Origin of the sequence: Sphingobium sp. AS12, assembly GCF_019097845.1 — a bacterium.
GTDB lineage: Bacteria > Pseudomonadota > Alphaproteobacteria > Sphingomonadales > Sphingomonadaceae > Sphingobium.
On the sequence record NZ_JAHRGM010000056.1, the window covers coordinates 1 to 56,248 of the forward strand.

Below are 56,248 nucleotides of genomic sequence, written 5' to 3' on the forward strand. Positions count from 1 at the left end.
AAGGGCCATCGGTTGTTGGGGTCTCGGCTACGGGCTTCGGGCTACGCCCTCCGCCCTTCACCGACACCCCAACAACCGATTCTCATCTTGATTGTCGCTACGCTCGCATCCTGTCAGTCGCCGCGCAGGTTCGCGCCATCAGCCAGCATCTCACGCACCCTCTGAGCATCTATCGTAGCCCGCTTGCCCTTATATACGCCATTGGCCTTAGCCCGATCGATACCCTCTCGTTGACGCTCTGCGCGCAATCTCGTCTCGAACTCAGCTACACTGCCGAGGATGCCTAGCAGCAGCTTTCCGTGCGTGGTCGTGGTATCTACACCGGCCTGATCGACGCAACGGAAGCCAACGCCTCGCTCACTAAGAGTGGAGAGCATCGAATGTAGGTCGGCCATCGACCTCGCGAAGCGGTCAAGCCGAGTGACGAGCAGCACATCGCCATCGCGCACGAACTCCAAGCAAGCCTGTAATGCCTGACGGTCAGTCGAAGTGCCTGAACGCTTCTCACTGAACACCTTCTCGCACCCAGCAGCAGCCAGTCCATCGACTTGAATGGTCAGGTCTTGGTCTTCCGTGCTAACTCTCGCGTATCCAACTAACATCGTGTCACCTTTGCCTCTAGACCCGCAAAGCATGTTGTCACATGACCGGGAGAGCAACCTATAAGTGACAGTCTAGCGCAGTTGATGTGACGTAACGCAGAGGATTACCCGAATGTGACAGCGCAGTTGAATAGCGATCCCCGTAGGCGCCCTGTAAGCCCCTACAAGGCGAAGGGGCAGCGTGACAGCTAAGCGGTCGGCGTGGTGTGCGAGCGACGCTCTACGGGCATCAGTGACAGGAGGAATTGGAGGGGCACTATATACCCCTCTCGGGCGCTTGGACCGGGTGTGGGGCTAGCGGACTATTTTCTACCTTCCAAAAACACCACTCGGCGTTCTCAGATTTTTTCTCCACCTTCCAAAAGCACCTATTTGCTACCCGACTTTGTAGATGCGACTTTTCCCAAAGCCTCCTGTCGTAACGCCTTCTTGTGACTTTCAAGAAATTCCTTCGCCTGCTCAACTGATATGTTCAATTCATCGGCTTCACCCGCTAACTGGACTGAGGCAAGCATCTTGTACTCAAAATCGCTGCAAGCACCCATTGCGGCATCGGCTAAATCGCCCAACGGTTCATTGAGAGTTGCAAACTCTTCCGACTTCTTCGTCACACACAATGACCAACCCAGAAAACTCATCTTGGTCAGCTTATTGGCGAACTCCTTAGTCTCAACTGTGTGAGCGTCTGGTCCTTTCAACCGAGCCGACAACTGAGCTTGCAAGCCCAAGATAGTAGATGACGCTTTAGCGGTGTCGAAATTAGATGGCGTGGTAGCCAGCAATAAGAGTGCGAAAATCATATTGGCCCCCGGAGTGGTCAGCGATTGTATCAGGATGTGGTCAATCACCAAGGACTTTGTTGTCTGCCTCTAAATAGCAGATGGCAGGAGAGGCAAAACAAACTAAGGGCATCCGTCCCAACTTCGATGGTTTCAATGAGGACCAATGGTCCGCATACAAACTCGCGACTACTGACGGCAATAAGTTCCACCTCTTCTATGGTGGCGCTGGTTCAGGCAAAAGCTGGCTTATTTTGTTCATTGTGTTGCTGCGCGCCATTCGTGCGAGGAACACTCGTCATGCGATCTTCCGACTAACCCGCAATTCCTGTGAGCAGACGCTTTTCAATAAGACGCTCTACGAAGTCCTAGATGCTGGCTTTCCCGGCCTTCGCGAACAGATCGAAGCCAAGGGCGGCTTTCATCACTCTAAGCTGATGGTCACTCTGCCCAATGGCAGTGAAATCTACTTCAACGGATTGGATGAGAACCGAACTTCAAAGGTGCTTGGTGACGAGTTCAATACGGTCTGGCTCAACGAGTGTAATGAGGACGGACTAGGTTACGCTCAGGTTTCAACACTAATGTCTCGACTTCGTATGAGGTCAACCACGGAAGATGGCGCTCTTCTCAAGAACAAGATGTTCTTCGATTGTAACCCGCGCTTCTACAGCGACTGGGAATACAAAGCCTTCATTCTTCATGTGAACCCCGAAGATGGCGACGCAATGCCGCGTGAGCATCAGTGGGTATCTCAGAAGCTACGAACCGAATCCAACATCGACAACCTGTCTCCTGATTACGTGGAAGGCATGGAGACAATGGGCGCTGGCGCTCGTCGTCGTTACCTTGAGGGTGAATGGTCCGACGAGAACACGAATGCTCTCTTCATTGAGAAGCTATTTGTCGATTATCGTATTCCGCGACCTGAAACGGTCAATAGGCCTGCGTTGGTTCTCGCGATGTTAGCCGAACAAGGGATCGAACTAAACCGCATCACCGTTTGTAGTGACCCTGCTACAAAGGGTAATGTGAAGAACGATCTTCATGGTATCACGGTTCAGGGTAAAGCCGGTTATGGGAAAGATGCTCACGCCTATGTACTAGCCGACTATAGCTGTCATGGCTCGCCTATCGAAGTCTGCGACATCATCGCAAAGGCTTACAAGGAATGGGGCGCAAGTCGCGTTGTGATGGAAGATAATGCCGGTGGACGTTGGTTAGAATCAACCATCATTCAGCATAGCCCTCATCTACCGTTGAAGTTCGTAAATGCCAATACAAGGACTGGCGACAAGACTGCCCGCGCAGAGCCTGTTGCAGGTATGTATGAACAGGGCAAAGTCCATCACGTTGGGACATTCAGAGAACTTGAAGCGCAAATGTGCGATTGGGGTAGCCCGGCAAGCCGTAAGAAATCTCCTGACCGCATGGACGCAGTTGTCTGGGGCATAATCGAACTTCTCGATCTGCATCAGGAAGCAAAGCCCGATCCAAGTGGTGGTGCTGCATCCCGCTACAGGCGTCTCCGCTAATCACCTCGAATAAATAGGCGAGCAGTGCCGTGCGCTGCTGTTTTGTCGCGTCAGTGACGCACCCCTTAATGCCATTGGCAGAGGATCACAGTGCCTATCGAAGACATTTTTTCAGCGACCCAAGAGATTGCGAAATGCCACCCTCGTTTTGACCGTAACCGAGACTTCGCAGACGGCGAAGATGCCGTGAAGGCGAAAGAGAAAACCTACCTTCCAGCAGCGAACCCAGCCGACGAATATGAGACTTACAAGTCCCACTTGTTCCGCACTCGCTTTTTCCCTGCGGCAACGAAAACGCTGCAAGGCTGGGTCGGCTTAATCAAGCGCAAGCCAGACCAGCTAAACACATCCAGCGCGATCATCACGACGCTCTGTCAGTTGCTCACCCCGGACTACCTCACATCGGAAGAACTTACCGAATGGGTTATCCGCGAGACACTGATTACCAATTTCACTGGCTTGCTGGTCGATCACCCAAGCAAGGACGGCTTTACTGGCCTGAGCGCCGCAAACGCTATAGAACAAGGCTATCGCCCCTACGTTGCGGGCTATACTGGCGAGAGCATTCTTGAACTGCGCCCCGGCCTCGTCGGCGGCAAGCGCCAGCTTGTTCGCGTGAGGCTCCTTGAAGATGATGGCAACACCGTTCGCGAACTGATGGTCAACAGCGGCGTTTATCAGGTTCGTCTATGGCACAGAGAAAACGACCAGATCGTCGCCGGTCCGATCTACACGCCGCTGGTCAACGGCAAAGCTCTGGGCGAAATTCCGTTCGTGCTGGTCAGCACATCGGACAAGCTGTCGCCGCAACCGTCGCTGTTGCAGCATGTCGTAGATCTCAATCTACAGCTTTATATCCAGCAGGGCTTGCTTTCCAACGTCCATTACACCCTGAGCGCGCCGATCCCCACTATTCGTGGCATCGCACCGAAGAAGGACAAGGACGGCAATTACGTCCTCGATGACGAAGGCAATCTGCAATTCCCAGAATTCCCGGTCGCACCCGGTAGCTTGTGGCTATTCGAAAGTAAGGACACGATAGCCGAATATCTGGAATTCAAGGGCCAAGGCGCTGCCACGCTCGAAAACAGCGTGAAGGAAATTAAAGACGAACTCCGCATTGCCGGTCATTCCATTGTCGCACCGGACAAGCCTGCGCCTGAGGCACCCGAAACACAAATGATCTACCGTGCGGCGGAAATGGCGATCCTCGCCAGCTTTGCGCGCACCATTTCGGGCAAGGTCGAACGTGCCTTGAAGCTATTTGCCCGCTGGGCTGATCCAGCAGCCGAAGCCGATCTGGCCTTTGCTGTTAATCAGGACTTTGTGCCTCAAAGCCTCACGCCGCAGGCCATCGCCGCAATTCAGGGACTGTGGCAGGCTGGTGCTATCACACATGAGCAATTGCTGTTTTGCTTGCGTGATGGCGAGGTGCTGTCACCGGCACTGGACGTTCAGGCGGAAATCGAAGCCACGAAGGTCGAGGCCGCTGATAGGCCAACTGCTGGGCTGCTCTAATGCCCAGCGTCAACGAAGACCTACAAGACCGTGCGGTTCAGCACGCCATAGCGATCAGCCGCTATGGCGCTGGCCTTTCGGATCGCATCGTCAAATTGCTCAACAGCGCTGACGACGAGATTGTCGCCAAGACCGCGCAGCGGATCGCCCTCATTGACGAACGCGGCTACGATCTAGGCCCGAATTCCACGAAGCGCCTGCTTGCGCTGCTCGATGAAATCCGCGTCCTCAACAGCGCCATTTATGACGAGCTGCATGACAGCCTGGCCGACGAGCTAAACAGCTTCGCGACGGCGGAAGCCGGGTTCCAGAAGGCTGCGCTTGATACAGCACTCGTAGTGGACATCGGCACTAAACTGCCCGGTCCAGCGCGGTTGAAAGCGATTGTTGAAGAAACGCCCATGGAGGGCCGGCTACTCAAAAGCTGGACCACCGGCATGGAGCAAGGCCGCATTGATCGTATCAGCAGCGCAATCAGGCTGGGGATGGTTCAGGGCGAAGGCACGGACGCGATCGTTCGCCGCATCAAAGGCACGAAGGCCGCTCGATATACCGATGGCGTTTTGGATATTAGCCGTCGATCCGCGCAGTCGATTGTCCGCACCTCCGTCAATCATGTCAGCAATGTAGCGGCTCAGGAAACGTGGAAGGCGAATAGCGATGTCGTCAAAGCGTGGCAGTTCCTCGCGACACTTGATACGCGGACCACGATAGGCTGCGGGAGCCTAGATGGAAAGACATTCCCCATTGGTGAAGGTCCGATACCGCCGCGTCATATCCGATGTCGTTCTATCAGCGTTGCTGTGACGAAGAGCTTTCGCGAACTTGGCCTAGACATTGACGAACTGCCTAAGTCGGCCCGCGCCAGCATGGACGGTCAGGTTGCTGATGCTCCACGATTTGCGGAATGGCTGAAACGTAAAGGCACTGACATGCAGGATAAGATGCTTGGGCCAACTCGCGCAGAGTTATTCCGCTCAGGTAAGCTGGACCTAGACCAGTTCGTCCGGGGCGACGGCTCGCTCTACACGCTCGACGAGTTGCAAAAGCGATACTCAGACATTTTAGGCTAAACCGTCTAGCTTTTTTGCGAGCTTCGGGCGTATGATATTGGGCACATAGTGAAAGCCGGTCATGGTGGAAGCACCCATGACATACTGAACCTCCATGTTCAGATATGCCATATTCTGCATCACTTCGACAAAGAACCGAGCCTGATCCTTCACTGTGATCATGTCCAAGTGATAGAGGGACATTTGGTCCATTTCTACAGGGTCATTCCGCGAAGCTAGTTCCTCAATGTCGATGTAGCAAAGCTTATCTGACCCCGCGTGAAGCCAGTTGGTATGAGCATACTGATTGCGGATTTTGAGGCAGAACCGCATGTGACCAAGCGTATCCTCATACCTCTGCTTGACCTTATCATCAATCCGATTGCGGATCATGCCATCTGCAATGTCGATCCGTGCTGTCTCTCCTCTGAGCCGATAGAGCGTCTTTACTGCAATATCCAAATCCTCAATGGCATGACTCACCAGCAGACAAAGCATCCACTCCAATTCGCCATACTCGATAACCATACGGCCAACTAAGTCGCCTTCTTCTTTGAAGCGATCAAACGGTAGGGGCATGTAGAGTTTAACAGCCATGGCTTATTCCTAACCGAACGGCCTTGAGCTTTTGATGACTGCGACCGGGCCACCTCGCCCGTAATGCTGATCGTCAATCGCGGTCAGGTGCAATGTGCGTTTGTGGATCAGATAATTCCCGTGGATCAGCACGGAAAGCTCAACGTCTGCGCGAAGTGGTCCTTTGCGTTCATCTGGGTATTCGATGAACATGCAGCCGCGATATATCCCGCTGTTGTCATACTCGCGCAGCGATACAGCGTTGTACCGGACGCTCTCACCTAGTCCATCTGGCCGACATTCATTTGCTCCGTGTTCACCACCCGCAAACAGGCCCTTGTAGATGCGGGCGTCGGTGGGCGATTTGAGCCACATGCTCACACCTACGGCATAATTCTGGAATTCCGGAGTGTAAGCAATAACCACCTCCAGACCACCCGTATCAGACCGGCGGCACTCGATGCCCAGTCGCGCGGCCTCTTCCCGCCGACGGTTTAGTCGCCTCTCATTCCACGGCACGAACACCGCGATAGCCGTGGAAAACACTATCGCCGCTGCGCTTAGGTACGCTTGTGCCCATGCTGCTGCATCTGCCCCCATCTGGTCCCCACTAAATACGAATGCTTCCAAGTGGAAGTAACCGAGAACGCCAGTGGCGGGAAGGATCAAAATGACTACAGAAAATAAGACTGCCGATGCAGGCAGCGAAACCATCATCACCAATGACGGTGCAGATCTTCAATCTGAGATTGAAAAGCTGAGAGCAAAGAACAAGGAACTTCTAGCTGAAAAGCAGAAGGCCAAAATCAAGGCTCAGGAAGCCCAAGATGCAGCCGATGAAGCACAGACGCAAGCAGCAGAACGCAGCGGCGACATTGAAGCTCTGAAAGCGCTTCACACCAAAGAATTGCAAAAGCTGCAAGCGAAGCTGGAAGCAGCCGACGGCGATCTAAAGACTATTCGCGTCGATAACGAACTTACCCGCGCATACAATGAGACTGGACGCCCTGAACTTGCAGAGCAGTTTATCGCTTGGGCAAAAAGCCGTGTTCAGTATGAGAATGGCAACGCGACCGCAGATGGAGTTCCGCTAGGCGAGTTCGTAGGCAACTATCTGGGTAGTGAAATCGGAGGACACTTTCGACGTGTTGCTGACAACAGTGGCTCTGGTGCTACCGGCAGCGATGGCAGTAAGGCGTTTCCGATGAATGCGTCCAATTGGGACAACACCAAGTTCATGGAATACGCCTCGCAAGACCCGGCATCCGCAAGGGCAATGGCTCTAGCAGCGGGAAAGCGCACACTAGCAAACAGCATCGACGGATAACGACGACATAGAGCCAGTGTGAACACCCACACTGGCTCTCATAATAAATAGAGGACAGCAAGCCAAAGCGTCCTTCGGGTCGGGCTTGTTAGTCCGGCATCTCCTTAGCGTGTGTCGGTTGAAATCGACAACCCATAAGGAGAATACTCCATGGCTTATACACAGCTAACTGATACAATTAAGGCGCAACCAAAAGTGTTCGCCGCTCTGGTTGCCGAAGCAGCAACCGATCTTTCTAAGTTCCGTCAATCCGGTATCGTTTCTAGCAGTCCTTATTGGGATAGCCGCGCAGTCGGTGAAGGCTTTGAAACTACTGTTCGTAGCTGGGCTCCCCTGTATCTTGGTGCAGAAGCATCGTCAGGTGACGATAGCGACAATGAGATTGTCGCTCGTAAAGTAACTGCTAAGAACCTGATTGCTCGCCGCTTTCACCGTGTTCTCGCATACGCCGCTGCTGACATCGTTCAGGACGCAATCGGCGCAGACCCACTAGAGTACGCAGCAGGCCAGTTGGCTCGCCTGTGGGTGGACGATGAAGAACTTATGCTTCTCGCTATGTTGAAGAGCATTGAAACCGTAGGCGCAGGCCAGTTTGTTAAATCGGCAAGCCGCTCCACTGGCACCATCGACGATACTAACAAGCTGAACCCGAAGACCATGCTTTCCTCGAAGAACGCTCTAGGAGACTTCGGCGATAACATCAGGACATGGGTCATCCACTCCGACGTTTACACAAACCTCCAGATGCTTGAACCAAACGCATTCGTTCCGCTTTCTCAGACTTCGGTCGATATCTACCGTTATCTGAACAAGTACAATGTGATCGTCACTGATCGCGTTGGCAAAGACACGACCCTACCAGCATATCCAGTCTACACCAACTATGCGTTCGGTGATTCTGTGTTCGGCTATGGCAACGGCGGTGGTTCTGCTGTCGTGGTTCGTGACGAACTAAAGGGCATGGGCTGGGGTCAGGAAACCATCGTGTCGCGTTCGACAAAAATCCTGCATCCTATGGGCTTCGACTGTAAGGCAGTTCCAGCTAACGGCGTCTCGCTTACTAATGCGGAAATTGCTGCAACTGGTTCGTTCACTCTATCGGCAGAACGCAAGTCCGTTCCGCTGGTGATCGTCAAGACCAACGGCTGATCAGCAACACTCACAGATACCGGCTCTAGAAACAGAGCCGGTATCTTTTTGGGCTGACTAAATAACAAAATGAAAGGGAGGCCCAATGCCAGTTACACTAGATCAGGTTGATACCTACCATGCGGAACGCGGCAATACCGATTGGGCCGCTATTTCAGAGGTGCCTAAGCGTAATTCGCTTCTGCTCAAAGCCCTCGATTATGTGGAAGGCAATTATGCTCCACTAGTTGCGGACGCAGAGGAAACACCACGCTACCTTATGGCTGTCGCACTTCTGGCTCTTCGCATATCTCAGAAGCCCGACACGGATGCGGCCCAGCCGACCGTAAAGAGTGAGAAGAAGGAAATGAGGGGGATGAAGAAGGAAGTCGAGTATTTCGAACCTGCTTCGCTTGATCCCTTTCCCGGCGTCACAAAGCTGATTGCTCCACTACAGAAACCCGCTTTTGTTGCGCCATCCGTCAGCTTCGGAAAGCTGGTCCGCTAATGTCGTTCTATCAGGACATGGCTGATCTGGCCGCTGAGTGCCTTGAAGAATTTGGCGAACCCGCGACCTTATCGCGTGAGACAGTCACGTTCGACAAGAAGACGGGCAGGCGCACCGCCGTTGTGGCCGCTCCGGTCAATACACTCGCGGTCGTAGATGACATGGAAGTCCTAGATGATAACTTGGGCCGCGATGTGATCCGCACTGTCGCGACGATGCTTCATAAGCCTGATGTCAATGACAAGCTGACTATGGGCGACCGCACTTGGATAATTGGCAAAGTGACCACTATCCAGCCAACCACGCTCGCTGTCATTCATTTTGCAGAGGTGACGAATGCTTAAAATCGATATCTCCGACTTAATCAACAAGACACCGGCTATCAGCAAGATGGTTGAACAGAAGGTCGTTGATGTGGCTGCAAAAGTCACACTTGATGTTCACGCCAATGTGGTCATCGCGTCCCCTGTGGATACCGGCGAGTTTCGCGGGAAGTGGACTGTAGAGACGCCGACTAAGCCCTTTGAGAACGGCAAGGTCGAGAACACCACTCCATACGGACCGGAATTGGTCAACGGCCATTCCGATCAAGCGCCCAAGGGCTGGATCGATAACGCGGTTCTTGCCGCCACCCGACTTTAAGGAGAACCGATGATATATTTAGACGTAGATGATTTGAACGCCCGTTTCTGGACTTGCGAACTAAGTTACAAGAACGATGATGGTGAGACTGTTGTTCTCCTTGATAGCCAGAAGCTAGTTGAGAACCAGTCAGACGAAGAACTTGACGCTACTCTGCCGTATGTCCGTTGGACCATCGATCCCGGTGCAAGCGTTCAGAAGGTCAATACTGGCCCGCATATGTTCAAAAGTGTCGGCACTGCCTATTTGCAGGTCTTCATTCCCAATGGCATGGGGACCGGCGCAGCAACCGACTTGGTTGAATGCTTCCATGCCCACTTCCGAAAGTATCGTAGCGCAGACACCTGCTTGCGCGTTCTTTCTACCGATCAGCGTAAGGGCAACGACAAGAAGTCCTATATGGTTGTGGCTTCCTTCGCCTACGAAAGCAATCGCTCCTGACACAGCAATAAATACAGGCAGGAGCCTGTTTTTGCGGCTCGCTAGTTTAACAACAAGGAGACCGCATGGCACTCGTTAGCTCATCTGATATTCTGTCCAGCATCATTGCTGAGACGACTTTTGGCACTACGCCAACTGCAACTGCAACCCGTTACGAATTTCCACTAGGGGTGGATGCAGCACTTCTGACTGCCGCTGCCACGACCATCGCAAGCCCAACCAAGCGCCCTAACCGCGCAAGCAACGGCTCGCGTCGTGGCATGGTCAATCCAGAAGGCTCGCTCGACATTCGTTTCCAGCGTCACGCCTTCATGGACATTCTGCTTCAATCGGCTCTGTCCGGCACGTTCGCAACGAACGTCCTAAAGGCTGGCACCACCGATAGCAGCTTCTCGATCATTCATAAGCTGGCTCCTGATATGTATAAGACCTTTGCTGGCAACATGGTCACCGGCTTCTCGATTTCTACCAGCGGCAATGAAGAGGTATCCAGTTCGTGGAACCTGATCGGCGCGAGCGTTACTAATAGCGCGACTGATAGTGCTCTCGCTGTGACCGCCATCACCGGCACGACTGAGTTCATCGCGTCGGAAGTCCAGAGCATCAGCGTTGCAGGCCAGACACTCGCTGTTGCACAGATTGATTTTGAAACCACGCTGGACCGCACCCGTCGCCCGGTCGTCGGTTCCAATGTCGGCCTCGCATTCGGCGTCAACGGCCTTCGTGATACGACGATCACAGTCAGGGCATATCGCGAAAGCCTCGCCATCGACAGCGCGATCACTGGATTGGCTCAGCCAGTCAGCTTCGACATCGGCGGCACCGGCAGCGGCTATCGCTTCCAAGCCCCTGCTGCATACGGCGATATTCCCGTTGATAGCATGAGCGACGGTTCGGCTTTCGTGACCATCACCTTCAAGCCGGGTTACGACGCAACTGCTGGCACCGATCTGGTCATCACCAAGCTATAAACCTCAGAGAGCTACTTCTTCTCTCTTCTCTCTGTAGCTCTCGGCGGCTCTGGGCTTAGGCTCAGGGCCGTTCCCATGTCTGCATAAATACCATGCCTATTAGAAACTATAAGGGAGAAGACATGGCAAAGAATGAAACTACGACCGAAGAGAACTTCGGCTTTGATATCCCAACTCGTTATGATGCTGATGTTGCAGTCGAGGGCGTATGGACGCCGCCTGTATTGGACGAACACGATCAGCAGTATGGCGAGTTCAAGCTACTGATGTTCGACACTGACAACCCAGCCATCAAGAAGGCTCAGGAAAAGGTCAGGATCAAGAACGAGAAGGCTGTTCGCTTGAAGCAGGTTACGAATGATGATCTTGCGCTTGAAGTGTTCCTAGAAGCCATCTTGCTCGATTGGAAGGGCGTCAAGAAGGGTGGCGTCGAAGTGCCTTACAGTAAGGAAGTCGCGAAGCAGTATTTTTCCGTTCCGGCTATCCGTAAGGTCGTATTTCCTGAACTGCTCGAATTTGCGATCAATGTGCGCAACTACGGTACTCCTGACAAGGATGAAGTAGCGGGAAACTAATAGAGGCTCTGACCTGGAGTATGCGCGACGATCTTGCGCTACTCCAGAAAGGGGCCGCTGCTGGGAACACATTTGCTATCAAGGCACTCGCGGACCAACCGACTATCGACTGGCCTTGGTTCTGGTGGGCGTTCCATGAACTATCAACGGATCGTCCAGCAACTCAGGGTGCGCTTTTGCCAATTCCATACAACGCCATTCGAAGCATGGCCAACGATTGGAACTTGCGAGGCAAAGCCCGCTCCGACTTCCACTACATCATCCGACAATTGGACAATCATGTTCTCGCAAAAGCACGTGAGCAGTCCGAGAAGGCAATGAAGTCCAAGCCCTAGCACCAACTAAATAACGGGAACCTCTCATAAGAAGGAGAACCCGTGGCAGACGCACAAGCAGTCATTAGAATTAATATCGAGGCTGCTGGTGCAGAGAGCGGCGCTCGTCGCGTCAATCAGGCCATCGGTTCGGTCGGCAAATCATCGAAGGTCGCTGGCGCGGCCAACGATAATCACGCCAAGTCTGTAGATCGTCTCACTCGCGCGATGAATGACAATGCCAAGGCCGGTGGTGCCGTTGGCAAGGTCGTTGAGGACATCAGCGGTCGCTCTGCTGCCGCCATCCCCGTCGTCGGCAATCTCGTTTCCAAGCTACTGTCCATGGGTCCGGTCGCTGCCATCGTTGGCGCGGTCGCACTCAGCATGGGTGCTATCGCTGTCGCGGCGGTCAACGCAGCGGCAAAGGTAGAAGTCTGGAAAGCAAATCTGCTGACCATGACGAAAAGCACGGAAGCCGCTGACGCTGCATATCGTGAACTGGTCGCCTTCGGCAATAACACCCCCTTTTCGACTGAGCAGTCCGTCAACAGCTTCATCAAGATGCGCGCTCTGGGTCTAGCGACCTCGACCGATATCATGACCAGCTTCGGTAATACCGCGTCCGCGATGGGCAAAGATATGTCGCAGATCACGGAGGCTGTTGCGGACGCCACTACTGGTGAGTTTGAACGCCTTAAGGAATTTGGCATCAAGGCCAGCACCGAGGGCAACAAGGTCAAGTTCACTTTCCAAGGCGTGACCACCACAGTCGCTAAGAACGCCACCGAAATTCAGAAATACATCGTCGGCATCGGGAATACGCAGTTCGGCGGCGCAATGGCGCGTCAGATGGCCACGGCATCCGGTGCCTTCGCGCAGTTCGAAGATCAGATTTTCAACACACTCGCGGCCATGGGCGATGGCGTCCTGAATAAGACGGTCGGCAAGGTCACGAACGCGGTGTCTGCTGGCCTTGACGCTATCACGCCACTCCTATCGGGCATCATGGATGTCGTCGGCGGCATATTGTCCTTCGTCGTTGATATCGGCGGCGGCCTGCTTTCGATGTGGGTTGGCGGTGAGCAAGGCGCTTCTGGCTTTAAGGGCGCGCTCGATAATGTCGCGGTCGGCTTTAAGTTCGTCGGTGAGTGGGTTGCGATGGTCGGTAAGGTCATCGGGAGCGTCATGGGCTTTGCCGGTGACATCATCGGCATGGTCGCTGGTGGCATCCGTAGTGCGTTCGGTGCAGCGTTCGACTGGCTCATGCCCGCTACGCAATCGACGGGTCAGAGCATGGGCGAAAGCCTCGTTGGCATCCTACGCGCAGCGCAGTTCGTTGCTGGCCAACTTCCCAATATCTTCAAGGTCGCATTGGCAGAATTGAAGGCCACGTTCATGCAGACCGGCGCAGCGTTGGCCGCTGCCCTGACCGGTGACTTTTCCAAATTCGATAAAGTCGACCTGTCGTTTAGCCGCACACAAAAGGTCGCCGGTGCCGTGTTCAATGGCGCAGGGCGCGTTCAGCAGGACCAGAAAGGCAACCGCAAATGGATTGATGAAGCCGCAGGCCGATCCGGCAAGGGCAACAGCGACTACGCCGCCATGGGCAAAGATAAGCCGTCTCCTGACAAAAAGAAGGATAGCGGCGCAAGCGAAGCTGAGAAGCGCGCCAAAGCGGAAAAGGAGTTCTGGGACACTCTCAAGAACGAAGCCGCCACGGTCGAACTGCTCGGCATCAAGGCAGAGGATTATAAGAAGCAGTTAGAGCTACAGAAAATCCTTGGTCGTGATTTGAATGACGCGGAGACAAAGCGTCTCGGCTCTGCGACCCAGCTTGTCCGCACCAATAAATTCCTGGCCGATGCTGCTCAGGCGCATATCGATGCCGTAAACGATGCCGGGATCTCGGAGGAACTGACAAAGAAGCGCGTAGCCGGTCTGACGAAGGACCAGCTTGAGCAAGAGCGCGGCGTTCTGGAGTTCCGCAACAAGGCTCAGGCACAGGGCTTGGACCTGCAAAGCGCAGCGTATCAGGCAGCGGAGAAGGCTCTTCGCACCGATCTTGCCCGTGTGGACGCGAACAAGCTGCTTAACCAGCAATTGGATCGCGCAACCGATCTGGCCGAACAGTATAGCGCCACATATCGTAAGGGTCAGGCAGACAAGCAGAACGCGACTGATCGTGCCGCGCTAGAAGTGGGCCGCGCAAATGGCACCATCAGCGAAAAGGTCTATAAGGAAATCACCAGCGGCCTGGCCCGTGCCGCGCTTGAGACAGCCAACCAGTTCCGTGACGAGTTCGGTCAGCGCATCGAAGCGCTAGGCGATCATTTCAGCGGTAAGTTCGGCGCTGCCATCAATAAGGCTGGCCTTGCCATTCAGGGCATCGCTGCTGCTGCATCGGGTAAGAACTTCGGCGGTCTGGGCGCAATCGGCGGTCTGATGGATGTCTTTGGCCGCAAGTTGGATGGTAGCCTGAACGGCTTGGGAGATACATTCTCGAAGGGCGTCGGCTCGTTTGGGGAGAAGCTGTTTAGCAAGGACACTTTCACCAAGCCGCTATCCAGCATGTCCAGCAGCTTCGGGGACTTCAAAAAGTCCTTCGGTAGCATGTTCGGCAAGAACGGCGACTTCATGGCCGGTTTGGGTAATGTCCTCGGCAACGCTGCTGGTGGCGCGCAGCTTGGCGGCGCAGTCGGCTCGATGCTCGGCTTGAATGGGACAGGCTCATCGGTCGGCGGTGCGCTTGGTGGCGCTCTGGGTGGCCCGTTAGGATCGCTGGCCGGCTCGCTAATCGGCGGCGCATTGGGCGGTCTGCTGAAAAAGGCCAAGTGGGGAACGGCCAGCATCGTGAATGGTCAGATGACCACCGCAGGCAACAAGGACGCTTATAAGGACAATGCCAGCGCAGCAGGCACGACGATCATGTCCACACTGGATAATATCGCATCGCAGCTTGGCGCTGATGTCGGCAATTATAACGTCTCGCTCGGCCAGTATAAGGGCAAGTGGCGCGTCAGCGGTTCGGGCAAGACCGGCAAGCTCAAGGGCGGCGATGTTCAGGACTTCGGTAAGGATGGCGCAGAAGCAGCACTTCGTGCCGCAATCTCTAACGCGATCAGTGACGGCGCAATCGCCGGTGTAAAGGCTTCGACCAATGCACTGCTCAAGGCAGGCAGCGACATTGAGGCCCAGCTACAGAAGGCTTTGACATTTGAAAACGTCTTCAAGGAACTGAAGAGCCGCGTCGATCCGGTCGGCGCTGCGCTGGATGCACTCGGCTTGGAGTTTAAGAACCTCACAAAGATATTCAATGAAGCAGGCGCAACTAGCGAGGAATATGCCCAGCTAGAACAACTTCGCACATTGAAGCTACAGGACATCATCAAGGAACAGACCAGCGGCCTGCGCGACATTCTGGACAAGCTGAACGGCGAAGCCAGCGGCAAGTCTGCAATGGTGATGTTCACTGAAGACATGGACAAGTTCAAGAACTATCAGGCCGATGCACTGGCAGGCAAGCAAGTCGATCAAACCGCTTATACCTCGCTAGTTGATAAGCTCCTTGGCAATGGCCAGTCCATCTACGGCATGAACTCCAAAGAATATCAGGCTCTCATTGCAGACTTGAAGTCCACAACGGGTGGCTTCCTGACTAACGTCGAAACGGCTCTCAGCGGCGTAAACAACGGCGCGGATATGTCGGCAGCGCTCAACAACCAAACGAACGCGATCACGGCAAACCAGACGCTACAGAATGACTACCTCGCTCAAATCCTACAGGAGTTGAAAGCGACCGGCATCGGCGGTCTTGTCACCTACATCAACGGCAAGCCCAATTACAGCGCCGTCAACGGCAAGCTGCAATATAACTAAGGGGGATAAGTAACTGCATGGCAATAGATGCAAACAGAGCTTCCTTCATCAAGAAGGAATATCGATGGGATGTCAGAGAGGACACCTCCATCACCGACAAGAATGCTCGTGACGAGCAGTTCCCAGCGAATGTCGATCCCACGACAGCAAGTCAGCTTGCGACGCTCATCCGCGATCAGAACAAGGCGGCGCGCATCTTCTCCGTGAAGATCGACACCTACATGACGCTGGATGACTTCATTGCAGAGGTGCCGCGCCATATCCCGAATATACCGGATTATGCCACTGATGGCCGCACGTTCCGCGTTCTGAGTTTCACTGCCTCGCTCAACAGCGGCGTTACTGAAGCGAGGTTGCACGGGTAATGGCTACAGTTCTATGCTCTCCCCGCATTTTTGCCGTTAGCTCATCCACATCGGCCAGCAACGCGCCTGCCTCAAATCTCAATCTCGATCATCCTTCGATGGTCTGGCGCTCCGCGAACCTGACTTCCGTGCAGATCACCGTGCAGCTTGGCGCTGGGTCATGGGATACAATCGCACTCGTCAAAAACAATCTGCGCGCAACCGATACCGTTCGCATTCGCGCAGCTTCCACGGCAGCAGCGACAACATCAGGTCCGACCTACGACAGCGGCAACTTCTTCGCTTTCAGTGGAGCGGCCAACAGCCTTGGTAGCATTACGTTTCTCACTCTAAGTGGTACGCGCAGCGAGACGTTTGTCCGAATTGATATCACCAGTACCGGCAATCCCGCTGGCTTCGTGGAAGCTGGCCGATTGATTATTGGCAAGCGTATTGAAGAAGATGGCATTGACCTGAACGCAGAACACAACTTCGAAGATACAAGTCAGAACACGCCGTATCGCGGCTTTGACGCCATTGATCCCTTCGATGTTAAAACATCATGGAAGTTCACAATCGGCTACATCAAGGAAGCTAGTTATTGGCAGAACTGGTTCCCCTTTTTACGCGATGTCGGAATGAAGAAAACCGTGCTGTTCGTGCCTGACCGAGATAGTGCATACTTGCAAAGTGAAACCGTTTTCGGTCGCATCATTAGCATGGCCAAGGGCAGTCCAGTTAGTTCGGATTTTTACAAGTTGGAACTCTACGTCCGAGAAATCTAAGGTCTGACCATGCTCAATAAATACGAGCATGGCGAAGACATATAATTTCCTTATCGAAGTCACCCCGCTTAACGGCACCACCCCCACAACTCTACGTCTGACTAACCTGAGTGCAGACAAGAACGCCACTACGGCCAATGGGCAAACGTGGCTCCCTTGTATCACTTCGATGCCAGATACGGGCCTGACGCTTTCGGCGGATGGTCTGCTTGATGACCTAAAGATCGAACGTGGCGAACTTAGCTTCTTCTGCTCCAATGAATTCGATAATCATGTCTGGTCTAGCTATGTCTGGAATAACGCCTTCTATCGCGCATGGTATGGCGAGAACGGCACCGACTACGCAAGTTACACTCTTTTCGGTGAAGGCCGCACTACCAACCTAGAGCGTGACGGCAATCAGGTCACTGTTCGCCTGCTCGGTCCAGAAGCCGATATAACTTCGAAGCTGCTTACCAAGTCCTACTTAGGCACTGGCAACGCGGAAGGCCCGCTGGGCTTTAAGGGCAACCTCAAGCCTCGTTGCTTTGGCACTCCGCTGTCCGTTGAGCCGGTCGAGGTCGATCCGGTCAATCTCGTTTATCAGGTTCACGGCTACGGCGCTGTTTCGGCCATTCAACCTTACGAATATGGCCTTCCACTAGAAGTGAGCCAGCGCAAGGGCAACGCTGCATCCTATGCGGCCCTGATCGCCATGCCGCTTGTGCCGGGTGAATATGCCACCTGTCTGGCAGAAGGCATGTTCCGTTTCGGCGGCACACCAACGCCAAGGATCACCGCCGATGTAACGATGTCGGGTGGTACGATGCTGTCCGACATTGCGACTGCGATCCTGACGGCTGCTGGCGTTCCTGCTGCAAAAATCGGCAGTTTCGCTGCTGTCTCATCGGTTCAGACCAACCTCTATGTAACCAGCCAGGTCGAAGCCCTCGAAGCCCTACAATCGCTGTTCAAGCAAGCCGGTTGCTACCTCTTCGCCGACAAGAGCGGCACGTGGCAGTGCGGCAAATTCTACGCCTCCACTAAAAGTGCGGTCACGCTCAACAGTGATCGATCGACATTCCCGATCTTGCTCGACTGGAAAGAAGAGCCGCCAAAGCCGCCGATCAAGAAAGTCAGTTATGGCTTCCAACGCTGCTGGGGCGTCCACTCGGATAGCGATGCCTCGCCCATCGTCAACGAGCTGGCGCAGCAGGCCGATAATGCAGCCCTTGCTGCTGAGAATGCCCAGAACGCTGCCGACGCTGCCCAGACGACTGCTGATGAGGCGAAGACCGATGCTGGGACCGCGCTCAATGCGGTCAAGGATAGCAGCGGTAATGTCATCCCATCGGACCAGCTAAAAGCCGATATTGCCGCCGCAGCAATAAAGGCACAGCAGCTACAAGATACCTATGGCAGCACGGCAAGCGCCGCTGCCAGCGCGAATGCAGCGCAGACATCTGCGACCAACGCTCAGACCGCAAATGCTAATGCCCAGACCGCGAAGCAGCAGGCAGAGGCAGCGAACTCCGCAGCAGGCGCAGCCAAAACGGCTGCTGAAACGGCCCGATCACAGGCCCAGACTGCTGCCACGGACAGCACCGCTGCTAAGACTGCTGCCGAGAGCGCGAAGGTCGCATCTGAATCAGCCCGCAATCAGGCGCAGTCTGCAAAGACCGATGCTGAAACCGCGTTCACCAATTCGGCCACCGCGAAAACGGCAGCAGAGGCAGCGAAGACCGCTGCTGAAACGGCCCGAACTCAGGCCCAGACCTCCGCGACCAACGCCAATAATAGTTCGATAGCGGCAGCAGGCAGCGCTTCGACTGCTTCGACAAAGGCGACGGATGCAGGCAACAGCGCGACGGCAGCGGCCGCCAGCAATGTCAGTGCAGCATCGTCATACAACGATGCGCGCCTCACCAGTGCCGCTTTGCTGCCCTCAGATTTTTCGCAGGATGGTCGATACTGGACCCTCTCGATTGTCGGTGCGCCATCGGCTGTAAACAGCCTTGAAGCCGTCCCAAATGTCCGCTGGACGTTCGTTGATGTCGAGGGTGTCGGTCGCGTCGGTCAAGTTGTCGGCTCGAATGGCAACAGCTATCTTAGTCAGGTTGGTGTCACCAAGGCGTTGGCCGGTCGAACCTATCGCCTTACCGCCATCGCTCGCACCCTTGCCGATAGCACGACCGGCTTCGGGCTGTTCTTGGATTACATGGACGCATCTTACGTCCAGACCGGCACCTCGCTCACCCCCAATCAGCCGAACACCGTCGGTGGTGAATGGTATTCTCTAACGCGCACGATCACGGGCGATAGCTTGATCGCGAATGGCCATGTCTATTTCCGTGCCGCATTACGCAATTCGGGCAACAGCACCTCTCCCGCGACGATGCAGATCGCAAGCCTCCGCGTCGAAGATATTACCGAGAGTGCAGCGGCATCATCAAGTGCCAGTGCAGCAGCGACCAGCGCAAGCGCAGCCTCGACCAGTGCCACGAATGCTGGATCGTCAGCCACTAGCGCGACCAACTCTGCGAACACGGCAACCACAAAAGCCGGTGAGGCCAGCACCAGCGCAAACAATGCCGCGACTAGCGCGACCAACGCATCCGGCTCTGCATCAGCGGCCCAAACCAGCGCCACAACCGCAGCCGGTTCGGCCAACACCGCAGGGCAGAAAGCAGACGCAGCCAGTTCGTCGGCTTCAACGGCATCAACAAAAGCCAATGAGGCCAGCCAGTCCGCGACATCAGCAGCGACGAGTGCGACTACCGCCAACACCAGAGCAGGCGCAGCCAGCACCAGCGCGACACAAGCGGCAAACTCCGCGACCGCCGCAGGCACATCAGCGTCCAATGCGTCCACATCTGCAACGAATGCCGCCACCAGCGCTACCAACGCGGGCAACAGCGCAACCGCTGCAAATACTTCTGCACAGACAGCCAGCACAAAAGCCACGGAGGCAGGAAACAGCGCATCGACTGCGACCGCTAGTTCGATTGCCGCAACGTCAACCTACAACGCCATTCAGGTCACGCAGGCAAATCAGCCTGTGTTGCCCTTCGACTTCTCAGATGGCCTTATCCAGTGGTCATCGGGCCGTGTCGGCTCACCAGCTACACCACAGCCCGTCTCCGGCTTTTCCATCGTTGATGGTGATGCTGACTTTGGCCGCGCGTGCGAAATGACATGGACAGGTGCTGGTGGAAATATCCTGACGCGCGGCTGTATGCCGGCAAATCCGGGTCGTTATTATGAGGTGCGCGCCCGCTTCAAGATCGTGTCTGGCGACGGCGCATACAACTTCAATATGATCTGTTCAGAAATGGACAGCTCATATGTTGGAACGGCATCCAATTACCGTGGCGCTCCCGGTGTTCCAGTCACCGTCACTGGTGAAGTCATGGAACTATCCGCGATCTTTACGGACCAAACCAGCAATATCGCCGGTATTACCGTGCCAGTCGGTCGTTGGACCGCTGATGCACGTTTCATGCGCTTTGGCCTGCGTAACAACCTAACCGAAACCGGCATGGTCGTGCGCGTTCATTCGGTGCGCGTTTCAGATGTGACCGATAGGATCGCAGCAGAGCAGAACGCGTCAGCAGCTCTATCCAGCGCCAGCTCAGCGTCTTCAAGCGCAGGAGCCGCCGCAACATCTGCGACCAATGCAGGGTCGTCGGCTAATTCAGCCCAGACATCTGCCACTACAGCATCTACGAAAGCTGGCGAAGCATCGACGTCCGCGACACAGGCCGCCAGCAGCGAGACGAACGCGAACGGCTCTAAGAACGCCGCAGGGACTTCCGCGACAAATGCGGCAAACAGCGCCAATGCGGCAAGCGGCAGCGCGACGGCAGCGGCGGGGAGCGCCAGCACCGCTTCGACACAGGCCACCAATGCAGGAAACTCGGCAGCGGCAGCGGCGGTGAGTTCGATTTCAGCGAATTCGGCTGCAATCTCGACGCTGCCCTTCGACTTCACCAACGACGGTCAATTCTTCTGCGTAAATTACACCCGCGCACCTGCCGACACCGTGCCGATGGCGTCCTTCAGCAACAACAATTTCACGTTCGCTGATGTTGCAGGCGTTGGCCGCGTTCTTCGCGCAGCCCGCGTTGCTACCAGTTCTACACCGCATATTGCTGCGCGTGGCTGGCTGAAGGCTATCGCCGGTCATCAATATCGCGTTTCCACGCGAGGGCGCGTCACAGCAAATTCGGGCGCGACCATCCGCGTCTTCGGCATCGGCCATAATGAAACCGGCACCCAGATGGCGGCTCCCAGCCAAGGGCGCACCAGCATGGCGCTCAACACATGGTATGATGTCGAAGTCACATTCACTGGCGATGACATCATTGCTGCTGGCGGCGCTTACATTCGCCCGCTGGTCCGCCTCGACACAGACGGCACTAATTATGAAATCGCTTATATCCGCCTTGAAGATATAACCGAAAGCGCAAACGCGGCGATCAGCGCGAGTGCAGCAGCGTCATCAGCATCATCGGCAGGCACCAGCGCGACGAACGCGGGCAATAGCGCCAGCAGCGCAACAACCAGCGCCAACACTGCGACCACCAAAGCTGGCGAGGCCGCAGGTAGTGCATCATCGGCGGCGACCAGTGCGTCAAATGCGGCATCGTCGTCCACGAATGCTGGCAATAGCGCGACCGCTGCGAATGGAAGCGAGGTTTCGGCGTCCCTGAGCGCGGCAGCAATGATGCCGAGCGATTTCCAACTCGACGGTAAGTTCTGGCAGAACGGGTTCAGTGGTCTTCCGACCAGCGTTAGTTCGATCACCCCGAACTCGATCTTCTCGTTCGCAAATGTGACCGGCGAAGGTCGCGTGATGCGCATGACAGCCTCGTCGCAACTTGATGTCGGCAACATCGGAATGCTGCCGTTGCAGCCTGACCGCATCTATCGTTTTTCCGCGAGGGTTCGTCAGACTGCCGGATCGTCATTCGCTGGGTTCCAGCTTTACCGCATCGGCGTCAACGCGACTGGTGGCACGGTCGGCAATGGCACAGTCACCAATCCATCGACCACAACGCTGACAGCGCTCAATGAGTGGCGCGACATCAGTGGCACGATTGCTGGCAGCACCGTCAATGCTGTGATCGCCGCTGGAGCATCGAGCATCCGCACGTTGCTGCGTTTGGTCGCATCATCGTCTGTCACGGTCGAATACTCCTATATCCGCATTGAGGATATTACCGAGAGCGCAAACGCGGCAGGCAGCGCCAGCGCAGCAGCTACCAGCGCGTCATTGGCATCGGCCAGTCAGAACGCGGCAGGTTCGTCGGCTTCATCGGCTCAGACATCTGCCACCAATGCGGCAACACAGGCCGGTAATGCGGCGACCTCTGCTAGCAACGCATCTACATCGGCGTCCAATGCCGCAGGAAGCGCGAACACCGCATCTACACAGGCAGGCAATGCGTCGAATAGCGCGAACGCGGCAGCAGGCAGCGCGTCCAGTGCCAGCAACAGCGCAAGCACGGCCAGCACGAAGGCCAGCGAAGCAGGCAATTCCGCCGATACCGCGATGTCTCAGGCGATTTACGCGGGTAGCCGTGCGGCGGGCAATTTCGTCGCCAAGCCGACATATGAGGACAATTCCGTTGGCATGTGGGCGGGATCCGTTTCGGTCATCGCTGACGCCGTTTCTGCCATCGGGACATCAAGGGCGCTCCGATCTCAGACGCGCGATGCGACCGAAGGCGACTTCATTCCGCTGACGGCCAGCACGGCGCGCACATTCCGCGTTTCTGGATACGCCAAATGCGGAACCTCTACCTCATATGCGGTCATGTGCGGCATCCACGGCATCACGACTGCGAACACACATAACTTCATCTACACACAGGCTCGCGCCGCCGGTCAGACGAGCTGGGCAGCGTTCAACTTCAACATCGCTGTCCCAGCAAATATCGCCAAATTCAGGCCGTTCATCCAATCCAACAATGATGGTTCCGGGTCGGTTCATGATGCCCGCGTGGTCAATCTGACCATTGAGGACATTACCGAAAGCGCGGCAGCATCGGGCAGTGCCAGCGCAGCAGCTTCCTCGGCATCGAGCGCGTCCACGAGCGCAGGCAATGCCGGATCATCAGCCACCAGCGCGACGACCAGCGCCAACACTGCATCGACACAGGCAGGCAATGCGTCGAATAGCGCGAATGCAGCAGCAGGATCGGCAGCAACGGCAACAGGCGCAGCATCGACGGCGACGACACAAGCAAGTCTAACAGCTCAATACTCAACCGGCGGCGGCAATCTGCTCTCCAACACAGACTTCACCGTCGATACGTCCGGTTGGTTGACTAGCGTGAACAGCCAGTCGGGTATCGCATTTCCGATCAACGGCGGCGGCAACGAATGGCATCCTGAATTTGTGAACGCCCTCAGCATCTATCAGCAGAGCAGCGGCGGCACCGGATATTCCGATTGGACGCAGAATATCACAGTTCAGCCAAACCAGTGGTATGACGTTTCGGTTCTCGTCGCGGCGCATCGCTGCCAAGTTCAGGTCTATCTCCTATTCCAGAATGCAGCTGGCAGCGCATTATCAACGCCATCAAACGGCGCGATCACACCTTCCACTGGCGGCAGTAATCTCGGTAGCTGGACGCAGGTTGGCTTCAAAGGGCAGGCTCCCGCCGACGCAGTAAAGGCCCGGCTGTATCTTCGCAAGCACGGCACGCTGAGCAATCAAGCAGATAGCTGGGCATGGTTTTGTCGTCCGCAGGTTCGTCCGACATTCGCGAATGCCCCGACGCCCTGCTCATATTCACCCGGTAGCGGTGGCGCTGTTGCTGCTGCGCTAAGTGCCACAGTCAACACACAGGCTGTCGCAATTGCCACGGCCAGCAGCACATTGTCGAGCCTGACATCGACCGTCAGCGGTCAGGGCGTGACGATCACAAATCAGCAAACGGCGATCAATACCGCGACGAACAAGGCCAATCAGGCATTAGGCCGCGCTGCCGTAACCGTCGATGTCGGCGGACGCATGACGGGTTGGGAAACCAACAACAATGGAGCGACCGGCAATTTCAAAATCCACGCCGATAACTTCTCTATCGAAAAGCCCGGTGGAGGTGCGCGAACCGAGTTTGCGAACGGCTGCTGGAAAGTCTTTGACGAAAACGGCGTTCTGCGTGGCCGCTTCGGGAACCTGAGCGCGTAATGGCTTGGGGGCTTAATCTCTACAATGCGCAGGGCGGTGCCATCTTGGACACGACCCAGCGAACCGGCCAGCTATCTGGTGTTCATTCCTTCTATGGTCCGACGCCCGGTAATACAGTCGATCTATGGGGAAGTATGAATGGCTCATACCAGAGCATCACCGCTCCGAACGGACCCGCCAATTCCATTCTTTGGTATGTGATCGTCTCCACTGGCTTTGACGATTACCAAAACGGCTCAGGCTACAGCCAGATATATAATACGGGGCAAACGATTTATTATCGCACACTCAACAATGATTGGACCTACATTTATTACGGATACAGATGACCTACGGAGCAGCATTCTATAACGACGCGCAAACTGTCCAGCTTGACGACCAAACTCCTTGTATGTCGCTCGTCGCTCGCGGAACTGTGGCTGCCAGCAGCGGCACATTCTACCCCCGACTGACCAATGGCATAAATCCGTTGATGGCTATTCGCCCAACGAATGTGTCGGCGGCAATTCAGGGTGTATCGAAGAACGGCGACACCTTTGATTGGCAAATTGCCACGATGGGCAGTCCGCGCATGAGCGGCCCTAACTGGTCCATCGACTGGTATATTTTCGATAAGCCGAACCCCACACCTTCAACGTCTGGCTGGGGCTTGGAACTCTATGATGCTGCTGGCAACGTCACATATTGCTCGAAGCAGGGTCCGATGAACATAGCAGGCGTTGGACATGGCACATACAGTGCCGGTCGCACCTATGCTTTCCATCAAAACCGCATGGCCGTCGAGCGAGGGGAGGAAATCTATGATCTTGTCGAAACCGATGATAGCCGTGGCAATCCGAACGGCGGCTGGGAAGTGAAGTTCATGGGCTACGAGAAAATCCCCAGCGGCTGGGAAGTCATCGGCAATCAGATTGAGCAGGTCCACCAAAACGGCGGCGATTACTGGATTTATCCGCCATCACTGCTGATCCTCGATGTCACGAACCTCTGACATATTCCTGATAGGATCGCAGGCCGCAAAGCTAGGTGGCTTCCTACCGGCATGGCGTAACGGCCATGTCGATGATGTTGACCTTGTGACCGACGAGGCTTCCGCCAGGACGATAGCGCAGCAGCATGACCAGCCATTCACACCTCACGTTGCCGGTGGCGTCTGCATCTGGGCCGCTGTGAAATTCGATATCGACTTTGCCGACATGCCCGAACGCTGGACGCTGCTCGACCGGCTGTGTCCCGCTCCACTAAAAGTGGACGTTGCGTGCCAGCCTTTAATGCTGCGTGTCGCACCCGTAGAGGTTGTCTGGGCTATCAGAGCTTATACCGTCGGCCTAAGCCTAAAAGCCCACGAAAAGGGCGTGAGAGACGCTGTAGCGTATGACGGAATGCCGATGCAACTTACCGACGATCACCAGCGTCTTGGGCAGATTTACCGGCAGATCGGCCTGAGCGTGGCCTACAGTCGATTGTGACAGTTCAAACTAACGAGGGCATACCTCTTCCATCACAAGGGACCATGCCGAACCGGGCGGTATCGTAATGTAACCACTCATATTGCTTTCGGTCTTAACCACGTTGCCGTTAGCATCTGATGCGACCAACGAAAGCAGAGTTGCATCCTGCTTTACGCAATTAAAAAGCACCTGAGATACAACCGATTTTTCACCGAATTTACCGAGGCTTACGTTTACTGTCCGCACCCAAACGCGGGGATTGTTGTTGCCCGCATTCTGCATACTTTTCGGTTGAACGAACCATTTATCGCCGTTTTTGGTGGTCGCAACCAATGTCCATTCGACGGTCGCAGCATGAACGGGGGCAGACAACAACGACATGGCGACAAGCAATCTGCGCATAAATCCCCCTTTAATTTGAGCGCAAACTACATCAATCAACGACGAAGGCTAGAGGTTTCCGCTGTGCATCCGATGCGGTTCTCTGGTTGGATCGGCGATAAATATCTCCGTAATTACATACGGAGAATAGCTATGACCCAATACACCAATCCAAATCTGACCCAGCGTGAGATTGTCGAGCAGAGCAAAGCTGCAATCCTCACAATGATGGATGCGCTCGACACAACGGCCGCAGAAGCCGAAGCCCACACCGATGATACATTGGACTATGTGACCGCGCAGATGATTGCGCAGCATGTCAGCCTTCTGATGGGCAGCAAGCTACAGCTTGAAATGGAATTGACCCGCCTCAACAATATCATCGCGGCTTGGGACGCTGAATAAATGATAGCCGGGAACATCGTTTCTCGGCTTCCCTGCAACGCACATCTATCGTAAAACTGGCTTTGAAATAGCCATGCGTCAGATCGTCTGGTCATCAGTTTCGAGATTTATACTCGCGCTTCATACGCTTGCGCTCATCTTTAGATGGCGCGCCCTTCGTATTCCACCGTTGCTGTGGTCCGCTGCGCATTTTGCGACGGGAAGGTGAAACGCCAGACCGGCTTGCTTCTTCCTTCTTCGCTTCGAGTTTTGCAAAAACGAAGAGAAGGGCAATTCCGCCTAAGATCGCGGCCACGACATAGAGCAACGCCATACCCATCAGCGAAATGACCCACAACAGTAGGCCGCCAATTACGATAAAGGCAAAACCAGCGCTTATCGCGTTGGACAAGAAGCCCTTCACTGCCCCCGCCCCGAAAAGCATGATGCCCGCAATCAGCAGAAGCAGTGCTATTATCATGCTCGTCTGTCCCCACATTGTAAGCCGCAGCCTAGCGGCCTGGACATGACGCCGCAAACAGGAAGATGTTTCAGCGGGGATATGGTTCGCAGGCGATCCCGTCGCCATCACCGTCCATATGCGCACCATAACCCGGTTGGCCGCGATAGATCGGCGCGGCTCCGGCAGCGCGAGCAGCAGCGCAATTTCGATATGACCATGTTGATACCGTAGCCGCCATGGGAGCCTGTCTCTGAACAGGTGAGAATGCAGCGACAGCAGGCTGTTGCCCGTCTAATTCTGCTGCGGATGTCAGGGGATCGCGCTTGATTGTATTGCGTGGCGTCCACTCTTGCGAAGCGGTTTCTGCCTGCACCCGATTAGATGGCTCACGAAACACGAAGCCGCCTGCTAAACCTGCGGCAATGGCTCCAGCGAAGATCAAGATAGGTTGGCGCATGTCGCCCGAATTAATCTGGTTCCGTAAAGGAATGGCAAACGGCATAGGTCGGTCTACATAAATCTCGGCACATCCGTTCCCGGTATTCCCATGACTACTGTTAAGCACGCGCCTTTTGAAGGTCAGTTTCCGCAACTGCTTCGATCGCTTGCAGTGCGACAGCATAGAATTCTGCTAATCGCAGATGGGCTTCCCGAATATGTGGTATCTGGGCTTCTTCAGCTAATCGGCGATTTCTAGCCATATTTGTTTCGTAATAGGCACGATCAAATTGGTTCTGAACAGAGCCTCCCTTTTCTTCGATGCCGGGAATACGCTGCGGCGCAGCAAATGGGTCAGGTAGAGGCAAAGCATCCGCGCCGAAGCGTTTGGCGAGCGGGTCAAACAGATTATGTGAGCCAACCAGCCATACGGCCGGTAATTCGGAGTCTTGCTTAAATAGTGGGCAACCAACCTGTGTGAGGTGCCTACTCAATGAAACTACTCACTACTGCCCTGCTAGGGGCAACACAGCGCCTCAGAGCGCTTCCAGCAAAGCTGGTAAACTATCTCGGTGATGCTGCTCACAGACGCTTTACGGCTGTCGCTGTTGCGCTGATCGCAACCCATTTCCTCGGCAAGGAACTGAACGCCGGTGAATTGGCACTAGGAATGGAAATCGTGATCGGCGGCATCGGCGGCGCATGGGTCAAGCCTGCACCTAAGGAAGGCCAATAATGCTCCACCACACCGAAGAGGCAAAAAGCGTCGGAGACATTGTTTCGGTAGGCTTAGCGTTCGGAACGCTGTCTCAGATTTTGCCACAGATAGCGGCAGTCTTATCGATCACTTGGACACTGATCCGGGTTGGTGAATGGCTTGTATCGAAGATAAAGAAGCGTCGTTCAGACATCCTCGATTAAGAACGCGAAATCTGCTTGGGGGTTTATCCGCCTATTGCATTTGCTAGGAGGCTGGCCTGATTGGAAGTATCTTTTCTCGCTCGTCAGGAAACAACGGTATGGTTTTAGCAAGTTCGGTACTGAACTCGCTTCGAAGATAGCCAGAAAATAACCATCCCACTTTATCTCCAACGGTCATGCCCTTCATAACCTGGCAAATCCCTACTTGCCTTATAACTTGTATCGCCACTTCAAATTCATCAATGGAGCAGACGGTGAACCTGTTAGTCTCGAGTAGCGCTTTATCTACGCCTCTCCGATCTAGTTCTTCAATCACCAATTTATCTAATTCGCCCTGCACCATATGTGTAAACAGGTTCCAATTATCCATACTGACAATCAACGGATAGACTGGTTGTCCGCTGCTTTTCCACGAAGGATATTCGCCTTTCAACGCTTCCGCTAGAGTTGCATAAAGCTGACCAATGGCCTTCGCCATTTTTTTGAACTCGCGGGTAACGACTTCTTCGGGAGCTAGAAATGTCTTCACGGCAACCCCCATTTTGAGCACTTTTACTTCAATAAAAAGAGATGCAGTGGCGTCCTGTACGATCCAGTCAACCGTGTCTTTTTGAGCTTTTTTAGGACCATATCGTTCTTCTGGAATTATCTGATATTCACCGGCCCCAGCTACTTTAATAACTTCCCCCACATAGCTTTGAAATGCCGGACCTAAATGAGCGCTCAGGACGTTAACATCGTGACCTGCGACATCGAAATACAAGCCATTTGTAAAGCGCCGTGATAGCAGGCCCGGCATCGGACAGATAATTCGCTTGCCATTTTCGACACTAATTAACGGATGCAGCCATAAGGGGTTAAACGTGTAAGCCCAGTTCATGTTCAACGATCTTGTCTCGAACGCGGACTTCCTGAGTGTTTCGTAATCCGAAGTCAGGTTTGCGATGATTGGACGGATATCATTTCCCAGTAGCTTTTCCGCGCTCTCGAACCAACGTGGCTCCACTGCAAAATACTTCATGTATGACGCTAATGCAGCAAATCCACCCTGAGCTACCTGCTCTGTAGAGCTTCCGTATATGTGCCGAACCACGCTATCCATCTCAGGATGTCGATACAGTTTGCGCGCCCTGATGAGCTGCGGGTGGGTTACGCCTTGCTGCCAGTGGAACTGCCGATGGGCAATTCGACTCATTTCACTAAAAACGCTATGCTCCTCAATATCCAGCGCATCCTCTTCGGTCCTTTTCACCTTGTTCAGTGCATCTCGTACATATCGCCATTCGTTGACTTCCTGACCGCGTTCAAGATCGCAATGCAGGATGGCTTCACGGGCGAGAGTGTCTAATTCCCACAGAAAAAAACGAAGTTGCATCCAATCCCACTTGCCAAAGGGATTCGCTTCGCGAAGATAGGGAGGCAACTCGTTATGGAATTCTATATGGTTCGCGAGATACCAAATTGCTTGTAGCATGGAAGTGAGATTGAACTTCCGAAGGTAATTTCGCAATGGTTTGAAATGCTCCATACGTCATTGCTAACTTGATCTGCCGGATTTGAAAAGCCAATTTAATGCAATCGCGCAGAGCGATGTTCTCTATTCTAAAAGGACATACGCTATCGCGCAGTCCTGCTTCGGCACGATCTACTCGCTTTGCGTGCTGCTCGCACTTCAAGCGGTGGATCGTTTGAAGCGGTTGCCTTTGTATCAATTAGGAAGAGCGGCTAACTGGATGATAGTTATTTTCTTCTCATTCCAAGAGGACGATACACACTTCCCCCATATACCAGAACCATCATAAAAGAGATAAAACATCTCTTACTCAGTTCCAATATATGGGGGAAGCTATGTGGGGTATTCCAGTCGGAACTTACACACTTTGTATCTAACGCTCGTATGAGGAGCAGCGGGGTTTAGCCGATCGCTTTTTCAGTTAGGCTTCTAGGTCATCATAACCTACATGCGGACACAAACGAACCATACAACTAGCGTCGTTTGTGCTAGGACTTGTCAGGCAACAGACAGCGGTCCTCCTTTTCCAACTTCCGGGGACTCGTGACGCTCGTTGTCCATTTGGACCGGGGAATTTAATCTCCTGAGCGTGCTTTGCGTTCACTTGCGTGTCATTCACGTGCCGTCGTCGGGGTGCATTTTTTATACTGGTGCCATGCGTTGCCGAGGATTGTCGGTCGCCGTTTCTTCCAGTGCGCTTTTACCATTGCCCGGTCGGGTTAGTAAGTCCGGCGGCTCTTCCATCTTTGACTTACACAGCAAAGGTAGGGTTTGTAAGGCCGGTATGGTTTGTGGGGATAAGTTCGAGCTATGTCTGGGATACGGAAGAACGTGGATCAAAACAAAACCCGCTTAGTGGGCTCGAAGCACTAAGCGGGTCTCTATCACGTTGCTTGGTAGCCGATGGGTGAACCGCTTGAACAGCGTTTCGAGCCACCGTTCTACATATGTATTTATACATTCTGCCCTGACTGAGGGCGATATAATTCCGCGATCTGCGAAAATATCTGGCCATTCGTCCGAAACGACAGCTACCAGAGCTACTCCACTAGTTGCGGAGCAGGTGCTACGAATTGAACGTCAGGCCTTCCTGCAGCTTGGTATCCTTCTCCATTGGAGGGAATAACGGCAGAGTTAAGAAATTGGCAACCGAAGTAAACATCGCTTAACCAACATAATTGTTCAGGCGACATTTTACCAATTGACGAAACCGACGCCCGTGATATTTGAAAATGGACAGCATGAGAAATCAGGTTGTTAACAACAGGTTACTCTGTTGTTGCTCTTTGAAATCGCGATCTAGTATTTTCTGATTGTCAGCGACAAACCGACAATAGACAGCCCTTGGGCAGTCTTGCGTCATATGGTCTGAGCCATTGCCTCTCTGTGATGGCCGTAAGTGAGCCTCGAAACTCAGCAGACCGCCGACCATCGACTTTTGATGGCTCGCTGGTGCGGCGCAGTTAATCTGCCGCAGGAGACCCCCTATGCGCGAAGTTAGCGCAATTGCAATCGCTGCTGGCACTCAGAATATCACCAATGCAGAACAGGGCTTGGAGGCGATTAGACGTTTTCAAGGTGACTGGAAGGCGGACTCTGTCAAGCACAGTGCAAGCCAGAAAGCACTTGAGGCTGAAAGCCGAAGTAAGCTCTACAATCGTCTGGGTGAGGCTTGGGAAGTGATGCAGGAGTTGATTAAACTCTCGGATCACGATCAAGCGGAACTCATGGCGATACATAAATTGAAGCCCGTTAAAAAGGGCTACAATGAGCTTGCGCCATTCAATGCCATGTTGTGGGGAGAGTGGAAGGCAATCAAGGCGGAGGACGAGAACAAGGACAAGTGGAATAATTATGCTACCAAGCATGACAACGGCACGAAGTTCTGGTTCAAAGTCAACCGCAGTGCGGAGAAGTATGCCAAGGTGATGCGTTACGCTCAATATGAGCAACTGACGCGAAGCCAATTGGTTTCGAAGCTGACCTCGCTCAAGATGGACGAGGTGATTGCATCTGACACACGGGTCAACAGTGCGAACGATATGGAGTTGAAAAACTTCGCTAAGTATCGAGCTGCCGTGTTAGCTCAACCATCCCATGTTACGATTTCTCGCGGTGAAAGCGGCATCGCCAAGGACTACGGCAATAAGTTCGTAGCTCTTTGGGGACGCATTAATCCGAAGGGAGACATCGAAATTATGGGTCAATACCCTGCATCGGTGAAGGCGATTGATGGGCACATCGACAAGTTAGCCAAGACGACAGGCAAGGACGCGCTGATTGTACAGCTTGAGAAAGCTAAATCAGCATCTAAGCAGGAAATTGAGGCGGCTTCTGCCGAGTAAACGGAATGGGGTCAGGGCTAACGCTCTGGCCTCATTCTCGTCAGAGGAACTGTCGATGAGCCTATATATCAATGCTCTTCGCAAGTTGCGAGAGCGACTTTTAGATTCGCGCCGCCTTCGTCCACACGAAGTCGATGAGTTGAATGACTATCTGGAAGCCGAGGACTTAGCTGAGGCTAACCGTCTCGAGTGGATCTATGAATGTGAGTTCTGCGATCGTGTCGAGGCAGACGGGTTAGAAGACCCGCCTAAATCGCAGGCGTTTTTTAATTGGCCCGGTGATTTGGAAAGCGCGCAGCGAGAGTTTATTTTTTACAACGACAAAGTAATTGAGCGCAAAGAGGCCTTGAAAGAGGTCGAAAGCAAAATTGCTTCGGTCATGCGTAAACTCGAAGAGTCTACCCTGTCACTTACGCAGAAGCGTAAGTTGATGGATACGGTCAGCGTTTTTGGCAGGCAGCGCTCCGCGCTGGATGATCCCAATTGTGGACCGGACAGTATAGGATGGGCTGTACGACTTGCCGAAAGTCACCTCTCAGGGGTGCAGTGGCAGTATGAGAAGCGTTTGACGGATGATGATAGACGCTACATTGAACCTCCTAGGTTTCCGATAAAGCATCTTTCTGATTTCCCTCTCTTATACGATCATTGTTCGTATTGGGTTTATCCCAACGAACCGTCGCCAAAGCGCAAGGCTCTAATTGAAGTCATTGATCGCATTATTTCAAAGGGCTGAAACTGAAACCCCGGAAGTCTTAATTGCCTTCCGGGGTTTATCATGTTCCGTTTCCTGAGCAGGCTGTCTCAACCGTAGAACCGATTTTCTCCCTCATCTGGCTAAATAATTGCGGCCAAGGCCAACGAGAGGAGATCGAATATATGCCGCTTTTAAGCACCAGCAGCTTCGCGACTGCTACCCAAAAATCAACACCGATCGAGACATTCTTTGCACCATTCCATGAAGACGAATGGGACAGGGATTATGATGTCCAGACGATCTTGCAGGCGCAGGCGGATCAGCGCACCACTACTGGTGAGAGCCTACTCCACAGCTTTAGCGTATGGGACGGCGAACATACTGCATTCGCCCATGACGGCGCAACAATGTCCCATCTGGAATACACCGTTGAGGCAGCGAACAAGGTCAGGGCCACACTGATCGCAGCCGAGATTGCTCACTATGAGATCGAAACAAAAGCCAGCCGCAAGGACGCCGTTATGTTCGCGTTTCCGCTTGCCGAACTGCTGGACCACAAGGAAGTTATGCGTCTCGCAAGCCTGATTGCCGATTGCATTGGCGTCAAAGGCATCTTCAAAAACAGCTACCTATCCACCTACTTTTTCAGGTTTCGCAAAGGCGCACAGGTCATCAAGCGTAACGGCAACTACATGGGCCGCAACTTCATCGAAGAGCAAAATGGCGTGTTCGTGAAGATGGCGGATTACGTCGTATGAGCATCGAAGTGCTGCGTGCAATCGTGCTATCAGAACTCGGCTTGATCGAAGAAGAGCTAACTCAAGACCAGCGAATTCACATCGCTATCGAAATTGCAATTCGACTTCTCAGCGTCCCAGTGGTTCCAGCAAAAGGGGAGTAGCTAAAAACTCGGCAGCTTCGGCTGTCGAGTTTCCTATTGAGCCATTACCTTCTGATTTTCGCAACAACGCCGATTGCTCCCAGAACTATTGTGCCAACGGTCGCCAGAGCCTGCAGATAAAAATTATTATTGCTGCGGTTGACTTTTTCAGCGCTATCAGCTTGCCTTGTCTTCTCTTTTTCTCGTTCGATGTAAATACGGGCGAACTCCAGTCGGGCTTCATCGGTTTCCAGTTTTTCAGCAATAGTCCGGAGAGTTTCGGAATCTCCGGATATCGCAGCGCCGATGTTATCAGCAGCTCTTTTTTGATGTTCAGAAGCCTTGTCAGTAATCGCCATCACAGCTTCGGATGCGTTAGAGACTGCCTTGAAAAACTGGACAAAGCCTTCCGAAGATAGCCCCTTCAAAGCATCAGATTTTATCGCCGCCGTAAGACTTTCTAAATTCAGGGGCAGTTTCGGCGTGGATGCCGCTTGTTCAGATTTTTTCGTCGTCATATTTGCCCCCTGAAATCCGGTCTAGGCCACAAAACAACATATCGGTCAATTGAGCGTGCGCGGTCATTCGCCCGCTGCCACGCTAGTTATCGCAAGACCTCTTGTCATGTTCTTCATTTGTTCTCTATGATGTTCATATGAACCAGCCCGATTCCCTCTGGCTCGCGCAGAGCCTCCTTCATGCGCCCGGATGGGCGAGAGTAGCTCTGACAGCACCGAACGAACGCCTGCGCGAAAATGCAGCGCTCGAATTGGCGCAGAGCATTCTAGCTGCATGGGACAAGCAGCAGCCGATGCCTGATGCTCGTCAGATGACTTTCCCGCTTTGATGTGGGCGCAAACCCGACGCTCAAAAATCTAGGCGACTACGCGAGACGCCAAGCCAATCTCTTCATCATTTGCAACTGCGGCCATTCAGGAGTTCTCGATGCCGATAAACTCAACCGTTGGTTCCTTGCCAACTGTTGGAACACTGCAATGGAGACAGTCGGAGCGCATTTGCGCTGCTCGCGCTGTCGGGGCCATCCTGAACGATTTGCTCCCTCGCCTCGCAGACCAGATAACCCGGACTGGATGAGCAGCGAGGACCAGTGGAAGCGTCTGGTCAGGAAGTTGCGGGGTTAGCATCGGCTAATTGCTTGCTGATATGTCTCGCTTGCACCATTTAGATCGCTGCTGTCGTCGGGTTGCTGGCTAAAGGAGTGATCGAATGGAATTGCGTTTCATGTTTAGTGGATCGAACATCTGCCAGACCGAAGCTGAATGCGTTCCTCCTGCTGGCTCTGAGGTCATCATTCGGACGGATTACTACAAGAAAGGTCTGACACCCGGTTCGCTGATTCGGTTCACTGTCACCGACGAGTTTCCCACCGTTTATGATTTCAGTCAGGGCGGCTTGATCGCGTATATCGACGTCAATGGCTACACCGTACTGGAAGCTGGCCCGGACCTGAAAGACTGAAAATCCAACAAGTTCAATGGATTGTTGGTTGTGCAACCCTATACGCTTGCATCAGCTGATTGCAGCCCTGCGCGCGCGGGTCGAGTGGCGATCCCGGCACGGCCATCACCTCCCGCCCCGCCTCGCCCGCCAGCCGCGCGGTGATGAGCGATCCCGATTTGGGCGCAGCCTCCACCACCACCGTCCCGACCGCCAATCCCGCGATGATCCGATTGCGCGCCGGGAAATGCCGCGCCAGCGGCTGCACGCCGGGCGGATGCTCGGTCACCAGCAGGCCGCTGTCGGCAATCTGCGCCTGCAAATCGCGATTTTCCGGCGGAAACACCACGTCCAGCCCGCAGGCGATGACGCCGATCGTCCCGCTGCCCACCGACCCTTGATGTGCCGCCGTATCGATCCCGCGCGCCAGCCCCGACACGACCACCGCACCCCGCTGACCCAGATCCTGCGCCAGCGTCCGCGCAAAGCGCACTGCCGCCGCCGACGCATTGCGCGCACCGACCATGGCGATGCATTGCCCCGCCGCCAGCGCCGCATCTCCGCGCACGATCAGCGCAGGCGGGGCGCCCTCAAACTGTTCGAGCAGAGCGGGATAGTCCGCGTCGCCCATCAACAAATAGCGCGCACCCAAAGCCCGCGACGCTGCGATCTCCCGCTCGATCGCGCCCGCGCCAGCAACGCTAGCCTTGCCACCACCCCGCGCCGCCAGATCGGGAATGGCGCGCAACGCCGCCCCCGCCGTGCCGAAGCGCGCCAGCAATTGGCGATAGCTGACCGGGCCGATCCGTGGCGATCGGATAAGCCGCAGCCGGTCGAACCGCTCCTGCTCGCTCACTCTTTGCTGGACCCGATCTTCGGTTCGGTGCCCTGCATCAGCCGCGCGATATTGGCGCGGTGCCGCCACAGCAGGATCAGCGCCATCGCCAGCGCCACCGGCACCAGCTCGATCCGCCCCATGAACCATAATGCGACCGGTGCGCTCACCGCCGCCGCCATGCCGCCCACCGACGACCATTTGGTCCCGAACAAGGCGCCCAGCCACACCGCCGCAAAGATGCAGCCTGCAGGCCAATGAAGCGCCGTCACCACGCCCATCATCGTCGCCACGCCCTTGCCCCCCGCAAAGCGCAGCCAGACCGGATAGCAATGGCCGATAAAGGCCGCCGCCCCCGCCATCGGCCCGCCACCATCAATCAGGGCCGCGCCGATCAGCACCGCCGCCGCGCCCTTGAGCAGGTCCAGCAGCAGCGTCGCCGCCGCCAGCCCCTTGCGCCCCGTCCGCAACACATTGGTCGCGCCGATATTGCCCGAACCAATCTGCCGCAAATCGCCAGCGCCGGTAAAGCGGGTCAGCAACAGGCCAAAGGGGATGGAACCCAGCACATAGCCAAGCAGCAGAACGAACAGGGGAAGCAGCCAGGGAGGTGTCATAGTCTCGCCGATAAAAGGTGCGCGCGACCATAGCGTGACAGGCGCACGGAGCAATGGGCATGGTAAGGAAGATTTCACGCAACTATCATAGCAGTAATAGATGCCTTTCCGCTTCCCTCGCACCACAGATTATGACGCCTTGCAGTCCTGCTACACCGCATTTCAGGAGACGCATTCGGACGTCTTTGCCGAGTGGTTGCGCATTGAAGGCAAGGGGCGGGACATAGAGATCAACGAGCTTGAAGCCGTGTCTGCGCAGGTCAGAGCCTTTGTTCAGGACCGCCTTCATATTGAAGATCATTTGGCTGTTATCCGCTTTTGGATGGACATGCGCTGGTTCCTGATCAGTCAGCATTGGCCCGAACGCCTGACCGACGGTAGCAGTTCGCATTGACACCTCCGCCTCCTGCCGCGACACAGCGGCCATGACGGTCGCGCCACAAGCTCCCATCCTCTTTTTCGATTCCGGCGTCGGCGGGTTGTCCATCCTCGCCCCCGCCCGCGCGCTGATCCCGACCGCGCCGGTCGTCTATGCCGCCGACAGCGCAGGCTTCCCCTATGGCACCAAAAGCGAGGCGGAGATTGCCGCGCGCGTGCCAGCCTTACTGGGGCGGCTGGTGGAGCGATATCGCCCGCGCCTGGCCGTCATCGCCTGCAACACCGCATCGACCATCGCGCTCAGCCATGTGCGCGCGGCGCTCGACATTCCGGTCGTCGGCACCGTCCCGGCGATCAAGCCCGCCGCGCTGGCGTCCAGAAGCCGCGTGTTCGGCGTGCTGGGAACCGACGCCACGGTGCGTCAGCCCTATGTCGATCGGCTGGCGGCGGAACATGGCGCGGACTGTATCATGCTGCGCCATGGCTGCGCCGCGCTGGTGCAATTGGCCGAAGCCAAGCTGCGCGGAGAGCCGCTCGATCCCGCCATTGCCCGCGCCGCGCTGGCGGGCCTGACCGATCAGCCAGGCGGCGACCGCATGGATACCGTGGCGCTGGCCTGCACCCATTTTCCGCTGGTGGAGGCGGAACTGGCCGCTGCGGCATCGCGTCCGCTGACCTTTGTTCATGGCGGTGAGGGGATCGCCCGGCGCATCGCCTTTCTGACGCAGGGCCAGCCCTGGCCGGACGCGCCAGCGCCGGGCATCGCCGTGTTCACGCGGGTCGATGATCATGTCCGCGCGCTGGCTCCGGCGCTCGCCCGATACGGTCTCGACCGGATCGAACAGCTTTGATTCCGTCTCTTGGACAAAAGGTCCAATATCACTGATCGGTATTTCTCCCTATGTCTGCGAACGGTTAGCGCTGGTAAAGCGCGCCATCTGCCGGTAAACGGCCGATCAAAGGATGCGGGTTGTCAAGGGACAGGGCGAGCGTGAACTACAAGCATATCTTTGCGCAGGCGATCGACCGTCTCCATGAAGAAGGCCGGTATCGGGTTTTTATCGACATTCTCCGCAACCGGGGTGCCTACCCCAATGCGCGCTGTTTTCACGGCCATAATGGCCCCAAGCCCATCACCGTCTGGTGCTCCAACGACTATCTCGCCATGGGCCAGCATCCCAAGGTTGTAGCGGCGATGGAAGAGGCGCTGCACGATGTCGGCGCTGGCTCCGGCGGCACCCGCAATATCGGCGGCAACACCCATTATCATGTCGATCTGGAAGGCGAACTGGCCGACCTGCATGGCAAGGACGCGGCCCTGCTGTTCACGTCGGGCTATGTCTCGAACGAGGCGACGCTGTCCACGCTGGCCAAGCTGCTGCCCGGCTGCATCGTCTTTTCTGACGAGCTGAACCACGCCAGCATGATCGCAGGCATCCGCAATTCGGGCTGCGAAAAGCGCGTGTTCCGCCACAATGACGTCGATCATCTGCGCGAATTGCTGGAGGCCGAAGATCCCGAAGCGCCCAAGCTGATCGCGTTTGAAAGCGTCTATTCGATGGACGGCGATGTCGCGCCGATCGCGGCCATCTGCGACCTGGCCGACGAGTTCAACGCGCTCACCTATCTCGACGAAGTCCATGCCGTGGGCATGTATGGCGCGCGCGGTGGCGGCATTTCGGAACGGGACGCTGTCGCGGACCGGCTGACCATCATCGAAGGGACGCTGGGCAAGGCGTTTGGCGTCATGGGCGGCTATATCGCCGCTGACCAGATGATCGTCGACGTCATCCGCAGCTATGCGCCCGGTTTCATCTTCACCACCTCGCTCTCCCCCGTGCTGGTCGCGGGCGTGCTGGCCAGCGTGCGGCATCTGAAAGGCTCCAGCGAGGAACGCGAGGGCCAGCAGGCGTCGGCTGCGCTGCTCAAACAACTCATGGCCGAATCCGGCCTCCCCGTCATGGATACGGTCACCCATATCGTCCCGCTGATGGTGGGCGATCCGGTCAAGGCCAAGCGGATCAGCGACATTTTGCTCGCCGAATATGGCGCCTATGTGCAGCCGATCAACTATCCCACGGTCCCGCGCGGCACCGAACGCCTCCGCTTCACCCCCGGCCCCGCCCACACCGAAGCGATGATGCGCGATCTGGTGAAGGCGCTGGTGGAAATCTGGTCCCGCCTCGACCTGGAACTGGCGGAACGCAAAGCGGCGTAAAGCAAATCCTTCTCCCCACGGGAGAGGGATACGCAGCCTTGTTGGCGAAGCCAGTTAGGCGAAGTTGGATGAGGGCATCTGCCCTATCGCCACCCCACCCCGCACCGCATAACCGCGATACAACGCTCGCACGCTTGGCTCACCACCAACGTCCCGCGCAACCGCCTCGATCGCATCGCCCAGCACCGCGCGCGGCGTCACATGGAACCGCGCCAGCCAGCCGAACAGGGCCGCGCGCCAGGCCCCCGGCAGCCGCTCCTGCTGCCCGAAATCGACCACCTCCAGCCGCCCGCCCGGCGCGACACAGAGCGCGGCCTGACGCAATGCCGCCTCCCAGTCGGGAATCATCGACAGCGCATAGCTGATGAACACCCGGTCGAACGTCGCCCGCCCGAACAGCGCTTGCGGATCGAAATCCACCGCATCGCCCCGCGCCAGCCTGACGCGGCAGGCCATTCCCACCCGCTCCACCGCAACCTGCGCGGTGCCAAGCATCGCCTGCGAGATATCGACGCCATAGAGCCGCGCGTGAGGCCAGACCTTGCCCACTGCGATCAGGTTGCGCCCGGTGCCGCAGCCAATCTCCAGCACGCTGCCACCCGACGGCGGGGCCAGATCGGCGATCAGGCCATCCCGCCCCAACAGATAATATTTGCGAGTGATATCATAGATATGCCGCTGCCACCGATAGGTGCCATCCATCAAACGTCCATGGTCGCTCATTGCGCGTCCCTCAAAACATAGAGATGCACGCCGCCATAAATGGCCGACCGGTCGCGCGCGGTGTAATCGCGTGACGCCTCGGCCTGATACGCCCACTGGTCCATCACCGCGTCCACGACCCGTCCGGGCAGGATGCTCGGTTCCCCTGCCGTGCGGAACAGCACCCGCGCGCCCGGTTTCGCGGTCCGCGTGATCTGCGCCCACAGCGCGTTCAGCTGATCGTCATCCATCCAGTCCTGCGCATCGAGCAATATGTAGCGATCCGCCGACGCGGCGGGCTGGTCGCGCAGGAAATCGGTGAAGTTGACATGCCGCACATCGACCCGGTCCGCCCGCGCCCGCACGGCATCATGATTGGCGGCCTGCAAATAGGGCGGCAACGGCCCCTCGCTTGCAGGGTCATTGGCGGCATAGCCCCGCCCAAACGCCTGCACCGCGAAATAATTATCCTTCAGATCAAAATCACAGGCCAGTTTCTTGAGACGAGCCTTCAGTACCGCGTCCATCCGATCATCGCCGGCCAGCGCCTCGAACTGCGCGGGCGGGATGCCCAGGCCAAAGAGCGAGGCGGGCTGGCTGGTCAGCCAGCGCACAAATGCCTTGTCGAAAATCGGCGCCAGCTCGGCCTCGAAAATCACCCGCTGCTCGGCCAGCGTCGTGGCGTCCAGCATTCGCCGGGGATTGACGCCATGCAGCCGCGCCAGCAGATGCGCCGCGCCGATGAAGCGCCCCAGCAGGCCATGCTTGTAAATGCCGCGCGCGAACCCGCCGATCCGCCGCCGCCCGATCAAGTCGCGCCCTTCCCAGTAACGCCGCGTCGCCTCGTCCAGATGCGGCGCCACCACATCCCGATAGGCCGCGACATTCTCCCGGCTGTCCGCCTGCGCGAAGAAGCGATGGAAGGCGGCATGGTCCGGCAATGTCCGCGCCGCCATCAGCTTCAATCGGTTGAGCGCGATATGCGCGGTATTCAGATCCACGGCGGTGATCTTCGCCGGATCGGCCGTCAGATAGGACAGGACATTGCAGCCCCCCGACGCGATCGTCACGACATGGCAATCGGGCATGATCGCCAGCGCCTCCATATCCACTGCCGGGTCCTCCCAGATCTGGGCATAGACCAGACCCCGGAACGCAAAGGTAAAGGCGCGCTCCAGCAGCCCCTGCTTGGACAGATGACGGTGGCGATGCACCGCGCGCGTGATCTTTTTATGGGCCGGTGCCGCCATGCTGTTCAAGCCTCCTCGCTATCGGGTCGTGGCGTGGCCCATAGGGCAACTGCGCGTCGTCACCGTGACGATAGCGTTACGTACCTGTGACCAGCTTGCGGAACCGGCGGCGCTCTCACATCTTCTGATCCTATATGGCCCATTGGATCGAACCCCACCCCACCGGCATCTATGTTCGCCCCGCCGATGCGTGGATCGACCCGTCCGTCCCGCGTGATCGCGCACTGGTCACCCACGGCCATGCCGATCATGCGCGCGGCGGCCATGGCCATGTCTGGGCGACGCGCGAGACGCTGGCGATCATGGCGCTGCGCTATGGCACCGCGTCGGGCACCCCGGTCGGCTATGGCGAGGAAATCGCGCTGGGCGGCGTCACCATCCGCTATGTCCCCGCAGGCCATGTGCTGGGATCGGCGCAGATCGTCCTGACCCATGCGGGCGAGCGCGTCGTCGTCACCGGCGATTACAAGCGCCGCCCCGACCCAACCTGCCTGCCATTCGAGCCGGTCCCCTGCGACATTTTAGTCACCGAAGCGACCTTCGGCCTGCCCGTATTCCGCCACCCCGACACGGGCAGCGAGATCGACCGGCTGATTGCCGCGCTCCACGCCAACCCGGACCGCTCCGTACTGGTCGGCGCCTATGCGCTGGGCAAGGCGCAGCGGGTGATCTGCGAACTGCGCGCGCGCGGCCACAACGACCCGATCTACCTCCACGGCGCGATGGAACGCATGTGCAATCTCTATGTCGAACTCGGTGTCGAGATGGGCGATTTGCGCCCAGCCACAGGCGTCGCAGCAAAGGACATGCGCGGCGCGATCATCGTCGCCCCGCCCTCCGCCCTCAACGACCGCTGGAGCCGCCGCCTGCCCGATCCTATCACCGCGATGGCGTCCGGCTGGATGCGCGTGCGCCAGCGCGCCCGGCAGAAGAATGTCGAACTCCCGCTGATCCTGTCCGACCATGCCGACTGGGACGAACTGACCGACACGATCCGCGAGGTTGCCCCCACCGAAACCTGGATCACCCACGGGCGCGAGGAAGCCTTGCTCCACTGGTGCATGACCCACCAGATCCGCGCCCGCGCCCTGGCCCTGGTCGGGCGCGACGATGAGGAGGAGGAAGGGTGATTATGCTCCATAATCCGTTCGCCCTGAGCCTGTCGAAGGGTCTGGCTGAGCGAACTCGAAGCCCCTTCGCTCCGCTCAGTAGAAGGCTTCGACTTCGCTCAGCCCGAACAGATCAGGGTGTCTCTCGATGAGACCCTTCTCCCAACTTCTCGACGCCCTGGTCTATACCCGCTCCCGCAACGGCAAACTCGCGCTGATCGCCGCCTATCTCCGCGCCGCGCCGGACCCGGATCGCGGCTGGGCGCTGGCTGCGCTCACCGGCAATCTGGACCTCAAGGCGGTCAAATCCTCCGCCATTGGTGAGATGATCCGCGCCCGCGTCGATCCTGTTCTCTACGAAATGAGCCGCGATTATGTCGGCGACCTTGCCGAAACCGTCGCCCTGCTCTGGCCCCCGCCGCCGGGCGAACCGCCCGATCTGGACGATGGCACGCTGACGCTCGCGACCGTGGTCGATCGCCTCCACGCCACCAGCCGCGCCGCCGCGCCCGATGCCCTTGCACAGATGATGGACCAACTCGACGCCTCTGGCCGATTCGCCCTGCTCAAACTCGCCACCGGTGGGCTTCGCGTCGGCATCTCCGCCCGCTTGGCCAAGACCGGCTTCGCGCAGGCATTTGGCCTCGACGTCGATGATGTCGAACAGGTCTGGCACGCCCTCTCCCCACCCTACACCGCCCTGTTCGACTGGGCCGAAGGCCGTGCCGCCCGCCCTGATCCGGCCGGCACGCCCTTTTTCCGCCCCTTCATGCTCGCCCACCCGCTCGAAGCCGACAGCGTGGACTTGGCGGATTATGCCGCCGAATGGAAATGGGACGGCATCCGCATCCAGATCGTCGGGACGGGGAGCGAAACCCGCCTCTACAGCCGTGCAGGCGACGATATCTCCGCCAGCTTCCCCGAAATCGCCGCCGCCTTCACCGGCCATGCCGTGCTGGATGGCGAGTTACTGGTGCGCGGCGAGTTTCAGGGTGGAGAGGCGGCAGCCAGCTTCAACGCCCTGCAGCAACGGCTCGGTCGCAAGCTGGTCAGCGCCAGGATGCAGACCGACTACCCCGCCTTCGTCCGCCTCTACGACCTGCTGCTCGAAGGCGACGAAGATTTGCGCGCCCTGCCTTGGGCGCAACGCCGCGCCCGGCTCGAAGCCTATATGCCGCACCTCGATGCCACCCGCTTCGACCTCTCCGCCATCATCGACGCCGCCGATTTCGATGCCCTCGCCGATATCCGCGCCGGCGCCCGCGATGCCGCGATCGAGGGCGTCATGCTCAAGCGCCGCGACAGCCCCTATGTCGCCGGGCGCAAGGCCGCGCTCTGGTATAAATGGAAACGCGATCCGCTGACTGCCGACTGCGTCATGATGTACGCCCAGCGCGGCCACGGCAAACGCTCCTCCTTTTATTCGGACTATACGTTCGGCTGCTGGACAGCGGACGGAGAGCTGCACCCCGTGGGCAAGGCCTATAGCGGCTTCACCGACGAGGAGTTGAAATGGCTCGACCGCTTCGTCCGCCAAAACACGGTCGCCCGCTTCGGCCCGGTGCGGGAGGTGGAAAAGACGCTGGTGCTGGAAGTAGCATTCGACTCCATCCACGACAGCAAACGCCACAAATCGGGCCTCGCCATGCGCTTCCCAAGGATCGCCCGTATCCGGCGCGACAAACCGTCGGCGGAGGCGGATACGGTGGAGGGATTGCGGAAACTGGTCCGCTGACTATCCTCCATCGCAGAGAGGAACCCACACCATGCCCTATACCGGACACTGCCACTGCGGCGCAGTCACCTTCACCGTCGCCACCGACGCGCCGACGCAAGCGATGACCTGCAACTGTTCCCATTGCCATGCCAAGGGGCTGGTCCTGACCTTCGTCCCCGCCGACCAGTTCGCGCTGGACAGCGGCGCAGACCATCTGACTGACTATCATTTCTACAAGCACGCCATCACGCATCAATTCTGCCGCACCTGCGGCACCCAGCCCTTCGCGCTCGGCCAGTCCGCCAGCGCACCGATGCGCGCGATCAACCTGCGCTGCGTCCCGTCGATCGACATCGACACGCTGACTATCACGAAGGTCGACGGCGCGAGTTTCTGACCCGTGAACAAACGGGCCGATGGCAAGGGGGGGAAGCCATCGGCCCGTCGGCCATCACATCATTTTGACAGGGATCAGGGCATCAATACCGTGTCGATGACGTGGATGACGCCGTTGGACTGATTGACGTCGGCGATGGTGATCTTGGCCGATCCGCCCTTCGCGTCGGTGACATACCAGTCATTGCCCTTCTGCCACACGGTCAATGTTTCGCCCTGCGCAGTAGTCAGCACGGCCTTGCCGCCGTTGGCCGCAGCCTTGGCAGCAATGTCGGCAGCGTTCATCTTGCCCGGCACGACATGATAGGTCAGCACGCCGGTCAGCGTCGCCTTATTCTCCGGCTTCAGCAGCGTATCCACCGTGCCGGCGGGCAGCTTGGCGAAAGCGGCATTGGTAGGCGCGAACACGGTGAACGGCCCGGCGCTCTTGAGCGTATCGACCAGACCTGCAGCCTTCACCGCGGCAACCAGCGTGATGTGGTCCTTGGAGTTGACGGCATTATCGACAATATCCTTGGTGGGATACATGGCCGCGCCGCCAACCATCGGGTTCTTGGCCATTTGCGCCTGAGCGATCCCGCCACCGCTGGCCGTCAATATCATGCTGGCGAGGGCGATCGTCATGGGAGAAAATTTCATTGGGGGGCATCCTTCCAATATCTTGGCATCCCAAGACTGTCAGGATGCGCCGCAGATACGCCTGAGGCGGGCTGATGGATGCAGGCATGACCTAAAGGACATGGGCGAAGACAAGGCAATTGCACTGCGTCTTTGCGCTGTCATCCCAAGCCCCTATATGGGCGCTTTCGCGGGACGCCCGCGCACAGCATATGGAGACGAGATTGAGCAAGGTTCTGGTCATCGGCGCGGGCGGCGTCGGGTCGGTCGCGGTGCATAAGATGGCGATGAACAGCGATATATTCTCGCACATCACCCTCGCCAGCCGCCGCATCGTCAGCTGCGAGAAGGTTGCCGAATCAGTCCTCGCTCGCACCGGCGTGACCATCGACGTGGCGCAGGTGGATGCCGACGATGTCGCGGCCACCATCGCCCTGATCGAGAAGGTCCAGCCAAAGCTGGTCGTCAATCTGGCCCTGCCCTATCAGGATCTCAACATCATGGACGCCTGTCTGGCGACCAAAACCGATTATCTCGACACCGCCAATTACGAACCGCGCGACACGCCCAAATTCGAATATGGCTGGCAGTGGGCCTATCAGGATCGTTTCAAGGAAGCGGGCATCATGGCGCTGCTCGGCTCCGGCTTCGACCCCGGCGTGACCAGCGTGTTCGCCAGCTATATCAAGAAGCATCTGCTCGACACGATCGATACGCTCGACATTCTCGATTGCAACGGCGGCGACCATGGCCAGCATTTCGCCACCAATTTCAACCCGGAAATCAACATCCGCGAAGTGACTGCGCCCTCGCGTCACTGGGAAGGCGGGGAGTGGGTCGAAGGCCCGGCGCTCAGCCACAAGCAGAGCTTCGACTTCGATCAGGTTGGCCCCAAGAACATGTACCTCATGTATCATGAGGAACTGGAAAGCCTTGCCAAATTCTATCCCGAAATCAAACGCATCCGTTTCTGGATGACGTTCGGCGAAGCTTATTTGAAGCATCTGGAAGTCCTTCAGAATGTCGGCATGACCCGGATCGATCCGGTCATCTATGAGGGCAAGGAGATCATCCCGCTCCAGTTCCTCAAGGCCGTGCTGCCCGAACCGTCGAGCCTGGGTTCGACGACAAAGGGCAAGACCAATATCGGCGACATCGCCACCGGCACCAAGGATGGCGTGCAGAAAACCGTCTATGTCCTCAACATCTGCGATCATGAGGATGCCTATGCCGAAACCGGCAATCAGGCGGTCAGCTACACCACCGGCGTCCCCGCCATGATCGGCGCGGCCATGATGCTGACCGGCGCATGGAAAGGCGAAGGCGTGTTCAACATCGAACAGTTTGATCCCGATCCCTTCATGGACATGCTCAACAAGCATGGGCTTCCGTGGCAGGTAAAGGAACTGGACGCCCCGCTGGCGTTCTGACACCCCGTCATCCCAGCGAACGCTGGGATCGCCCTTTTCTGTTGCGCCACAAAGAAGTGAGACCCCAGCCTTCGCTGGGGTGACGATGTGGCGGAGGATGTTTCATGGAAACCAAAGCCGGCGATCCCGCCGCCTTCGCGCATTTCGACCTGTATCGCGTCCCATCCCCCGCCTTCGTGGTGGATGAGGCCGCGATCCGGCGCAACCTTGCCATCCTCGCCGACGTCCGCGATCGCGCGGGCATCAAGGTGTTGGGGGCGCTCAAGGCCTTTTCCATGTGGTCGCTGGGCAGCGTCGTGGGCGAATATCTGGACGGCGTCTGCGCGTCGGGCCTCTACGAAGCGCGCCTTGGCCGCGAGGAGTATCAGGGCGAAGTCGCGACCTATTGCGCCGCCTACAAGCCCGCAGACCTCGCCGAAATCCTGAAAATCTCCGACCATGTCATCTTCAACAGCCCCGGCCAGATCGCCCGTTTCAAACCGCAGATCGACGCCGCCCGCGCCGCCGGGCACAGCTTCGACATCGGCCTGCGCATCAACCCGCAAAACCCCGAAGGTGAAGTCGCCAAATATGACCCGTCCCAGCCGCACAGCCGCCTGGGCTTCCCGGTCAGCCAGCTGACGCCCGATCATCTGACTGGTGTGGACGGCATCCATTTCCACAATCTGTGCGAACAGGATCTTGGCCCCCTCGAACGCACCTGGGCGGCGGTCGAGCCGCATATCCTCCCGCACATCGCCAGCCTCAAATGGCTCAACTTCGGCGGCGGCCATCACATCACCCGCGCCGATTACCAGCGCGACGACCTCATCGCCTTCCTCCAGGGCGTCAAGGCGCAGACCGGCCTCACCCTCTATCTGGAACCGGGCGAAGCGATGGCGCTCGACGCGGGCATCCTTGTCGGCGAGATACTCGACGTCATCGACAATGGCATGGAAGTCGCCATCACCGATATCTCCGCGACCTGCCACATGCCCGACGTGATCGAGGCGCCCTATCGCCCCGCGATGCTCCATGAGCGCTCTGACGGCCCCCTGACGCGCCTTGGCGGACCGTCCTGCCTGGCAGGCGACATTATCGGCGACTATCGAATCCCCGGCGGCGCGGAACCGGGCGCGCGCATCGCCTTCCTTGATCAGGCGCATTACTCGATGGTCAAGACCAACACCTTCAACGGCGTCCCCCTGCCCGCCATCTGGCTCTGGGACTCAACCACCGACAAACTCAGGGAAATTCGCGCCTTTTCCTATCAGGATTTCAAGGCTCGCCTCTCCTGAGCCACGCTTCATGGCCCCTCGCGCAACAAAATTTACACATGCGCTTTACAGGGGGGACCCCTACGCATATAGCGACCGTCCGCTGCCCCATGGGACTTCCACCGCAAGGCAGCTTTTTATGCCCATGAACGACACTGGAGGTCCCTTGAATTGCACAAGCATCCTAGCGCGCTGGGGGTAGCGACCACCCTCACACCGGCAGCACCGGTAACGCTGATTCGCCCGCAGGCTGCGGCCCGCGCTGCCCGATTCTTCGTGGAGAAGTTTCCGGGGCGCTCGCTTTATGCTGTAAAGGCTAATCCCTCGCCCGATTTGCTTCGGACGTTGTGGGACAGCGGTATCTCGCACTTTGACGTTGCTTCCATCGCGGAAGTGCGCCTTGTCGCGGAAACGCTGCCGGACGCGAAGCTTTGCTTCATGCATCCGGTCAAGGCTGAAGAAGCCATTGCTGAAGCCTATGCCGTCCATGGCGTGCGCACCTTCTCGCTCGACACGATCGACGAGTTGGAAAAGATCATGCGCGCCACCAATGATGCGACCGATCTGGAACTGTGCGTCCGCCTGCGCGTGTCGTCGGAACATAGCGAACTGTCCCTCGCGTCGAAATTCGGCGCGGAACTGGGCGAAACCCGCGAATTGCTGATGGCCACCCGCCAGGCCGCCGATGCCCTTGGCATCTGCTTCCATGTCGGCAGCCAAGCGATGTCACCACAGGCCTATAGCGACGCGATCGAGCGGGTCCGCGCGGCGATCGTCGATGCGGCGGTCACGGTCGACATCATCGATGTCGGCGGCGGCTTCCCGTCGGTCTATCCGGGCATGGAGCCGGTTGCGCTCGAAAATTATTTCGACGCGATCCATCGCGGCTTTGAAAGCCTGCCGGTCAGCTATTCGTCCGAGCTCTGGTGCGAACCCGGCCGGGCGCTGTCCGCCGAATATAGCTCCATCATCGTCCGGGTAGAGCGCCGTCGCGGCACCGAACTCTACATCAACGATGGTGCCTATGGCGCCCTGTTCGATGCGGCGCATATCGGCTGGCGTTTCCCCGTCGTGCTGCTGCGCGACGAGGAAAGCGACGCGGCGATGACCGGCTTCTCCTTCTATGGTCCGACCTGCGACGATATGGACCATATGGTCGGCCCGTTCATGCTGCCCGACGATGTCGCCACCGGCGACTATATCGAAATCGGGATGCTGGGTGCCTATGGCTGCGCCATGCGCACCGGCTTTAACGGCTTCACCGCGGAAACCGTGGTCGAGGTAGCGGATGAGCCGATGGCCAGCCTCTACGCCGAACCCGCGCCCGCCCGCCGTCGCGCGACTGTCATCAAGCTGGGCTAAAAGGCTCAAGCTCCCCTTTGGAGAGGGTGCCTGTCCCTCGCTGCGTCCCCCCGCAGCGAGGGACAGTTTTTATCGGCGGAATATCCCCACCATCTCGACATGGGTGGACCAGCGAAACTGGCCGACCGGGCGCACCTGATCCAGCCTATATCCGCCCGCCAGCAAATGCACGGCATCCCGCGCGAAACTCGCCGGATTGCAAGACACATAGGCGATCACCGGCACGTTCGACTGCGCCAGTTGCATCACTTGCTCCCGCGCCCCCGCGCGCGGTGGGTCGATCACCACGGCGGCAAAGCGGTTCAACTCTTCAGGCGTCAGCGGGCGGCGGAACAGGTCGCGATGATCCGCCACCATCCGCCGCTGCGCCCGCTGTCCCGCCAGCTTGAGCGCCAGCACGACGTCGCGCGCACCCTCCGCCGCATAGACCGGTCGCCCAGCGCCCAGCGCCAGCGCGAACGTGCCAAGCCCACAGAACAGGTCGGCCACTGCGCCCGTCTCCGGCATGGCGTCCCGCACCATCGCGACCAGCGCCGCCTCGCCATCGGGCGTGGCTTGCAGGAAGGAGAAGGGCGGGAAGGCCACCGGCACACCACCGAACGTCACCGTCGCCGCCTCCGGCTCCCAGCGCGTCTGCGGCCCGTCGCCCTCATCGATCGTCAGCCGCGCCAGCCCATGCGTCCGCGCAAAGTCGCCCAGCCCTTCGTCAGCCGCCAGCCCCTCGACCTTCACGCCCTCCAGCAGCAGATCGACGCCCTGGTCGATCAGCGACATGCGCACATGCGCCGCCCGCTTGTCCGGCAGGATCAGCCGCAGCAGCCCGCGCAACGGCGCGAGCAACGCGAACAGGCGCGGGTCCAGCACGTCGCACATCTGAAGATCGATCAGCGTATGACTGCCCGCTTCGGCAAAGCCGATCGTGATCGTCTTGCCAGCCCGCGCCGCGCGCAGCGACGCCCGCCGCCGCGTCATCGGTGGCGAAATATGCGGCGGCAACACAGTCTGCGCCACGACGCCCTGCCCCGCCAACGCGCCGACGACGCGCCCGGTGATGAAATCGGCCAGGCTCAACTCGTTCACATGCTGCAATTCGCACCCGCCACAGGTCGGAAAATGCACGCAGGGCGGCGCGACGCGATGCGGCCCGGCGATGGTCGTGCCATCGGCAAGCAGCCGGTCGCCCGGCGCGGTCAGCGCGGCATGGCGGCCGTCGGCGGTGATGCCATCGCCCTTGGCGGCGATGCGGATGATGATGTCTGGGTCAGTGTCGGTCACAATCGCGCCGCGATAGCCGCTGGCAGCGCAGCAAGCAAATCATCGGCGATAAAAGCCGCGCCCGCCCGGCGCGCGGCATCGCCATGCAGCCACACAGCCTCGCCCGCCGCGCGAAATGGATCGCGGGTCACCGCCAGCCGCCCGGCGACCAGCCCAGCCAGCACATCGCCAGTGCCGGCGGTCGATAGCCAGTGCGACCCGCCCGACGCCACCGCCACCTGACCGTCGGGCGCTGCGATCACGCTGTCCGCCCCCTTGTAGATCACCACCGCGCCGCTGCGCTCCGCCGCCGCCCGCGCCCGGTCGATCTTGCTGCCCGGCAGGTCGCCGAACAGCCGGACAAATTCGCCCTCATGCGGGGTCAGGATCGCGCAGTCCGGTATCTGATCGACCCCGATCAGGGTCAGCGCATCCGCATCCAGCACCAGCCGATGCCCACAGCCCAACACAGCATCCAACCGCGATCGCGCCACAGTGTTACGCCCCAGACCCGGCCCGACCAGCACCGCCGCCAGCCGTGCATCGCTCAGCCCATCGCGGAGCGCTTCGACTGTCCCGGCCTCCTGCGTCACGATGGCATTGGCCCCATGGCGCAGGTCATCCGCCGCAAGCCGTCGCACCATCCCCGCGCCCGATCGCGCCGCCGCCTGCGCCGCCATCAGGCTTGCCCCGGCCATCGCGCCGCCGACCACGGCAACCAGCCCGCGCGTATATTTATGATCCTCCGCTCCCGGCGCGGTGAGCCTTGGCGACATCAGCCGGTGAACCCTGTCCGACGCCGGGATGCCAATATCCGCGCAGACCAGCCGGGCGACATGCCCGGCAGCAGGATAGAGCAGATGCGCAGGCTTGAGGGCCCCCAGCCCGATACAGACGCCAAAATGCGGCACCGCAGACAGTAGCGCCCCGCTGTCCGTATCCACGCCGCTCGGCAGGTCGATGGCATAGCTGCGGCTGGCAGCGCCGGTCAGGTCGCAAAGCCGCGCCGCCACCATGGGATCAAGCCCCCGCGACAGGCCCGTGCCGAACAGCGCATCGACCAGTTGCGTTGCAGGCGCAGCATTCGCCACATCTTCGACCGACCCGTCCCACGCCGCCAGCGCCCTGCGACTGGACTTCGTGCCGCTCTCTCCCAGTGCCGCCACCCGCACCGGTACGCCCCGCGCCCGCAGTAGCCGGGCTATCACATAACCATCGCCGCCATTATCGCCCGGCCCACACAGGACAAGCGTGTCGCGAAACCCGCCTGCGCGCCAGATAATCTCCGCCGCCGCCGCGCCTGCCTTTTCCATCAATCCATAATCATCGACACCCGCATCGAACAATGCCTGTTCGGCTGCGTGCATCTGCGCGGCGGTCAGGATTGGTGTTCCGGCAATCATGGCGCCGATCCGGCGACCTTCACGGGCAGGCGATAGCGGTCGCCGCCAATGCGGATTTCGACCAGTCCGGCTTCGACGATCTGCAACCGCGCCGTCTCCGCGCCATCAGCAGCCTCCAGCCCGCGCCCATCAGCCAGCACCCGGAAGCGGCGGAAACCGCCGTCGGGATGGCGGATCGTCAATAGATCGCCCGCCCGCTCGATCAGGCAATCTCGCGCCCAGGCCGCATCCGCGCCAATCGCGCAGTCCGCCTTGCCGTCATCAACTGGCCCCGTAGCCTGCTCTGGTCGCACCTCATTGCCCAGCTTGCCGCTTTCCCCGCCGCAGGCCGCCAGCAACAGGCATCCCACCAGCAAAAGTCTCACGTCAGCGCACTCCGGCAAGCCAGCACCACTGGCCCTAAAATATCCGCAAAGCGCCGCTGCCCCGCTGCGTCCCCCACCAGATCCTGCCGCATCTCGATCCCCAGATAGGGGATGCCGTTGGCCTCGGCATGGCGGTTCATCGTCGCGTTCAATTGCTTGCCCGAATAGGGCAACTGGTCCCCGACGATCAGCCCCGCCGCCTCCAGCAACGGGATTGCGATCCGCGCAGCGCGATCATCCTCATTATACAGCACGCCAATCTCCCAAGGCCGTTGCTGCCCCGGATCGCTAGCCAGATGCGGCGTGAAGCTATGCACCGACAGGATGAACGGCGCGGTCATCGCCGCCAGCAGCCGCTCGACCTGATGATGATAGGGGTGGTGGAAACGCACCATCCGCTGCGCCAGATCGGCGTCGCGATTGCCGGGAATGGCATGGCCGTCGCTCATCACCGACAACAGACCCGGCGCATCCGCTTCGCGATTAAGATCGATCACCAGCCGCGATACACCGCCCAATATTGCGGTGCAGCCCAGTTGCGCAGCCAGCAGAGTGCTGACCTCCGCCACGCCGATGTCGATGGCGATATGATTGGCCAGCAATGCCGGGTCGATGCCCAGGTCGATATCGTCCGGCACCCGCGCCGACGCATGATCGGCGATGATCAGCACGTCCAGACCGCCGCCGTCAATCTGGGTGAAAGCCTCGCTCATGCCGCCCTGATCCGCGTTTCCATCATCCACCAGTCGCGATGCGCCGCCTGCACCGCCATCGCCGCGTCGGCCATGGCCGCATCGCTGTCGAACAGCGCAAAGCAGGTCGCGCCGGACCCCGACATGCGCGCCAGCCGCAACCCCTCATGCCCCTCCAATGCGGTCAACACCTGCGCAATCACCGGAGCCGCCGCGACGGCTGGTGCTTCCAGATCATTGCGCCCCTGCGCCACCAGCGCCTCAAGACTTGCCGCATCCAGCGGCCCGCGATCCACCCGGTCCCAACCGCTGAAAACCTGCGCCGTCGACAGGCCGACCCCCGGATTGACGAGCAGCATCGGCATCCCCTCCAGCCCCTCGACCCAGTGCCGCCGCAGCCCTTCGCCGCGCCCCGTCACCATCTGCGTCACACTGGCGACGCAAGCCGGGACGTCAGACCCCAGATCGAGCGCCAGTCCCGCCAGTTCCTCCGCCTCTATCCGCACGTCCCACAACCGCGCCAGCAACCGCAGCGTCGCGGCCGCATCTGCCGATCCGCCGCCAATGCCCGACGCCACCGGCAATATCTTGGTCAGGCGGATCGCCGCGCCGCGCTGGTCGCCAAGATAGCTCTGCAACGCCCGCGCCGCTTTCACCACCAGATTGCCCGGCCCTGCCTCCAGCGCCCCGCCGAACGGCCCGTCGATGATGAGGTCGATCGCCCCGTCATCGGTCGCCACCGCGCTCAGCCGGTCGCCATGCTCGGCAAAGGCGAACAGGCTTTCCAGCGCATGATAGCCATCGTCCCGCCGCGCCCGCACATGCAGAGCGACATTGACCTTGGCATAGGCGGTTTCGATCATCAGACCCGCGTCCAGATCAGGGTGCGGCATATTCTGGCTTCAATCCCTGCTCGACCTTCGCGGCGATCCGCGCCGCGCCATCCCCCTGCGCGAACAGCGACGCCGCCGCCCAGGCATAGCGCGCCTCGTACCGTCGCCCCGCGCTCCACAGCGCATCGCCCAAATGTTCGTTGATCGTCGCATCGCCCGGCGCACCCGCCGCCGCGCGCTCCAGCACCGGCACCGCGCCCGCGACATCGCCGGTCACATAATGCGCCCAGCCCAGCGAATCGGCGATCGAGGCATCCTGGGGTTTGAGCGCACTGGCCTTGCGGATCAGTTCCAGCGCGGCCGTCACATTCTGCCGCCGCTCGATCTGCGCATAGCCCAGATAGTTCAGCACCATCGGTTCATTGGGGGCCAGCGCCGCCGCCCGCTCCAGCACGCCCCGCGCCTCCTCCCAGCGTTTGCCCTGTTCCAGTGCGCTCCCCTCGAACAGCAGCAGCGCCCAGGGCAGTTCACCCTCGCCATAGCCCGCCTGCGCCGCCCGGAACGCCGCCGCCGCGCCGTCAAAATCATCCATATCCGCCAGCAACCGCCCCAGCCGCACCTGCCGTTCGCTCCCCGCACCGGGTTCCGCCGCCAGCGATCGTGCCAGCGCCAGCGCCGCCTGCGTTTCGCCCGCCGCCGCCAGCGCATCGACCAGTTCCGCCTGCCCCAGCGCGCCATACCAGCCATCGACCGGCACCTTGCGCGCTTCGGCTATGCCACCCTGCGCCAGCCCGCCCGCACTCAGCAGCCGCGCCGCCGCCAGCTGCGCCTCCGCCCCGCCCGGATCGGCAAAGGTCGCGGTCCGCGCCAGCCGGATGCCCATCGCCGAGCCGCTGGGGTCAGACGCCACATCAACCGCCAGCCGCGAGAGCAGCCGGGCATAGCCCTGCACCGGCGTCACCGCCGCCACCTTCGCCTTGCCCCGCGCGAGGTCAGTCCGCGCCCGCGCAAAGGCCGCTTCGCCCGGCGGCAACAGCATCAGCGCCTCGGCCTTCGCACCGCGCCCTGCCAGTTGCGCCGCCAGCGTCAGCCGCAACGCCGCACTCTCCCCGCCCCGCAGGGCAATCGCCCGCCGGATCGCCGGCACCGCCGCGGTCAGATCGCCGCGCCCGAGCGCCTGCAACGCCACATGCTCATCGACATAACGCTGCGCCAGCGCGGCAAAACGGTCCTGCCCCGCCACCACCGGCGCGGCATAATGCCCCTCGCCCAGGCTGATCCAGCTGGTGATGATGGGCGCGAGGAAGGAGAAATTCCCTTCCTCCACCATCCGCGCCGTCAGCGTCCGCGCGCCCGCCCAGTCCTTGCGCCCCAGCGCCTCGCCGATCAGCAGCAGCGTGCCGTCGCGCGGCAGCGCGCCCTGCGCCTCCAGCAATGCCGCCGATCGCAGCGCCAGCGCCCGGTCGCCGCTTTCCAGCGCCTGGACATAGGATCGCCGCGCCACCTCGACACTGGCCGGATCAAGCGTCAGCGCCGCGCGATAGCTGTCCACCGCCAGCCCCATCGCCCCATCCCCGTCCGCCAGCCGCGCCCGTGCATAGGCGTGCAGCGCGCCCTGGGGATCGACCGACGCCCCGGCGGGCACCGCCACCGGGACTGTCAGCAGGACGAACGGGATCAGGCGCTTACATATTGGGATAGTTCGGTCCTCCACCGCCTTCGGGGACGACCCAGTTGATATTCTGGGTCGGGTCCTTGATGTCGCACGTCTTGCAATGGACGCAATTCTGCGCGTTGATCTGGAAGCGGGGATTGCCCTCTTGCTGACCAACCACTTCATAGACGCCCGCAGGACAATAGCGCTGCGCCGGCTCGTCATAAAGGGGCAGATTGTAGCTGATCGGGATCGCAGGATCCTTCAGCTGCAAATGGACCGGCTGGTCCTCCTCGTGATTGGTGTTCGACAGAAACACCGAAGAGAGGCGATCGAAACTCACCACGCCATCGGGCTTGGGATAGACGATCTTTTCGCAGGCATCCTTGGGCCAGATCTTCTCATTGTCCGGCTTGTGCTTCATCGTGAAAGGCAGGCCGATCTTGAGCGTCCGCATCCACATGTCGATGCCCGCCAGCGCGGTCCCGATCGTGCCGCCGAACTTGCTCAACAGCGGCTCGGCATTTTTGACCAGCTTCAGTTCATCCGCGATCCAGCTGGAGCGCACCACATCTTCATAGTCGGTCAGCACATCGCTGCCGCGCTGGTTCTGCACCGCGGCAAAGGCCGCTTCTGCCGCCAGCATACCGGACTTCATCGCCGTATGCGTGCCCTTGATCCGCGGCACGTTCACAAAGCCCGCCGAACAGCCGATCAGCGCGCCGCCGGGGAACACCAGCTTGGGAATGGACTGCCAGCCGCCCTCGTTGATCGCGCGCGCGCCGTAAGAGACGCGCCGACCGCCTTCGAGATATTTGCGGATCTCCGGGTGCTGCTTCCAGCGCTGAAACTCCTCGAACGGATAGAGATGCGGGTTGCGATAGCCCAGCCCGACGACAAAGCCCAATGCCACCTGGCCATTGGCCTGATGATAGAGGAACCCGCCGCCATAGGCATCGGTCAGCGGCCAGCCCTGCGAATGGATCACCAGGCCCGGCTTGTGCATGGCAGGATCAATGTCCCACAATTCCTTCATGCCCAAGCCATAGACCTGCGGCTCGCAGTCCACGTCCAGCGC

General features: G+C 58.3%; 58 protein-coding genes and 1 pseudogene (1 of these 59 cut by a window edge). 37 read left to right on the forward strand and 22 right to left on the reverse strand.

Annotated elements, in window-relative coordinates; genetic code table 11:
* Positions 1 to 113: 113 nt before the first annotated feature.
* Positions 114 to 602 carry a recombinase family protein gene (locus tag KRZ98_RS18215; protein ID WP_217674852.1) on the reverse strand — a complete coding sequence of 163 codons (489 nt, stop codon included), beginning with the start codon at positions 600 to 602 and terminating at the stop codon, positions 114 to 116.
* A 368-nt stretch (positions 603 to 970) separates the two neighbouring features.
* Complete coding sequence (locus KRZ98_RS18220; RefSeq protein WP_217674853.1) at positions 971 to 1,402, reverse strand: hypothetical protein; 432 nt, start codon at positions 1,400 to 1,402, stop codon at positions 971 to 973.
* Positions 1,403 to 1,482: 80 nt separating this feature from the next.
* Here KRZ98_RS18220 and KRZ98_RS18225 point away from each other — a divergent pair, with 80 nt between their 5' ends.
* From KRZ98_RS18225 to KRZ98_RS18235, 3 genes are all read left to right on the forward strand, one after another.
* Positions 1,483 to 2,916 (forward strand): phage terminase large subunit, encoded by a 1,434-nt coding sequence (locus KRZ98_RS18225; RefSeq protein ID WP_217674854.1) that lies wholly within the window; start codon positions 1,483 to 1,485, stop codon positions 2,914 to 2,916.
* A gap of 90 nt (positions 2,917 to 3,006) precedes the next feature.
* Positions 3,007 to 4,434, forward strand: a complete 1,428-nt coding sequence (locus tag KRZ98_RS24665) for a DUF4055 domain-containing protein (RefSeq protein WP_217674855.1) — start codon at positions 3,007 to 3,009, stop codon at positions 4,432 to 4,434.
* Positions 4,434 to 5,507, forward strand: coding sequence for a minor capsid protein (locus KRZ98_RS18235; RefSeq protein ID WP_217674856.1), 1,074 nt, complete (start codon positions 4,434 to 4,436; stop codon positions 5,505 to 5,507). Before KRZ98_RS24665 ends, KRZ98_RS18235 begins: the two co-directional genes overlap by 1 nt.
* Here KRZ98_RS18235 and KRZ98_RS18240 read toward each other — a convergent pair.
* Positions 5,499 to 6,083, reverse strand: coding sequence for a hypothetical protein (locus tag KRZ98_RS18240; protein WP_217674857.1), 585 nt, complete (start codon positions 6,081 to 6,083; stop codon positions 5,499 to 5,501). The genes KRZ98_RS18235 and KRZ98_RS18240 overlap by 9 nt on opposite strands.
* A 9-nt stretch (positions 6,084 to 6,092) precedes the next feature.
* A complete protein-coding gene (locus KRZ98_RS18245) occupies positions 6,093 to 6,731 on the reverse strand; it encodes a hypothetical protein (protein ID WP_217674858.1) in 639 nt (212 codons plus the stop codon).
* 1 nt (position 6,732) lies between these two features.
* Between KRZ98_RS18245 and KRZ98_RS18250 the strand changes: the two genes are divergently transcribed.
* The 16 genes from KRZ98_RS18250 (at position 6,733) to KRZ98_RS18325 (ending at position 25,619) form a co-directional block, all read left to right on the forward strand.
* Entirely contained in the window at positions 6,733 to 7,389 is a 657-nt protein-coding gene (locus KRZ98_RS18250; RefSeq protein WP_217674859.1) for a hypothetical protein, read from the forward strand.
* 150 nt (positions 7,390 to 7,539) lie between these two features.
* Positions 7,540 to 8,538, forward strand: a complete 999-nt coding sequence (locus KRZ98_RS18255; protein ID WP_217674860.1) for a hypothetical protein — start codon at positions 7,540 to 7,542, stop codon at positions 8,536 to 8,538.
* An 85-nt stretch (positions 8,539 to 8,623) separates the two neighbouring features.
* Complete coding sequence (locus KRZ98_RS18260; RefSeq protein WP_217674861.1) at positions 8,624 to 9,025, forward strand: hypothetical protein; 402 nt, start codon at positions 8,624 to 8,626, stop codon at positions 9,023 to 9,025.
* A gap of 17 nt (positions 9,026 to 9,042) precedes the next feature.
* Entirely contained in the window at positions 9,043 to 9,369 is a 327-nt protein-coding gene (locus KRZ98_RS18265; RefSeq protein WP_217674862.1) for a hypothetical protein, read from the forward strand.
* Complete coding sequence (locus tag KRZ98_RS18270; protein WP_217674863.1) at positions 9,362 to 9,667, forward strand: hypothetical protein; 306 nt, start codon at positions 9,362 to 9,364, stop codon at positions 9,665 to 9,667. The genes KRZ98_RS18265 and KRZ98_RS18270 overlap by 8 nt, the downstream gene beginning before the upstream one ends.
* A 9-nt stretch (positions 9,668 to 9,676) precedes the next feature.
* On the forward strand, positions 9,677 to 10,108 hold the full coding sequence (locus tag KRZ98_RS18275; RefSeq protein ID WP_217674864.1) for a hypothetical protein: 432 nt from the start codon (positions 9,677 to 9,679) through the stop codon (positions 10,106 to 10,108).
* 65 nt (positions 10,109 to 10,173) lie between these two features.
* Positions 10,174 to 11,079, forward strand: coding sequence for a phage tail tube protein (locus KRZ98_RS18280; RefSeq protein WP_217674865.1), 906 nt, complete (start codon positions 10,174 to 10,176; stop codon positions 11,077 to 11,079).
* Between the two features lie 122 nt (positions 11,080 to 11,201).
* A complete protein-coding gene (locus tag KRZ98_RS18285; RefSeq protein WP_217674866.1) occupies positions 11,202 to 11,654 on the forward strand; it encodes a hypothetical protein in 453 nt (150 codons plus the stop codon).
* 20 nt (positions 11,655 to 11,674) lie between these two features.
* Positions 11,675 to 11,989, forward strand: a complete 315-nt coding sequence (locus tag KRZ98_RS18290) for a hypothetical protein (RefSeq protein ID WP_217674867.1) — start codon at positions 11,675 to 11,677, stop codon at positions 11,987 to 11,989.
* Between the two features lie 42 nt (positions 11,990 to 12,031).
* Positions 12,032 to 15,844 carry a hypothetical protein gene (locus tag KRZ98_RS18295; protein WP_217674868.1) on the forward strand — a complete coding sequence of 1,271 codons (3,813 nt, stop codon included), beginning with the start codon at positions 12,032 to 12,034 and terminating at the stop codon, positions 15,842 to 15,844.
* A 17-nt stretch (positions 15,845 to 15,861) separates the two neighbouring features.
* Positions 15,862 to 16,209: a hypothetical protein gene (locus KRZ98_RS18300; protein WP_217674869.1), complete on the forward strand. Its 348-nt coding sequence runs from the start codon at positions 15,862 to 15,864 to the stop codon at positions 16,207 to 16,209.
* A complete protein-coding gene (locus KRZ98_RS18305) occupies positions 16,209 to 16,973 on the forward strand; it encodes a hypothetical protein (protein WP_217674870.1) in 765 nt (254 codons plus the stop codon). The genes KRZ98_RS18300 and KRZ98_RS18305 overlap by 1 nt, the downstream gene beginning before the upstream one ends.
* A 28-nt stretch (positions 16,974 to 17,001) precedes the next feature.
* On the forward strand, positions 17,002 to 24,150 hold the full coding sequence (locus KRZ98_RS18310; RefSeq protein ID WP_217674871.1) for a hypothetical protein: 7,149 nt from the start codon (positions 17,002 to 17,004) through the stop codon (positions 24,148 to 24,150).
* The gene (locus KRZ98_RS18315; RefSeq protein ID WP_217674872.1) at positions 24,150 to 24,479 is read left to right on the forward strand and encodes a hypothetical protein; all 330 of its coding nucleotides are present in this window, start codon (positions 24,150 to 24,152) and stop codon (positions 24,477 to 24,479) included. The genes KRZ98_RS18310 and KRZ98_RS18315 overlap by 1 nt, the downstream gene beginning before the upstream one ends.
* Positions 24,476 to 25,141 carry a hypothetical protein gene (locus KRZ98_RS18320; RefSeq protein ID WP_217674873.1) on the forward strand — a complete coding sequence of 222 codons (666 nt, stop codon included), beginning with the start codon at positions 24,476 to 24,478 and terminating at the stop codon, positions 25,139 to 25,141. The genes KRZ98_RS18315 and KRZ98_RS18320 overlap by 4 nt, the downstream gene beginning before the upstream one ends.
* Positions 25,142 to 25,226: 85 nt before the next feature.
* Positions 25,227 to 25,619, forward strand: a complete 393-nt coding sequence (locus KRZ98_RS18325; protein WP_217674874.1) for a hypothetical protein — start codon at positions 25,227 to 25,229, stop codon at positions 25,617 to 25,619.
* Positions 25,620 to 25,628: 9 nt separating this feature from the next.
* On the opposite strand, the gene KRZ98_RS18330 is transcribed toward KRZ98_RS18325, so the two are convergent.
* The gene (locus KRZ98_RS18330; protein ID WP_217674875.1) at positions 25,629 to 26,003 is read right to left on the reverse strand and encodes a surface-adhesin E family protein; all 375 of its coding nucleotides are present in this window, start codon (positions 26,001 to 26,003) and stop codon (positions 25,629 to 25,631) included.
* Between the two features lie 132 nt (positions 26,004 to 26,135).
* Between KRZ98_RS18330 and KRZ98_RS18335 the strand changes: the two genes are divergently transcribed.
* Positions 26,136 to 26,387 carry a hypothetical protein gene (locus KRZ98_RS18335; RefSeq protein ID WP_217674876.1) on the forward strand — a complete coding sequence of 84 codons (252 nt, stop codon included), beginning with the start codon at positions 26,136 to 26,138 and terminating at the stop codon, positions 26,385 to 26,387.
* Between the two features lie 94 nt (positions 26,388 to 26,481).
* Here KRZ98_RS18335 and KRZ98_RS18340 read toward each other — a convergent pair whose 3' ends face one another.
* From KRZ98_RS18340 to KRZ98_RS18350, 3 genes are all read right to left on the reverse strand, one after another.
* Positions 26,482 to 26,847: a hypothetical protein gene (locus tag KRZ98_RS18340; protein ID WP_217674877.1), complete on the reverse strand. Its 366-nt coding sequence runs from the start codon at positions 26,845 to 26,847 to the stop codon at positions 26,482 to 26,484.
* A 70-nt stretch (positions 26,848 to 26,917) separates the two neighbouring features.
* On the reverse strand, positions 26,918 to 27,331 hold the full coding sequence (locus KRZ98_RS18345; RefSeq protein ID WP_254798689.1) for an excalibur calcium-binding domain-containing protein: 414 nt from the start codon (positions 27,329 to 27,331) through the stop codon (positions 26,918 to 26,920).
* A 55-nt stretch (positions 27,332 to 27,386) separates the two neighbouring features.
* Positions 27,387 to 27,761, reverse strand: a complete 375-nt coding sequence (locus tag KRZ98_RS18350; protein WP_217674878.1) for a hypothetical protein — start codon at positions 27,759 to 27,761, stop codon at positions 27,387 to 27,389.
* On the opposite strand from KRZ98_RS18350, the gene KRZ98_RS18355 reads away from it, so the two are divergent.
* Complete coding sequence (locus KRZ98_RS18355) at positions 27,761 to 28,003, forward strand: hypothetical protein (RefSeq protein ID WP_217674879.1); 243 nt, start codon at positions 27,761 to 27,763, stop codon at positions 28,001 to 28,003. The two genes, KRZ98_RS18350 and KRZ98_RS18355, sit on opposite strands and share 1 nt — an antisense overlap.
* A complete protein-coding gene (locus KRZ98_RS18360) occupies positions 28,003 to 28,188 on the forward strand; it encodes a hypothetical protein (RefSeq protein WP_217674880.1) in 186 nt (61 codons plus the stop codon). Before KRZ98_RS18355 ends, KRZ98_RS18360 begins: the two co-directional genes overlap by 1 nt.
* A gap of 43 nt (positions 28,189 to 28,231) precedes the next feature.
* Here the strand turns inward: KRZ98_RS18360 and KRZ98_RS18365 are convergent, their stop codons facing one another.
* Positions 28,232 to 29,662, reverse strand: coding sequence for a hypothetical protein (locus tag KRZ98_RS18365; RefSeq protein ID WP_217674881.1), 1,431 nt, complete (start codon positions 29,660 to 29,662; stop codon positions 28,232 to 28,234).
* A gap of 1,526 nt (positions 29,663 to 31,188) precedes the next feature.
* Here KRZ98_RS18365 and KRZ98_RS18370 point away from each other — a divergent pair.
* The 4 genes from KRZ98_RS18370 to KRZ98_RS18385 all read left to right on the forward strand — a co-directional run bounded on the left by KRZ98_RS18370 (position 31,189) and on the right by KRZ98_RS18385 (position 33,644).
* Positions 31,189 to 32,046 carry a hypothetical protein gene (locus tag KRZ98_RS18370; protein WP_217674882.1) on the forward strand — a complete coding sequence of 286 codons (858 nt, stop codon included), beginning with the start codon at positions 31,189 to 31,191 and terminating at the stop codon, positions 32,044 to 32,046.
* A gap of 55 nt (positions 32,047 to 32,101) precedes the next feature.
* The gene (locus KRZ98_RS18375) at positions 32,102 to 32,782 is read left to right on the forward strand and encodes a hypothetical protein (protein WP_217674883.1); all 681 of its coding nucleotides are present in this window, start codon (positions 32,102 to 32,104) and stop codon (positions 32,780 to 32,782) included.
* A gap of 143 nt (positions 32,783 to 32,925) precedes the next feature.
* Positions 32,926 to 33,501: a hypothetical protein gene (locus KRZ98_RS18380; protein ID WP_217674884.1), complete on the forward strand. Its 576-nt coding sequence runs from the start codon at positions 32,926 to 32,928 to the stop codon at positions 33,499 to 33,501.
* The gene (locus KRZ98_RS18385; RefSeq protein ID WP_217674885.1) at positions 33,498 to 33,644 is read left to right on the forward strand and encodes a hypothetical protein; all 147 of its coding nucleotides are present in this window, start codon (positions 33,498 to 33,500) and stop codon (positions 33,642 to 33,644) included. Before KRZ98_RS18380 ends, KRZ98_RS18385 begins: the two co-directional genes overlap by 4 nt.
* Before the next feature lie 44 nt (positions 33,645 to 33,688).
* On the opposite strand, the gene KRZ98_RS18390 is transcribed toward KRZ98_RS18385, so the two are convergent.
* Positions 33,689 to 34,141, reverse strand: coding sequence for a hypothetical protein (locus KRZ98_RS18390; RefSeq protein WP_217674886.1), 453 nt, complete (start codon positions 34,139 to 34,141; stop codon positions 33,689 to 33,691).
* A 137-nt stretch (positions 34,142 to 34,278) separates the two neighbouring features.
* On the opposite strand from KRZ98_RS18390, the gene KRZ98_RS18395 reads away from it, so the two are divergent.
* Positions 34,279 to 34,470, forward strand: coding sequence for a DUF6771 family protein (locus KRZ98_RS18395; protein ID WP_217674887.1), 192 nt, complete (start codon positions 34,279 to 34,281; stop codon positions 34,468 to 34,470).
* A 380-nt stretch (positions 34,471 to 34,850) separates the two neighbouring features.
* The gene (locus KRZ98_RS18400; protein WP_217674888.1) at positions 34,851 to 35,102 is read left to right on the forward strand and encodes a hypothetical protein; all 252 of its coding nucleotides are present in this window, start codon (positions 34,851 to 34,853) and stop codon (positions 35,100 to 35,102) included.
* A 49-nt stretch (positions 35,103 to 35,151) separates the two neighbouring features.
* Here the strand turns inward: KRZ98_RS18400 and dprA are convergent.
* Positions 35,152 to 35,937, reverse strand: a pseudogene (dprA, locus tag KRZ98_RS18405) (DNA-processing protein DprA); the annotation flags it as partial.
* On the reverse strand, positions 35,934 to 36,533 hold the full coding sequence (plsY, locus tag KRZ98_RS18410; RefSeq protein WP_217674889.1) for a glycerol-3-phosphate 1-O-acyltransferase PlsY: 600 nt from the start codon (positions 36,531 to 36,533) through the stop codon (positions 35,934 to 35,936). The gene plsY and the pseudogene dprA, both read right to left, overlap by 4 nt.
* Positions 36,534 to 36,633: 100 nt before the next feature.
* Between plsY and KRZ98_RS18415 the strand changes: the two genes are divergently transcribed.
* The 3 genes from KRZ98_RS18415 (at position 36,634) to hemA (ending at position 39,129) form a co-directional block, all read left to right on the forward strand.
* Positions 36,634 to 36,927: a hypothetical protein gene (locus tag KRZ98_RS18415; protein ID WP_217674890.1), complete on the forward strand. Its 294-nt coding sequence runs from the start codon at positions 36,634 to 36,636 to the stop codon at positions 36,925 to 36,927.
* A gap of 31 nt (positions 36,928 to 36,958) precedes the next feature.
* Positions 36,959 to 37,762 (forward strand): glutamate racemase, encoded by an 804-nt coding sequence (gene murI, locus KRZ98_RS18420; protein WP_217674891.1) that lies wholly within the window; start codon positions 36,959 to 36,961, stop codon positions 37,760 to 37,762.
* A 140-nt stretch (positions 37,763 to 37,902) separates the two neighbouring features.
* Positions 37,903 to 39,129 (forward strand): 5-aminolevulinate synthase, encoded by a 1,227-nt coding sequence (gene hemA, locus KRZ98_RS18425; protein ID WP_217674892.1) that lies wholly within the window; start codon positions 37,903 to 37,905, stop codon positions 39,127 to 39,129.
* A gap of 54 nt (positions 39,130 to 39,183) precedes the next feature.
* On the opposite strand, the gene KRZ98_RS18430 is transcribed toward hemA, so the two are convergent.
* Together KRZ98_RS18430 and KRZ98_RS18435 are read right to left on the reverse strand one after the other, a co-directional pair.
* Positions 39,184 to 39,852 carry a class I SAM-dependent methyltransferase gene (locus tag KRZ98_RS18430; RefSeq protein ID WP_217674893.1) on the reverse strand — a complete coding sequence of 223 codons (669 nt, stop codon included), beginning with the start codon at positions 39,850 to 39,852 and terminating at the stop codon, positions 39,184 to 39,186.
* A complete protein-coding gene (locus KRZ98_RS18435) occupies positions 39,849 to 41,081 on the reverse strand; it encodes a DUF3419 family protein (RefSeq protein ID WP_217674894.1) in 1,233 nt (410 codons plus the stop codon). The genes KRZ98_RS18430 and KRZ98_RS18435 overlap by 4 nt, the downstream gene beginning before the upstream one ends.
* A 134-nt stretch (positions 41,082 to 41,215) precedes the next feature.
* Between KRZ98_RS18435 and KRZ98_RS18440 the strand changes: the two genes are divergently transcribed.
* From KRZ98_RS18440 to KRZ98_RS18450, 3 genes are all read left to right on the forward strand, one after another.
* Entirely contained in the window at positions 41,216 to 42,211 is a 996-nt protein-coding gene (locus KRZ98_RS18440; RefSeq protein ID WP_217674895.1) for a ligase-associated DNA damage response exonuclease, read from the forward strand.
* Positions 42,212 to 42,338: 127 nt separating this feature from the next.
* Positions 42,339 to 43,925 (forward strand): cisplatin damage response ATP-dependent DNA ligase, encoded by a 1,587-nt coding sequence (locus tag KRZ98_RS18445; RefSeq protein WP_217674896.1) that lies wholly within the window; start codon positions 42,339 to 42,341, stop codon positions 43,923 to 43,925.
* Between the two features lie 31 nt (positions 43,926 to 43,956).
* Positions 43,957 to 44,304: a GFA family protein gene (locus KRZ98_RS18450; RefSeq protein ID WP_217674897.1), complete on the forward strand. Its 348-nt coding sequence runs from the start codon at positions 43,957 to 43,959 to the stop codon at positions 44,302 to 44,304.
* 74 nt (positions 44,305 to 44,378) lie between these two features.
* Here KRZ98_RS18450 and KRZ98_RS18455 read toward each other — a convergent pair whose 3' ends face one another.
* Positions 44,379 to 44,942: a fasciclin domain-containing protein gene (locus KRZ98_RS18455; RefSeq protein ID WP_217674898.1), complete on the reverse strand. Its 564-nt coding sequence runs from the start codon at positions 44,940 to 44,942 to the stop codon at positions 44,379 to 44,381.
* 203 nt (positions 44,943 to 45,145) lie between these two features.
* On the opposite strand from KRZ98_RS18455, the gene KRZ98_RS18460 reads away from it, so the two are divergent.
* The 3 genes from KRZ98_RS18460 to KRZ98_RS18470 all read left to right on the forward strand — a co-directional run bounded on the left by KRZ98_RS18460 (position 45,146) and on the right by KRZ98_RS18470 (position 48,969).
* Positions 45,146 to 46,351: a saccharopine dehydrogenase family protein gene (locus tag KRZ98_RS18460; RefSeq protein WP_217674899.1), complete on the forward strand. Its 1,206-nt coding sequence runs from the start codon at positions 45,146 to 45,148 to the stop codon at positions 46,349 to 46,351.
* Positions 46,352 to 46,455: 104 nt separating this feature from the next.
* Positions 46,456 to 47,628, forward strand: coding sequence for a carboxynorspermidine decarboxylase (locus KRZ98_RS18465; RefSeq protein WP_217674900.1), 1,173 nt, complete (start codon positions 46,456 to 46,458; stop codon positions 47,626 to 47,628).
* Between the two features lie 150 nt (positions 47,629 to 47,778).
* Positions 47,779 to 48,969, forward strand: a complete 1,191-nt coding sequence (locus KRZ98_RS18470; protein ID WP_217674901.1) for a type III PLP-dependent enzyme — start codon at positions 47,779 to 47,781, stop codon at positions 48,967 to 48,969.
* Positions 48,970 to 49,038: 69 nt separating this feature from the next.
* Here the strand turns inward: KRZ98_RS18470 and KRZ98_RS18475 are convergent, their stop codons facing one another.
* The 7 genes in view from KRZ98_RS18475 to KRZ98_RS18505 are tightly spaced (at most 19 nt apart) and all read right to left on the reverse strand, a layout consistent with a single transcriptional unit that may run on beyond the window.
* Complete coding sequence (locus tag KRZ98_RS18475; RefSeq protein ID WP_217674902.1) at positions 49,039 to 50,244, reverse strand: class I SAM-dependent RNA methyltransferase; 1,206 nt, start codon at positions 50,242 to 50,244, stop codon at positions 49,039 to 49,041.
* A complete protein-coding gene (locus KRZ98_RS18480) occupies positions 50,241 to 51,626 on the reverse strand; it encodes an NAD(P)H-hydrate dehydratase (protein WP_217674903.1) in 1,386 nt (461 codons plus the stop codon). Before KRZ98_RS18480 ends, KRZ98_RS18475 begins: the two co-directional genes overlap by 4 nt.
* Complete coding sequence (locus tag KRZ98_RS18485; RefSeq protein ID WP_368389853.1) at positions 51,623 to 51,991, reverse strand: hypothetical protein; 369 nt, start codon at positions 51,989 to 51,991, stop codon at positions 51,623 to 51,625. The genes KRZ98_RS18480 and KRZ98_RS18485 overlap by 4 nt, the downstream gene beginning before the upstream one ends.
* Positions 51,988 to 52,704 (reverse strand): N-formylglutamate amidohydrolase, encoded by a 717-nt coding sequence (locus KRZ98_RS18490; protein ID WP_217674905.1) that lies wholly within the window; start codon positions 52,702 to 52,704, stop codon positions 51,988 to 51,990. The genes KRZ98_RS18485 and KRZ98_RS18490 overlap by 4 nt, the downstream gene beginning before the upstream one ends.
* A complete protein-coding gene (locus tag KRZ98_RS18495) occupies positions 52,701 to 53,576 on the reverse strand; it encodes a 4-(cytidine 5'-diphospho)-2-C-methyl-D-erythritol kinase (protein WP_217674906.1) in 876 nt (291 codons plus the stop codon). Before KRZ98_RS18495 ends, KRZ98_RS18490 begins: the two co-directional genes overlap by 4 nt.
* Positions 53,563 to 55,182, reverse strand: coding sequence for a tetratricopeptide repeat protein (locus tag KRZ98_RS18500; protein ID WP_217674960.1), 1,620 nt, complete (start codon positions 55,180 to 55,182; stop codon positions 53,563 to 53,565). Before KRZ98_RS18500 ends, KRZ98_RS18495 begins: the two co-directional genes overlap by 14 nt.
* 19 nt (positions 55,183 to 55,201) lie before the next feature.
* Positions 55,202 to 56,248: the 3' portion of an electron transfer flavoprotein-ubiquinone oxidoreductase gene (locus tag KRZ98_RS18505; RefSeq protein ID WP_217674907.1), read on the reverse strand. The gene runs 606 nt beyond the window's last position; only the last 1,047 of its 1,653 coding nucleotides appear in the window; its start codon lies off the right edge, out of view; its stop codon occupies positions 55,202 to 55,204.

Bases quoted from the DNA above. Each gene is read 5' to 3' on its own strand.
- KRZ98_RS18215 (WP_217674852.1), bottom strand. From the start codon at position 602: ATGTTAGTTGGATACGCGAGAGTTAGCACGGAAGACCAAGACCTGACC.
- KRZ98_RS18220 (WP_217674853.1), bottom strand. From the start codon at position 1,402: ATGATTTTCGCACTCTTATTGCTGGCTACCACGCCATCTAATTTCGAC.
- KRZ98_RS18225 (WP_217674854.1), top strand. From the start codon at position 1,483: ATGGCAGGAGAGGCAAAACAAACTAAGGGCATCCGTCCCAACTTCGAT.
- KRZ98_RS18235 (WP_217674856.1), top strand. From the start codon at position 4,434: ATGCCCAGCGTCAACGAAGACCTACAAGACCGTGCGGTTCAGCACGCC.
- KRZ98_RS18240 (WP_217674857.1), bottom strand. From the start codon at position 6,083: ATGGCTGTTAAACTCTACATGCCCCTACCGTTTGATCGCTTCAAAGAA.
- KRZ98_RS18250 (WP_217674859.1), top strand. From the start codon at position 6,733: ATGACTACAGAAAATAAGACTGCCGATGCAGGCAGCGAAACCATCATC.
- KRZ98_RS18255 (WP_217674860.1), top strand. From the start codon at position 7,540: ATGGCTTATACACAGCTAACTGATACAATTAAGGCGCAACCAAAAGTG.
- KRZ98_RS18260 (WP_217674861.1), top strand. From the start codon at position 8,624: ATGCCAGTTACACTAGATCAGGTTGATACCTACCATGCGGAACGCGGC.
- KRZ98_RS18265 (WP_217674862.1), top strand. From the start codon at position 9,043: ATGGCTGATCTGGCCGCTGAGTGCCTTGAAGAATTTGGCGAACCCGCG.
- KRZ98_RS18270 (WP_217674863.1), top strand. From the start codon at position 9,362: ATGCTTAAAATCGATATCTCCGACTTAATCAACAAGACACCGGCTATC.
- KRZ98_RS18275 (WP_217674864.1), top strand. From the start codon at position 9,677: ATGATATATTTAGACGTAGATGATTTGAACGCCCGTTTCTGGACTTGC.
- KRZ98_RS18280 (WP_217674865.1), top strand. From the start codon at position 10,174: ATGGCACTCGTTAGCTCATCTGATATTCTGTCCAGCATCATTGCTGAG.
- KRZ98_RS18285 (WP_217674866.1), top strand. From the start codon at position 11,202: ATGGCAAAGAATGAAACTACGACCGAAGAGAACTTCGGCTTTGATATC.
- KRZ98_RS18290 (WP_217674867.1), top strand. From the start codon at position 11,675: ATGCGCGACGATCTTGCGCTACTCCAGAAAGGGGCCGCTGCTGGGAAC.
- KRZ98_RS18300 (WP_217674869.1), top strand. From the start codon at position 15,862: ATGGCAATAGATGCAAACAGAGCTTCCTTCATCAAGAAGGAATATCGA.
- KRZ98_RS18305 (WP_217674870.1), top strand. From the start codon at position 16,209: ATGGCTACAGTTCTATGCTCTCCCCGCATTTTTGCCGTTAGCTCATCC.
- KRZ98_RS18310 (WP_217674871.1), top strand. From the start codon at position 17,002: ATGGCGAAGACATATAATTTCCTTATCGAAGTCACCCCGCTTAACGGC.
- KRZ98_RS18315 (WP_217674872.1), top strand. From the start codon at position 24,150: ATGGCTTGGGGGCTTAATCTCTACAATGCGCAGGGCGGTGCCATCTTG.
- KRZ98_RS18320 (WP_217674873.1), top strand. From the start codon at position 24,476: ATGACCTACGGAGCAGCATTCTATAACGACGCGCAAACTGTCCAGCTT.
- KRZ98_RS18330 (WP_217674875.1), bottom strand. From the start codon at position 26,003: ATGCGCAGATTGCTTGTCGCCATGTCGTTGTTGTCTGCCCCCGTTCAT.
- KRZ98_RS18335 (WP_217674876.1), top strand. From the start codon at position 26,136: ATGACCCAATACACCAATCCAAATCTGACCCAGCGTGAGATTGTCGAG.
- KRZ98_RS18340 (WP_217674877.1), bottom strand. From the start codon at position 26,847: ATGATAATAGCACTGCTTCTGCTGATTGCGGGCATCATGCTTTTCGGG.
- KRZ98_RS18345 (WP_254798689.1), bottom strand. From the start codon at position 27,331: ATGCCGTTTGCCATTCCTTTACGGAACCAGATTAATTCGGGCGACATG.
- KRZ98_RS18355 (WP_217674879.1), top strand. From the start codon at position 27,761: ATGAAACTACTCACTACTGCCCTGCTAGGGGCAACACAGCGCCTCAGA.
- KRZ98_RS18360 (WP_217674880.1), top strand. From the start codon at position 28,003: ATGCTCCACCACACCGAAGAGGCAAAAAGCGTCGGAGACATTGTTTCG.
- KRZ98_RS18365 (WP_217674881.1), bottom strand. From the start codon at position 29,662: ATGCTACAAGCAATTTGGTATCTCGCGAACCATATAGAATTCCATAAC.
- KRZ98_RS18370 (WP_217674882.1), top strand. From the start codon at position 31,189: ATGCGCGAAGTTAGCGCAATTGCAATCGCTGCTGGCACTCAGAATATC.
- KRZ98_RS18375 (WP_217674883.1), top strand. From the start codon at position 32,102: ATGAGCCTATATATCAATGCTCTTCGCAAGTTGCGAGAGCGACTTTTA.
- KRZ98_RS18380 (WP_217674884.1), top strand. From the start codon at position 32,926: ATGCCGCTTTTAAGCACCAGCAGCTTCGCGACTGCTACCCAAAAATCA.
- KRZ98_RS18385 (WP_217674885.1), top strand. From the start codon at position 33,498: ATGAGCATCGAAGTGCTGCGTGCAATCGTGCTATCAGAACTCGGCTTG.
- KRZ98_RS18390 (WP_217674886.1), bottom strand. From the start codon at position 34,141: ATGACGACGAAAAAATCTGAACAAGCGGCATCCACGCCGAAACTGCCC.
- KRZ98_RS18395 (WP_217674887.1), top strand. From the start codon at position 34,279: ATGAACCAGCCCGATTCCCTCTGGCTCGCGCAGAGCCTCCTTCATGCG.
- KRZ98_RS18400 (WP_217674888.1), top strand. From the start codon at position 34,851: ATGGAATTGCGTTTCATGTTTAGTGGATCGAACATCTGCCAGACCGAA.
- plsY (WP_217674889.1), bottom strand. From the start codon at position 36,533: ATGACACCTCCCTGGCTGCTTCCCCTGTTCGTTCTGCTGCTTGGCTAT.
- KRZ98_RS18415 (WP_217674890.1), top strand. From the start codon at position 36,634: ATGCCTTTCCGCTTCCCTCGCACCACAGATTATGACGCCTTGCAGTCC.
- murI (WP_217674891.1), top strand. From the start codon at position 36,959: ATGACGGTCGCGCCACAAGCTCCCATCCTCTTTTTCGATTCCGGCGTC.
- KRZ98_RS18430 (WP_217674893.1), bottom strand. From the start codon at position 39,852: ATGAGCGACCATGGACGTTTGATGGATGGCACCTATCGGTGGCAGCGG.
- KRZ98_RS18435 (WP_217674894.1), bottom strand. From the start codon at position 41,081: ATGGCGGCACCGGCCCATAAAAAGATCACGCGCGCGGTGCATCGCCAC.
- KRZ98_RS18440 (WP_217674895.1), top strand. From the start codon at position 41,216: ATGGCCCATTGGATCGAACCCCACCCCACCGGCATCTATGTTCGCCCC.
- KRZ98_RS18445 (WP_217674896.1), top strand. From the start codon at position 42,339: ATGAGACCCTTCTCCCAACTTCTCGACGCCCTGGTCTATACCCGCTCC.
- KRZ98_RS18450 (WP_217674897.1), top strand. From the start codon at position 43,957: ATGCCCTATACCGGACACTGCCACTGCGGCGCAGTCACCTTCACCGTC.
- KRZ98_RS18455 (WP_217674898.1), bottom strand. From the start codon at position 44,942: ATGAAATTTTCTCCCATGACGATCGCCCTCGCCAGCATGATATTGACG.
- KRZ98_RS18465 (WP_217674900.1), top strand. From the start codon at position 46,456: ATGGAAACCAAAGCCGGCGATCCCGCCGCCTTCGCGCATTTCGACCTG.
- KRZ98_RS18480 (WP_217674903.1), bottom strand. From the start codon at position 51,626: ATGATTGCCGGAACACCAATCCTGACCGCCGCGCAGATGCACGCAGCC.
- KRZ98_RS18490 (WP_217674905.1), bottom strand. From the start codon at position 52,704: ATGAGCGAGGCTTTCACCCAGATTGACGGCGGCGGTCTGGACGTGCTG.
- KRZ98_RS18495 (WP_217674906.1), bottom strand. From the start codon at position 53,576: ATGCCGCACCCTGATCTGGACGCGGGTCTGATGATCGAAACCGCCTAT.